Annotated in this window: 59 protein-coding genes (1 of these 59 cut by a window edge); 25 read left to right on the top strand and 34 right to left on the bottom strand. The window is 69.3% G+C overall.

The window, feature by feature from the left end:
• Positions 1–94: 94 nt before the first annotated feature.
• The 4 genes from meaB (at position 95) to ABZ345_RS21685 (ending at position 4,136) form a co-directional block, all read left to right on the top strand.
• Complete coding sequence (meaB, locus tag ABZ345_RS21700; RefSeq protein WP_359851398.1) at positions 95–1,135, top strand: methylmalonyl Co-A mutase-associated GTPase MeaB; 1,041 nt, start codon at positions 95–97, stop codon at positions 1,133–1,135.
• Between the two features lie 56 nt (positions 1,136–1,191).
• A complete protein-coding gene (locus ABZ345_RS21695; protein WP_359851395.1) occupies positions 1,192–1,485 on the top strand; it encodes a hypothetical protein in 294 nt (97 codons plus the stop codon).
• Positions 1,486–1,689: 204 nt separating this feature from the next.
• A complete protein-coding gene (locus ABZ345_RS21690) occupies positions 1,690–2,862 on the top strand; it encodes a M20 family metallopeptidase (protein WP_359851392.1) in 1,173 nt (390 codons plus the stop codon).
• Positions 2,859–4,136 carry a M20 family metallopeptidase gene (locus ABZ345_RS21685; RefSeq protein WP_359851389.1) on the top strand — a complete coding sequence of 426 codons (1,278 nt, stop codon included), beginning with the start codon at positions 2,859–2,861 and terminating at the stop codon, positions 4,134–4,136. Before ABZ345_RS21690 ends, ABZ345_RS21685 begins: the two co-directional genes overlap by 4 nt.
• Positions 4,137–4,198: 62 nt before the next feature.
• On the opposite strand, the gene ABZ345_RS21680 is transcribed toward ABZ345_RS21685, so the two are convergent.
• The 3 genes from ABZ345_RS21680 to ABZ345_RS21670 all read right to left on the bottom strand — a co-directional run bounded on the left by ABZ345_RS21680 (position 4,199) and on the right by ABZ345_RS21670 (position 8,251).
• On the bottom strand, positions 4,199–5,131 hold the full coding sequence (locus ABZ345_RS21680) for a hypothetical protein (RefSeq protein ID WP_359851386.1): 933 nt from the start codon (positions 5,129–5,131) through the stop codon (positions 4,199–4,201).
• Positions 5,080–6,477, bottom strand: coding sequence for an alkaline phosphatase D family protein (locus ABZ345_RS21675; RefSeq protein WP_359851383.1), 1,398 nt, complete (start codon positions 6,475–6,477; stop codon positions 5,080–5,082). The genes ABZ345_RS21680 and ABZ345_RS21675 overlap by 52 nt, the downstream gene beginning before the upstream one ends.
• A 64-nt stretch (positions 6,478–6,541) precedes the next feature.
• The gene (locus tag ABZ345_RS21670; protein WP_359851425.1) at positions 6,542–8,251 is read right to left on the bottom strand and encodes a glycerol-3-phosphate dehydrogenase/oxidase; all 1,710 of its coding nucleotides are present in this window, start codon (positions 8,249–8,251) and stop codon (positions 6,542–6,544) included.
• Between the two features lie 286 nt (positions 8,252–8,537).
• On the opposite strand from ABZ345_RS21670, the gene ABZ345_RS21665 reads away from it, so the two are divergent.
• Positions 8,538–9,281: an MIP/aquaporin family protein gene (locus ABZ345_RS21665; protein WP_359851380.1), complete on the top strand. Its 744-nt coding sequence runs from the start codon at positions 8,538–8,540 to the stop codon at positions 9,279–9,281.
• 13 nt (positions 9,282–9,294) lie between these two features.
• A complete protein-coding gene (gene glpK / locus ABZ345_RS21660; RefSeq protein ID WP_359851377.1) occupies positions 9,295–10,803 on the top strand; it encodes a glycerol kinase GlpK in 1,509 nt (502 codons plus the stop codon).
• A gap of 18 nt (positions 10,804–10,821) precedes the next feature.
• Here glpK and ABZ345_RS21655 read toward each other — a convergent pair whose 3' ends face one another.
• The 10 genes from ABZ345_RS21655 to ABZ345_RS21610 form a co-directional block, all read right to left on the bottom strand.
• The gene (locus tag ABZ345_RS21655; protein WP_359851376.1) at positions 10,822–11,361 is read right to left on the bottom strand and encodes a sortase; all 540 of its coding nucleotides are present in this window, start codon (positions 11,359–11,361) and stop codon (positions 10,822–10,824) included.
• A 70-nt stretch (positions 11,362–11,431) separates the two neighbouring features.
• Positions 11,432–12,130, bottom strand: a complete 699-nt coding sequence (locus tag ABZ345_RS21650; protein ID WP_359851373.1) for a hypothetical protein — start codon at positions 12,128–12,130, stop codon at positions 11,432–11,434.
• A gap of 14 nt (positions 12,131–12,144) precedes the next feature.
• On the bottom strand, positions 12,145–12,834 hold the full coding sequence (locus ABZ345_RS21645) for a hypothetical protein (RefSeq protein WP_359851370.1): 690 nt from the start codon (positions 12,832–12,834) through the stop codon (positions 12,145–12,147).
• 21 nt (positions 12,835–12,855) lie between these two features.
• Positions 12,856–13,545 carry a hypothetical protein gene (locus ABZ345_RS21640; protein WP_359851367.1) on the bottom strand — a complete coding sequence of 230 codons (690 nt, stop codon included), beginning with the start codon at positions 13,543–13,545 and terminating at the stop codon, positions 12,856–12,858.
• A 23-nt stretch (positions 13,546–13,568) separates the two neighbouring features.
• Positions 13,569–14,060, bottom strand: coding sequence for a hypothetical protein (locus ABZ345_RS21635; RefSeq protein ID WP_359851364.1), 492 nt, complete (start codon positions 14,058–14,060; stop codon positions 13,569–13,571).
• 11 nt (positions 14,061–14,071) lie between these two features.
• Complete coding sequence (locus tag ABZ345_RS21630; protein ID WP_359851361.1) at positions 14,072–14,665, bottom strand: class F sortase; 594 nt, start codon at positions 14,663–14,665, stop codon at positions 14,072–14,074.
• 48 nt (positions 14,666–14,713) lie between these two features.
• A complete protein-coding gene (locus ABZ345_RS21625) occupies positions 14,714–15,265 on the bottom strand; it encodes a hypothetical protein (protein ID WP_359851359.1) in 552 nt (183 codons plus the stop codon).
• 20 nt (positions 15,266–15,285) lie between these two features.
• Positions 15,286–15,867, bottom strand: coding sequence for a class F sortase (locus ABZ345_RS21620; RefSeq protein ID WP_359851356.1), 582 nt, complete (start codon positions 15,865–15,867; stop codon positions 15,286–15,288).
• The gene (locus ABZ345_RS21615; RefSeq protein ID WP_359851354.1) at positions 15,864–16,523 is read right to left on the bottom strand and encodes a hypothetical protein; all 660 of its coding nucleotides are present in this window, start codon (positions 16,521–16,523) and stop codon (positions 15,864–15,866) included. The genes ABZ345_RS21620 and ABZ345_RS21615 overlap by 4 nt, the downstream gene beginning before the upstream one ends.
• 80 nt (positions 16,524–16,603) lie before the next feature.
• A complete protein-coding gene (locus ABZ345_RS21610) occupies positions 16,604–18,007 on the bottom strand; it encodes an NAD(P)H-quinone dehydrogenase (RefSeq protein WP_359851351.1) in 1,404 nt (467 codons plus the stop codon).
• A 109-nt stretch (positions 18,008–18,116) separates the two neighbouring features.
• On the opposite strand from ABZ345_RS21610, the gene ABZ345_RS21605 reads away from it, so the two are divergent.
• Positions 18,117–18,566, top strand: a complete 450-nt coding sequence (locus ABZ345_RS21605) for a gamma-glutamylcyclotransferase family protein (RefSeq protein ID WP_045317832.1) — start codon at positions 18,117–18,119, stop codon at positions 18,564–18,566.
• A gap of 18 nt (positions 18,567–18,584) precedes the next feature.
• Here ABZ345_RS21605 and ABZ345_RS21600 read toward each other — a convergent pair whose 3' ends face one another.
• The 8 genes from ABZ345_RS21600 to ABZ345_RS21565 form a co-directional block, all read right to left on the bottom strand.
• Entirely contained in the window at positions 18,585–19,391 is an 807-nt protein-coding gene (locus ABZ345_RS21600) for an ESX secretion-associated protein EspG (protein WP_359851347.1), read from the bottom strand.
• A complete protein-coding gene (locus tag ABZ345_RS21595) occupies positions 19,391–20,587 on the bottom strand; it encodes a PPE domain-containing protein (protein ID WP_359851345.1) in 1,197 nt (398 codons plus the stop codon). The genes ABZ345_RS21600 and ABZ345_RS21595 overlap by 1 nt, the downstream gene beginning before the upstream one ends.
• 1 nt (position 20,588) lies before the next feature.
• Positions 20,589–20,954: a transcriptional regulator gene (locus tag ABZ345_RS21590; protein ID WP_359851343.1), complete on the bottom strand. Its 366-nt coding sequence runs from the start codon at positions 20,952–20,954 to the stop codon at positions 20,589–20,591.
• Between the two features lie 97 nt (positions 20,955–21,051).
• Complete coding sequence (locus ABZ345_RS21585; RefSeq protein WP_359851340.1) at positions 21,052–21,633, bottom strand: DUF3558 domain-containing protein; 582 nt, start codon at positions 21,631–21,633, stop codon at positions 21,052–21,054.
• A 6-nt stretch (positions 21,634–21,639) separates the two neighbouring features.
• Complete coding sequence (locus ABZ345_RS21580; protein WP_359851337.1) at positions 21,640–22,206, bottom strand: GNAT family protein; 567 nt, start codon at positions 22,204–22,206, stop codon at positions 21,640–21,642.
• A gap of 11 nt (positions 22,207–22,217) precedes the next feature.
• A complete protein-coding gene (locus tag ABZ345_RS21575) occupies positions 22,218–22,994 on the bottom strand; it encodes an HAD-IA family hydrolase (protein ID WP_359851334.1) in 777 nt (258 codons plus the stop codon).
• Positions 22,973–23,359 (bottom strand): DUF1707 domain-containing protein, encoded by a 387-nt coding sequence (locus ABZ345_RS21570; protein WP_359851331.1) that lies wholly within the window; start codon positions 23,357–23,359, stop codon positions 22,973–22,975. Before ABZ345_RS21570 ends, ABZ345_RS21575 begins: the two co-directional genes overlap by 22 nt.
• Before the next feature lie 446 nt (positions 23,360–23,805).
• Positions 23,806–25,572 carry an acetyl/propionyl/methylcrotonyl-CoA carboxylase subunit alpha gene (locus tag ABZ345_RS21565; RefSeq protein WP_359851329.1) on the bottom strand — a complete coding sequence of 589 codons (1,767 nt, stop codon included), beginning with the start codon at positions 25,570–25,572 and terminating at the stop codon, positions 23,806–23,808.
• 151 nt (positions 25,573–25,723) lie between these two features.
• On the opposite strand from ABZ345_RS21565, the gene ABZ345_RS21560 reads away from it, so the two are divergent.
• Positions 25,724–26,362 (top strand): hypothetical protein, encoded by a 639-nt coding sequence (locus tag ABZ345_RS21560; RefSeq protein ID WP_359851327.1) that lies wholly within the window; start codon positions 25,724–25,726, stop codon positions 26,360–26,362.
• On the opposite strand, the gene ABZ345_RS21555 is transcribed toward ABZ345_RS21560, so the two are convergent.
• The 3 genes from ABZ345_RS21555 to ABZ345_RS21545 all read right to left on the bottom strand — a co-directional run bounded on the left by ABZ345_RS21555 (position 26,359) and on the right by ABZ345_RS21545 (position 29,777).
• Positions 26,359–27,639, bottom strand: coding sequence for a dicarboxylate/amino acid:cation symporter (locus tag ABZ345_RS21555; RefSeq protein WP_359851326.1), 1,281 nt, complete (start codon positions 27,637–27,639; stop codon positions 26,359–26,361). The two genes, ABZ345_RS21560 and ABZ345_RS21555, sit on opposite strands and share 4 nt — an antisense overlap.
• A 178-nt stretch (positions 27,640–27,817) precedes the next feature.
• Complete coding sequence (locus ABZ345_RS21550) at positions 27,818–28,417, bottom strand: nucleoside triphosphate pyrophosphatase (protein ID WP_359851323.1); 600 nt, start codon at positions 28,415–28,417, stop codon at positions 27,818–27,820.
• On the bottom strand, positions 28,377–29,777 hold the full coding sequence (locus ABZ345_RS21545) for a DHA2 family efflux MFS transporter permease subunit (RefSeq protein ID WP_359851422.1): 1,401 nt from the start codon (positions 29,775–29,777) through the stop codon (positions 28,377–28,379). The genes ABZ345_RS21550 and ABZ345_RS21545 overlap by 41 nt, the downstream gene beginning before the upstream one ends.
• A 68-nt stretch (positions 29,778–29,845) precedes the next feature.
• Here ABZ345_RS21545 and ABZ345_RS21540 point away from each other — a divergent pair, with 68 nt between their 5' ends.
• Positions 29,846–30,235 carry a hypothetical protein gene (locus ABZ345_RS21540; RefSeq protein ID WP_359851320.1) on the top strand — a complete coding sequence of 130 codons (390 nt, stop codon included), beginning with the start codon at positions 29,846–29,848 and terminating at the stop codon, positions 30,233–30,235.
• A 918-nt stretch (positions 30,236–31,153) separates the two neighbouring features.
• Here the strand turns inward: ABZ345_RS21540 and ABZ345_RS21535 are convergent.
• Both ABZ345_RS21535 and ABZ345_RS21530 read right to left on the bottom strand, forming a co-directional pair.
• Positions 31,154–31,369 carry an acyl-CoA carboxylase subunit epsilon gene (locus tag ABZ345_RS21535; RefSeq protein WP_359851318.1) on the bottom strand — a complete coding sequence of 72 codons (216 nt, stop codon included), beginning with the start codon at positions 31,367–31,369 and terminating at the stop codon, positions 31,154–31,156.
• Positions 31,366–33,003, bottom strand: coding sequence for an acyl-CoA carboxylase subunit beta (locus ABZ345_RS21530; protein WP_359851315.1), 1,638 nt, complete (start codon positions 33,001–33,003; stop codon positions 31,366–31,368). Before ABZ345_RS21530 ends, ABZ345_RS21535 begins: the two co-directional genes overlap by 4 nt.
• A 117-nt stretch (positions 33,004–33,120) precedes the next feature.
• Here ABZ345_RS21530 and ABZ345_RS21525 point away from each other — a divergent pair, with 117 nt between their 5' ends.
• The 4 genes from ABZ345_RS21525 to ABZ345_RS21510 all read left to right on the top strand — a co-directional run bounded on the left by ABZ345_RS21525 (position 33,121) and on the right by ABZ345_RS21510 (position 35,813).
• On the top strand, positions 33,121–33,939 hold the full coding sequence (locus ABZ345_RS21525; protein ID WP_359851312.1) for a biotin--[acetyl-CoA-carboxylase] ligase: 819 nt from the start codon (positions 33,121–33,123) through the stop codon (positions 33,937–33,939).
• Between the two features lie 13 nt (positions 33,940–33,952).
• The gene (locus tag ABZ345_RS21520) at positions 33,953–34,477 is read left to right on the top strand and encodes a PH domain-containing protein (protein ID WP_359851309.1); all 525 of its coding nucleotides are present in this window, start codon (positions 33,953–33,955) and stop codon (positions 34,475–34,477) included.
• A complete protein-coding gene (locus ABZ345_RS21515; RefSeq protein ID WP_359851306.1) occupies positions 34,464–35,393 on the top strand; it encodes a hydroxymethylglutaryl-CoA lyase in 930 nt (309 codons plus the stop codon). The genes ABZ345_RS21520 and ABZ345_RS21515 overlap by 14 nt, the downstream gene beginning before the upstream one ends.
• 294 nt (positions 35,394–35,687) lie before the next feature.
• Positions 35,688–35,813: a hypothetical protein gene (locus ABZ345_RS21510; RefSeq protein ID WP_359851303.1), complete on the top strand. Its 126-nt coding sequence runs from the start codon at positions 35,688–35,690 to the stop codon at positions 35,811–35,813.
• Here ABZ345_RS21510 and ABZ345_RS21505 read toward each other — a convergent pair.
• A complete protein-coding gene (locus tag ABZ345_RS21505; protein ID WP_359851300.1) occupies positions 35,797–36,234 on the bottom strand; it encodes a MaoC family dehydratase in 438 nt (145 codons plus the stop codon). The genes ABZ345_RS21510 and ABZ345_RS21505 overlap by 17 nt on opposite strands.
• A 97-nt stretch (positions 36,235–36,331) precedes the next feature.
• Here ABZ345_RS21505 and ABZ345_RS21500 point away from each other — a divergent pair, with 97 nt between their 5' ends.
• Genes ABZ345_RS21500 through ABZ345_RS21485 form a run of 4 tightly spaced genes read left to right on the top strand, consistent with a single transcriptional unit; the run spans position 36,332 to position 39,948 of the window.
• Positions 36,332–36,817, top strand: a complete 486-nt coding sequence (locus tag ABZ345_RS21500; RefSeq protein ID WP_359851297.1) for a YbaB/EbfC family nucleoid-associated protein — start codon at positions 36,332–36,334, stop codon at positions 36,815–36,817.
• Complete coding sequence (locus tag ABZ345_RS21495; RefSeq protein ID WP_359851294.1) at positions 36,814–37,128, top strand: type VII secretion target; 315 nt, start codon at positions 36,814–36,816, stop codon at positions 37,126–37,128. The genes ABZ345_RS21500 and ABZ345_RS21495 overlap by 4 nt, the downstream gene beginning before the upstream one ends.
• Position 37,129: 1 nt before the next feature.
• The gene (locus ABZ345_RS21490) at positions 37,130–39,676 is read left to right on the top strand and encodes a glycohydrolase toxin TNT-related protein (protein WP_359851291.1); all 2,547 of its coding nucleotides are present in this window, start codon (positions 37,130–37,132) and stop codon (positions 39,674–39,676) included.
• Positions 39,673–39,948, top strand: coding sequence for a hypothetical protein (locus ABZ345_RS21485; protein WP_359851288.1), 276 nt, complete (start codon positions 39,673–39,675; stop codon positions 39,946–39,948). The genes ABZ345_RS21490 and ABZ345_RS21485 overlap by 4 nt, the downstream gene beginning before the upstream one ends.
• On the opposite strand, the gene hisN is transcribed toward ABZ345_RS21485, so the two are convergent.
• Positions 39,929–40,708: a histidinol-phosphatase gene (hisN, locus tag ABZ345_RS21480; RefSeq protein ID WP_359851285.1), complete on the bottom strand. Its 780-nt coding sequence runs from the start codon at positions 40,706–40,708 to the stop codon at positions 39,929–39,931. The two genes, ABZ345_RS21485 and hisN, sit on opposite strands and share 20 nt — an antisense overlap.
• A 31-nt stretch (positions 40,709–40,739) precedes the next feature.
• On the opposite strand from hisN, the gene ABZ345_RS21475 reads away from it, so the two are divergent.
• A complete protein-coding gene (locus ABZ345_RS21475) occupies positions 40,740–41,414 on the top strand; it encodes a response regulator transcription factor (RefSeq protein ID WP_359851282.1) in 675 nt (224 codons plus the stop codon).
• Entirely contained in the window at positions 41,414–42,688 is a 1,275-nt protein-coding gene (locus ABZ345_RS21470) for an ATP-binding protein (RefSeq protein ID WP_359851279.1), read from the top strand. The genes ABZ345_RS21475 and ABZ345_RS21470 overlap by 1 nt, the downstream gene beginning before the upstream one ends.
• 93 nt (positions 42,689–42,781) lie before the next feature.
• Here the strand turns inward: ABZ345_RS21470 and ABZ345_RS21465 are convergent, their stop codons facing one another.
• The 5 genes from ABZ345_RS21465 to tnpB form a co-directional block, all read right to left on the bottom strand.
• Positions 42,782–42,940: a hypothetical protein gene (locus ABZ345_RS21465; protein ID WP_359851276.1), complete on the bottom strand. Its 159-nt coding sequence runs from the start codon at positions 42,938–42,940 to the stop codon at positions 42,782–42,784.
• Positions 42,941–43,018: 78 nt separating this feature from the next.
• Complete coding sequence (locus ABZ345_RS21460; protein WP_359851273.1) at positions 43,019–43,549, bottom strand: GtrA family protein; 531 nt, start codon at positions 43,547–43,549, stop codon at positions 43,019–43,021.
• The gene (locus ABZ345_RS21455; RefSeq protein ID WP_359851419.1) at positions 43,479–44,057 is read right to left on the bottom strand and encodes a GtrA family protein; all 579 of its coding nucleotides are present in this window, start codon (positions 44,055–44,057) and stop codon (positions 43,479–43,481) included. The genes ABZ345_RS21460 and ABZ345_RS21455 overlap by 71 nt, the downstream gene beginning before the upstream one ends.
• 133 nt (positions 44,058–44,190) lie before the next feature.
• A complete protein-coding gene (locus tag ABZ345_RS21450) occupies positions 44,191–46,395 on the bottom strand; it encodes a sigma-70 family RNA polymerase sigma factor (RefSeq protein ID WP_359851270.1) in 2,205 nt (734 codons plus the stop codon).
• 100 nt (positions 46,396–46,495) lie between these two features.
• On the bottom strand, positions 46,496–47,932 hold the full coding sequence (tnpB, locus tag ABZ345_RS21445) for an IS607 family element RNA-guided endonuclease TnpB (RefSeq protein ID WP_359851267.1): 1,437 nt from the start codon (positions 47,930–47,932) through the stop codon (positions 46,496–46,498).
• 112 nt (positions 47,933–48,044) lie between these two features.
• Between tnpB and ABZ345_RS21440 the strand changes: the two genes are divergently transcribed.
• From ABZ345_RS21440 to ABZ345_RS21425, 4 genes are all read left to right on the top strand, one after another.
• A complete protein-coding gene (locus ABZ345_RS21440) occupies positions 48,045–48,812 on the top strand; it encodes a GGDEF domain-containing protein (RefSeq protein WP_359851264.1) in 768 nt (255 codons plus the stop codon).
• 121 nt (positions 48,813–48,933) lie between these two features.
• Positions 48,934–49,314 carry a GntR family transcriptional regulator gene (locus tag ABZ345_RS21435; RefSeq protein ID WP_359851261.1) on the top strand — a complete coding sequence of 127 codons (381 nt, stop codon included), beginning with the start codon at positions 48,934–48,936 and terminating at the stop codon, positions 49,312–49,314.
• A complete protein-coding gene (locus tag ABZ345_RS21430) occupies positions 49,311–50,105 on the top strand; it encodes an ABC transporter ATP-binding protein (RefSeq protein WP_359851259.1) in 795 nt (264 codons plus the stop codon). Before ABZ345_RS21435 ends, ABZ345_RS21430 begins: the two co-directional genes overlap by 4 nt.
• Positions 50,102–51,040, top strand: coding sequence for a hypothetical protein (locus ABZ345_RS21425; RefSeq protein ID WP_359851256.1), 939 nt, complete (start codon positions 50,102–50,104; stop codon positions 51,038–51,040). The genes ABZ345_RS21430 and ABZ345_RS21425 overlap by 4 nt, the downstream gene beginning before the upstream one ends.
• Here ABZ345_RS21425 and ABZ345_RS21420 read toward each other — a convergent pair.
• On the bottom strand, positions 50,998–51,756 hold the full coding sequence (locus ABZ345_RS21420; RefSeq protein WP_359851254.1) for an NAD(P)-dependent oxidoreductase: 759 nt from the start codon (positions 51,754–51,756) through the stop codon (positions 50,998–51,000). The two genes, ABZ345_RS21425 and ABZ345_RS21420, sit on opposite strands and share 43 nt — an antisense overlap.
• A gap of 67 nt (positions 51,757–51,823) precedes the next feature.
• On the opposite strand from ABZ345_RS21420, the gene ABZ345_RS21415 reads away from it, so the two are divergent.
• Together ABZ345_RS21415 and ABZ345_RS21410 are read left to right on the top strand one after the other, a co-directional pair.
• On the top strand, positions 51,824–52,651 hold the full coding sequence (locus tag ABZ345_RS21415; protein ID WP_359851251.1) for a helix-turn-helix transcriptional regulator: 828 nt from the start codon (positions 51,824–51,826) through the stop codon (positions 52,649–52,651).
• Positions 52,615–53,656: the 5' portion of a 5-(carboxyamino)imidazole ribonucleotide synthase gene (locus ABZ345_RS21410; protein WP_359851248.1), read on the top strand. It continues 146 nt past the right edge of the window; 1,042 of the gene's 1,188 nt are visible here — the first part of the coding sequence; it begins with the start codon at positions 52,615–52,617; its stop codon lies beyond the right edge, outside the window. Before ABZ345_RS21415 ends, ABZ345_RS21410 begins: the two co-directional genes overlap by 37 nt.

The following is a 53,656-nucleotide window of genomic DNA, read 5'->3' as shown; positions in this document are numbered from 1 at the left end:
GCCACCGTTTTCTACGCCCCCCCCCCTGGCACCCCCGCGGTCCCCCCCCCCCCCCCACAACCGCCCGATATGAGGGCGCGGGGGAGGCACCGCGATGAACCCGTCTGAACGGCAAAACAACGCGCCGAAGGCCAGTGGTCACCGCACTAGGGTGATCGACGTCGCGGAGCTCACCCAGGGCGTTCTGCAGGGCAAGCGCGGTGTGCTCGCAAGGGCAATCACGCTCGTCGAGTCCAAACGGGCGGACCACCGAGCGAAGGCGCAGGAGCTGCTGATCGAGCTGTTGCCCAAGTCGGGCAACGCGATCAGGGTCGGCATCACCGGTGTTCCGGGCGTGGGCAAGTCGACGTTCATCGACGCGCTGGGCACCACGCTCACCGAGAAGGGCCACCGGGTCGCGGTGCTCGCCGTCGACCCGTCGTCCACTCGCACCGGCGGCAGCATTCTGGGCGACAAGACGCGGATGGCGCGGCTGTCGGTCAACGAGAAGGCGTTCATCAGGCCCTCGCCGACGTCCGGCACGCTCGGCGGCGTCGCGCAGGCCACCCGCGAGACGATCGTGCTGGTCGAGGCCGCGGGCTTCGACGTCGTGCTGGTCGAGACGGTCGGCGTCGGGCAGTCGGAGGTGGCCGTCGCGAACATGACGGACTGCTCGCTGTTCCTGACGCTCGCGCGCACCGGCGACCAGCTGCAGGGCATCAAGAAGGGCATTCTGGAGCTCGCCGACGTCATCGCGGTCAACAAGGCCGACGGCGAGCACGAGCTGGACGCCCGCAAGGCCGCGCGGGAGCTGGCCGGAGCCATCAAACTTCTGCGTCCTGCCGATGCGTTGTGGCACCCGCCGGTGCTGACGTGCTCGGGCCTGACCGGCGTCGGGCTCGAAGAGCTGTGGTCCCGCGTGCTGGAACACCAGTCCACCTTGAGGGACGCTGGTGAGCTGGACGAGCGGCGTCGACGTCAGCAGGTCGAATGGACTTGGATGATGGTCCATGACGAACTGTGGCGGCAGGTGCGAGAGAGCGCCGCCGTGCGCGCGTTGGCACCCTCTCTGGAAGAGAAGGTCAGGTCGGGAGAGCTGACCGCGACGCTTGCCGCTGAGCAGATTTTGAAGGCGTTCCAATCGGACTCACGGTAGGCGCTTAACTAGTTTGGGTGACCTTCGATCGTGGTATTCGAGGTAGGCTTCAGGCCATGTCGAGGTTCCTGCTGGCCTGCGTGTTCGCGCTGATGAGCGTCGTCGGGATCGCCGGGGTGGCGTCCGCGCAAGAGGCGCCGAACGCGCCCGTGGCGGCTGCGCAGCAGACGACGGTGAATCCGGGTCCGGCCGTGAACGCACCGCAGGAACCGGCGCCTGAAGTACGCCAGGAGACCAAGCGCAAACTGTGGATCGGCGCCATCGCGCTGGGCCTGTTCGCGCTCGTCTACTGGCGCAACAAGCGCCGATGGGCGGCGTGGCGCAAGGCGCGGGCAGCCAAGAAGGGCTGACCGCCGGTCGTTCGGGCTGAGACTGCTCGTCCCAGATGATGGGACGTGATAGTCAAAATTAAGCGTGCTTCTCGACCATTTGCGTCATCGTTGATCGGTCAGACCGAAACTCGCTCGCCGCTTGGCGCAGCGCTGCGACCGGCCAGCCGGTTGATCATCATCAGCGCACCGCGTCTTTCAGGCGGTGATGCAGGATGGTGGCAAATGGGTACCGACTTGAAGATCAGCACACGCTCGACCGTCGAGCGGTACTCGGACGCGCTGCTGGACCTGTCGCACTCGATCCACGCCGAGCCTGAGCTGGCCTTCGAGGAGCACCGCAGCGCAGAGAAGATCACTTCACTGCTGGCCCGCGAGGGCTTCAAGATCGACCGCGGGGTGGCCGACCTCGATACCGCGTTCGTCGCGACCTACGGCGACGGCGAGCTGGTGCTGGGACTTTGTGCCGAGTACGACGCGCTGCCCGAGGTCGGGCACGCGTGCGGGCACAACGTCATCGCCGCCGCTTCGGTGGGCTCGGCGCTCGCTCTGCGTGATGTCGCTGACCAGTTGGGTATCACCGTCAAGGTGATCGGAACTCCGGCGGAAGAGGTCGGCGGCGGCAAGGTGCTCATGCTCGAGCGGGGCGTGTTCGACGACGTCTCGTTCTCGATGATGGTGCACCCCGCGCCGTACGAGTCGTGCGCGGCGAAGTCGCTGGCCATCACGGACCTCGAGGTGCACTACAAGGGCAAGCCGTCACACGCGGCCGCAGCCCCTCACCTGGGCATCAACGCCGCGGACGCGGTGACGGTCGCGCAGATCTCGATCAGCCTGCTGCGTCAGCACCTCGAGCCCGGCCAGATGGTGACCGGCATCGTCACCAACGGCGGTACCGTGCCGAACGTAATACCCGCCCGCGCATCGGCGATGTTCGATGTGAGGGCGGAGAACTTGGAATCGTTGCAGCGCCTGGAGAACCGGATCCGGGACTGCTTTCAGGCCGGCGCGCTCGCGACCGGCTGCACCCATGAGGTCGAGCAGGTCTCACCGATCTACGCCGAGCTGACTCCCGACTCGTGGCTCGCGGACGCCTACCGGCGCGCGGCCACTGACCTGGGACGACGACCGCTCTCGCCCGAGCAGGAACAGCGAGAGAAGATCGGGAGCACCGACATGGGCAACGTCACCAGAGTGTTGCCCGCCATCCACCCGACCATTGCCATCGACTGCGGAGACGCGGTGAACCACCAACAAGAGTTCGCGACCGCCTGTGCCTCGGCGTCGGCGGACCGTGCATTGCTCGATGGAGCACTTGCCATGGCCTGGACGACGATCGCGACAGCCACCGATTCCCAGCAGCGCGCACGGCTGCTGGCCCGCGGAGGAGCGGCATGACGGTCCTGGACTCCCGCCCTTCGGGCTCCTCAACTGTGAAGACGTCCACCGAGATGCTCGTGGACCCCACCGGGGTGAGCATGTCTCCTGTGGATGATCTCGGAGAGGGCCGCGGCCCCGCGTGGCTGGACGACTGGCTGAAGGCGCACTCCGCCGACGTCATCGCCTGGCGCCGCCACATCCACTCCAACCCCGAGCTGTCCCGCCGCGAGTACAACACCACCGAACTGGTGGCGAAGCTGCTCCGCGAGGTCGGTCTCAAGCCGCGCATCCTTCCCGGCGGCACTGGCCTGATCTGCGACATCGGCAACGGCCCCCGCTGCGTGGCTCTCCGCGCGGACATGGACGCGTTGCCGCTGCACGAGAACACGGGCCTCCCGTTCGAGTCCACTGTGGACGGTGTGTCGCACGCGTGCGGTCACGACGCCCACACGACGGTCCTGATCGGCACGGCCCTCGCGCTCGCGTCGGCCACCGAACTGCCCGGCCGCGTCCGTCTGGTGTTCCAGCCGGCCGAGGAAGTCATGCCGGGCGGCGCGCTGGACGTGCTGGCCGCGGGCGGACTCGACGGCGTGGAGCGGATCTTCGGCCTGCACTGCGACCCGCGTCTGCAGGTCGGCCGGATCGGCACGCGCATCGGCGCCATCACGTCGGCCTCCGACCTGCTGGAGCTGCGGCTGAACTCGCCGGGCGGCCACACCTCGCGCCCGCACCTCACCGCGGACCTGGTGCACGCGCTCGGCACGGTCATCACCGGCCTGCCGACGATGCTGTCCCGCCGCGTCGACCCGCGTTCCGGCACCGTCCTGGTGTGGGGCGCCGTCCACGCGGGTGAGGCGCCCAACGCCGTCCCGCAGGACGGTCTGCTGCGCGGCACGCTGCGCACCGGCGACCGCGACATCTGGGCCGAGCTCGAGCCGCTGGTCAAGGACCTGGTCACCGGGCTTCTTGCGCCCACGGGCGTCGGCTTCGACCTGCACCACCGCCGCGGCGTGCCCCCGGTGGTGAACGAGCGCGAGTCCACCCAGATCCTGCGCGCCGGCATCGAGGCCGCCCTGGGTGACGACGCCCTGGCCGGCACCGAGCAGTCGTCCGGCGGCGAGGACTTCGGCTGGTACCTGGAGCACGTGCCCGGCTCGTTCGCGCGCCTCGGCGTGTGGAACGGCCAGGAGAAGCAGCGCGACCTGCACCAGCCGACGTTCGACCTGGACGAGCGCGCGCTCCTCGTGGGCGTCCGCGTCATGGTCCACACGGCCCTGGCCGCCCTGGCCTAGCTCTTCGTCGTCTGCAAGTACTACCAACCCCCCGGTCGGTAGTACTTGCAGACGACGGCGGCTCAGCTCTTCACGTACAGCATCTTCGGGTTGCCGAAGCTCCGGAACAGGCTGAACGCGTCCTTGATGTCGTTCGGCCGCAATTTGACGCAGCCGTTGGACTTGAAATCGGTGTCGCCGTTCCAGCACGTCGACTCCGGGGTGCAGTCCTGTCCGCCGTTTTTGGTCATCTCGCTGTGAATGAAGAGTTCCGTGCGCAGCGTTCCGCGGCCGCCTGACTTGCAATGCTTGTCTTCAACCCAGATGGCGTTGCCCTTGATCTTGCCGTCGTAGTGTTTGAAGGTGCCCTTGACCCGGTAGTCACCGTTGGGGAGCCATCCCACGTTCGTCTTGCAGGCGTCCCTCTTTACGCCGGAGCCCGAGGCATAGCTCCGCATGAGCACGGTGTTCGGACGATCCGGGAAGTTCCTGAACAGGTACAACCGGAGCACTCCCCGGTACCCCGAGCCCTTGTCGTAGACGAAGTACAGGTAGCTCCCGCGAGGCAGTGCCGCGAGGGTCGCTTCCGCTTCCTCGTCGGTGGCCGCCGCGTGCTTGTCCACGATCGAGCTGAGCGTCACGGTCGGTTCGCCGACCGGGAGGTGGACCTCTTCCGGTTCTTCCTCCACGGGTTCGGACGGGTCGGCACCGCCCGGTGGGTCGTCCGCGACTGCCCCCGAAACGACGCTGTTGTCCGGTGCCGCGAATACCGGCGAACTGACCGCGAATGAACTCGTGACCGCCGCCGCCAACAACAGCAGCGCGGCTTTCCTGCGCAAACCCCTCATCTGAAATCCCCCTCCTCGGAATGGGACGAACAGCAGCGAGCGTATGAGCGCTGCGCGGCTGCGGTCGTCCCACGCCGAGTTGAGAATCAGGTGCGACTTTCGCGGTACAGCGGGGTTTACTGCGGCGGTACCGGCTCGACGGTCGCCGTGTCGTGCAGGGTGCGCCACGAGTGCGCGAGGCTCACCGCCGTGTTCGGGTCACGCTTGTCCGCGACGTAGTACCAGTCCATGCGCACTTCTTCTGACGTCACGGTCATCACCTGCGCGCCGTGCGAGTCGAGCTCGACGAACTTCACGTGCGGGTTCAACGCGCGGAACTGCGCCTCGATCTGCAACGAGATGGTGCGCGGCGGCGCCCCGGCGCGTTCGTCGAAGTTGTCCGACGTGACCGAGGTCGAGACGAACTCGGTGGCCACGGACTTGTCGCCGAGCGGCACGTTGATCGCCCACGACGAGTGGATGTCGCCGGTCAGGAACACAGCGTTCTTCATCCCGGCCCGGTCCAGCGCCTTCAGCACGTACTCCCGGTCAGCGGGAAACCCGTCCCACTGGTCGGTGTTCGTCGGCGGCGTCCCCGGCAGCGGCGGGATCTTCAACGGCGCGATCATCACCGAGTTGCCGACGAGCTTCCACCGCGCCGACCCGTCGGTCAGCGCCGAAGCCAGCCAGGTGCGCTGCTCGGCGCCGAGGATCGTGGTGTCCGTGCGGTAGCTGCGCAGGTCGAGCATGGTCAGGTCGGCCAGCTGTCCGAACCTCAGCCGCCGGGTCAGCTTGCCCTCCCTGACCGGCATCCACTCGAAGTAGGCCTGCGTGGCCGCGGCCAGCCGGGCGCCCCACGGGCCCTCGGTCGCCGGGTCGTGCACGGGCGAGCCGATGGAGGAGGAGTTCTCGGCCGACTCGTGATCGTCCCAGGTCACGACGAACGGGTGCTTCGCGTGCAGGGCCTGCAGGTGTGGGTCGGTCTTGTACTGCGCGTGCCGGATCCGGTAGTCGGCGAGCGTCTCGCACTCGTGCTGCGGCTCGGTGACGCGCACGCCCGGATCGGTGTACTCGTAGATGTAGTCCCCGAGGTGGATCACGGCGTCCAGGTCGTCCTGCGCGGCCAGGTGCCCGTAGGCGCCGAAGTAGCCGGCGATCCAGTTCGAGCAGGACACCACGCCGAACTTCAGCGAACCGCAGTGGTCCGACACCCGCGGCGCGGTCTTCGTGCGGCCGACCGGCGAGACGACGTCACCGGTGCGGAATCGGTAGTAGTAGTGGGAAGAGGGACGAAGGCCGGAGACCTCGACCTTCACGGTGTGGTCGCAGTGGGCACCGGTGCGGGTGCGGCCGCGAGCGACCACGTGCTCGAACGCCGCGTCCCGCGCGACCTCCCAGCGCACGGGCTCATCGGTGACCACGCGGGTCCACAGCAGGACGCCGTCGGGCAACGGGTCGCCGGACGCGACACCGTGCGTGAAAGAAGGCGCCTCGGCAGCGTGGCCGGTACCGGCGGAAGCCGCGGTACCGGCCACAACTGCACTGACAGCAAGAAAAGTTCGACGATCAACCCCAGACATGCCTCAAGCATGCCCGAGATCAGCTCACCGGTTCGATCAGTTGGGCACGTGCCTCCGGGGCAGCGGCACGAACCGCGTCCGCCGCCTGGTCGTCCGGCTTGGTCTGGGAATCGCGCTCGGCCTCGACGCGCGCGTTGTAGACCTCGATCTCGCGCTTGATCGCGTCCTCGTCCCAGCCGAGGATCGGCGCGATCAGCCGTGCCACCGCCTCCGCCGAGTCGACACCGCGGTGCGCGTACTCGATGGAGATGCGCAGGCGCCGCGTCAACACGTCCTCGAGGTGCATCGCGCCCTCGTGCGATGCCGCGTACACCGCCTCGACCTGGAGGTAGTCGGGGGAGGCGGGGATCGGCTTGAGCAGCTCGGGGTTGTCCGCTGCCAGCGACAACACCTCGTGCACCAGCGATCCGTAGCGGTCCAGCAGGTGCCGCACCCGGTACGGATGCAGCCCGTGCTTGGCCGCCAGCTGGTCGGCCTGGTTGACCAGCGCGTGGTAGCCGTCGGCACCGACCAGCGGCACCTTGTCCGTGATGGACGGCTGGATCCGGCCGGGCAGGTCCACGTGCGCCGCGTCGACGGCGTCCGCGCCCATCACCCGGTACGTCGTGTACTTGCCGCCCGCGATCGCGACCAGCCCGGGAGCGACCCTGGCCACCGCGTGCTCGCGCGAAAGCTTCGACGTCGAATCGGACTCGCCCGCCAGCAACGGCCTCAAGCCCGCGTAAACACCCTCGATGTCGTCGTGCGTCAACGGGGTCGCGAGCACCGAGTTGACGTGCTCGAGGATGTAGTCGATGTCGTGCTTGGTCGCCGCCGGGTGCGCCAGGTCGAGGTTCCAGTCGGTGTCCGTGGTGCCGACGATCCAGTGGTTGCGCCACGGGATCACGAACAGCACGGACTTCTCGGTGCGCAGGATCATCCCGGCCTCGGCCACGATCCGGTCGCGCGGCACCACGATGTGGACGCCCTTGGAGGCCCGCACCCGGAACCGGCCGCGCGAGCCCGAAAGCCGCTGCAGCTCGTCCGTCCACACGCCCGTCGCGTTGATCACCGCGTGCGCCCGGACGTCGACCTCGCGACCGTCCTCGACGTCACGCACGCGCACCCCGGACACGCGATCGGCCTCGCGCAGGAACCCGACCACCTGGGTCGAGGTGCGCACGACGGCGCCGTAGTGCGCGGCGGTGCGGCCGACCATCATCGTGTGCCGTGCGTCATCGGCCTGTGCGTCGTAGTAGCGGATGCCGCCGATCAACGCGTCGCGCCTCAGAGCGGGAACCAGTCGGAGGGCACCCGCTCGGGTGAGGTGTTTCTGCCCCGGCACGGACCGGGCGCCGCCCATCGTGTCGTAGAGGAACAGGCCGGCCGCCGTGTACGGGCGCTCCCAGACCCTGTTCGAGAGCGGGTAGAGGAACGCGACCGGCTTGACCAGGTGCGGTGCGATCCGCGTCAGCATCAGCTCGCGCTCGCGCAGTGCCTCGCGGACCAGACCGAACTCGAGCTGCTCCAGGTACCGCAGGCCGCCGTGGAAGAGCTTGGAGGACCGGCTGGACGTGCCCGACGCCAGGTCACGGGCCTCGACGAGCGCCACCCGCAGGCCTCGGGTGGCCGCGTCCAGCGCCGCACCGACACCGACCACACCACCACCGATCACCACGAGGTCGAAGGTCTCCGCTCCCAGCCGCTGCCAGCTCTCCTCACGTTCGGCTGGCCCGAGCCTGCCGGTGATCGGAGGGGCGTGGTGGGTTTGCGGTGCTGCAGCTGCGTTCTTGCGCGTTGCCACGACAGACGCCTCCCTGTGACGACTCGCGGATCACGTTACCTGCAGCAACGCCCGTTCGCCCACGGGCGCGAAGACCAGAATCCAACGGCCTGAAAATGGCCCCACCGCACGTACTTGGCGTAGACAACTGATCAGCACGGTAATAGCGTCCGAGCACGTTGTAGGCGGGCGGCGCGGCCCTGACCTCGGGTTTGCGCGTCCTCCTCAGGCCGCAAAGCACGGGAGGTCGGCAATGAGTGCAGGCTCGATCTTCGTTTGGGAGATGCTGGGGACCGCGGTCCTCATCCTCCTGGGCACCGGTGTCGTCGCGAACCAGGTGCTCAAGAACACGCTCGGCAACAGCACCGGGTTCCTGTTCGTCAACGTCGGCTGGGCCTTCGCCGTCTTCACCGGCGCCAGCATCGCCAACCCGAGCAAAGCGCACCTGAACCCGGCGGTGACGCTGGGGCTGGCGATCGCGGACAAGACGCCTTGGGGCGACGTTCCGTTCTACATCCTCGGGCAGATGGTCGGCGCGATCATCGGTGCCATGCTCTGCTGGGCGACGTACAAGATGCAGTTCGACACGCACGACGAGCCGCAGAACACCCTCGGCATCTTCTCCACGGGACCGACCGTGCCGAACACGGTGTGGAACCTCGTGTCCGAGATCATCGGCACGTTCGTGCTCGTCGCGTGGATCCTGCTGTCGCCGGGTGCGAAGGTGGCGACCGACGGGACCCCGCAGTTCGGCAACTCGGCGCTCGGCTACGCGGGTGTCGCGTTCGTCGTCCTGGTGATCGGTACGTCGCTCGGTGGCCCGACGGGCTACGCCATCAACCCGGCGCGCGACCTCGGTCCGCGCATCGCCTACGCGTTCCTCATGCCGATTCGCAACAAGGGCAACGCCAACTGGGGCTACTCGTGGATCCCGGTCGTCGGCCCGCTCGTGGGTGGCGCGCTCGCCGCGCTGCTCTACCTGGTTCTCCCGGTCTGAAAGGACTACTCGCATGACCCAGTACGTGGCCGCGATCGACCAGGGCACCACGTCGACCCGTTGCATGATCTTCGACCACTCGGGTCGAGTGGTGTCGGTCGACCAGAAGGAGCACGAGCAGATCTTCCCGAAGGCGGGCTGGGTCGAGCACGACCCGAAGGAGGTCTGGCAGAACACCCGCCAGGTCGCCGCGGGCGCGCTCGCCAAGGCCGATCTGACCACTTCGGACATCGCCGCCGTCGGCATCACCAACCAGCGCGAAACCGCGGTGGTGTGGGACAAGAACACCGGCGAACCCGTCTACAACGCCATCGTCTGGCAGGACACGCGCACCGACAAGATCGTGCAGGAGCTCGGTGCGCTGGGCGGCGGGCAGGAGCGGTACCGCGCCAAGGTCGGCCTGCCGCTGGCGACCTACTTCTCCGGCCCCAAGGTCCGGTGGATCCTCGACAACGTCTCCGGTGCCCGTGAGCGTGCCGAAGCCGGCGACCTGCTGTTCGGCAACATGGACACGTGGGTGCTGTGGAACATGACGGGCGGGGTCGACGGCGGCGTGCACGTCACCGACCCGACGAACGCGTCGCGCACCATGCTGATGGACCTCGACACGCTGCAGTGGGACTCGTCGATCGCCTCCGACATGGGCATTCCGATGTCGATGCTGCCGGAGATCCGGTCGTCGTCGGAGGTCTACGGCCAGGTGCGCGAACGCGGTGCGCTGGCCGGTGTGCCGATCGCCGGCATCCTCGGCGACCAGCAGGCGGCGACGTTCGGCCAGGCCTGTCTCTCGCCCGGTGAAGCCAAGAACACCTACGGCACCGGCAACTTCATGCTGCTCAACACCGGCACCGAGAAGGTGATGAGCGAGAACGGTTTGCTCACCACCGTCTGCTACAAGATCGGCGACGCGGCAGCCGTGTACGCGCTGGAAGGCTCGATCGCGGTCACCGGCTCGCTGGTGCAGTGGCTGCGCGACAACCTCGGCATGATCGGCACCGCGGCCGAGATCGAGGAGCACGCGCGGTCGGTCGAGGACAACGGCGGCGCGTACTTCGTGCCCGCGTTCTCGGGCCTGTTCGCACCGTACTGGCGTTCCGACGCCCGCGGCGCGATCGTCGGCCTGACCCGGTACGTCAACAAGGGCCACCTCGCGCGTGCCGTGCTGGAGGCGACCGCCTTCCAGACGCGGGAGGTGCTCGACGCGATGAACGCCGACTCCGGCGTGGACCTGACGGCGTTGAAGGTCGACGGCGGCATGGTCGTGAACGAGCTGCTGATGCAGTTCCAGGCGGACATCCTCGGCGTGCCGGTGATCCGGCCGGTGGTCGCCGAGACGACCGCGCTGGGCGCTGCTTACGCGGCGGGTCTCGCGGTCGGGTTCTGGAAGACCGAGGACGACATCCGCGAGAACTGGGCTCAGGACAAGAAGTGGGAACCGGCGATGGACGACGCCCGCCGCACGTCCGAGTACGCGAACTGGAAGAAGGCCGTCACGAAGACCTTCGACTGGGTCGAAGACTGAGTTGATCGCCGCTCGCGGTTACTGAGCGGGGGTTGCATGCACGATCACGTTGTCGCGGGTGCCGCACGTGATCAGCCGCAGCCCCTGCTCGTCCGCGTCCCTCGCGACGGCCTCGGCGAAGAAGTCGTCACGGATGATCCTCTCCGTGCGCTCGACCGTGAACCGGGCTACCGAACCGTCCTTCTTGGACACTTCGACGATGTCGCCCTGCGACAGGTCGTTCAGCCGGTAGTAGACACCTCTGGCCTTGTTGCTCTCGATCCGCCCGACGATGATCCACTGCTGCGGGTGCGTCTGCCGCCACCCGGCCTGCATGCCCTCGTTGACCGGCGGCATCTGCACGACGCCCTGCGGGTCGAGGCCGAGCTGGACCAACGACGACCGCACACCGATCCGCTCGATCCGCAGTTCCATCGGATCGGAGCTGCCGAGCGGCGAGACCACCGGCGGCGGCGCGCTGTCACTGGTCGCCGCCGACGGCTTCGGTGCCGGCCCCTGCGAGCAGGCGGCGGTGGCCAGCGCCACGCTCAGCACCGCGATCAAGACACGAGTCCCCACGAACCCATTGACGCACATCCGGTGGGTTAGTTGCTCCTCCAATCAAGACGGAGCCGAACCGTGACCAGACTCATGCCGTGCCGCCGCCACCGGTGTCGGGTGCGCCCTTGGGCTTGACGATCGGGGGCTTGGGCTTTCCGGACGCGGGTGGCGTGGTCGTCGGTGGCGTGCCGAGAACACGGAACGTCCTCACGCTGCCTTCCGGACGGTTCGAGCACCGCCAGATCGCCTCGTACGTGCCAGGCGTCGTGACTACCGTGGTGTAACCACTGACGTGCCCCATGTTGCCGCCCTGAAGCGTCGGCGGTACCGCGAACCCGGGAGACGTCAGCTGCGACGTTCCATAACAGCCACCGCCGCTGTAGATGCTGCCGAAAATGCTGATCGTGCCGCCGGGCTCGACCTCTGCCGGGTCCAGGCCCCAGTTGAAATCGAGCGCATCGACGGTGAACTGAGCGGTCAGCGTCTTGGAGTCGCACTGCACGGTCGCGGTGTAAGTGCCCGCCTTGGTCGTGGCTGATCCGAAGCCCTCCAGGCGGTTCGAGCCGTCGCCGAGCGGGGAGAGCATGATCGGTTCCCTGAAACCCGGCGACGTGACCGCGGAGAACGTCTCGCACGGACCGGTCGTCGCTCTGATGCTCTCTCCGCTGATCACGGTTGCGGGCATCTCGAGCTTCGGTTGCTGCTGTTGTGCCGTCGCGAGCGGCGAGAACGTCACGGCGACTGACAGTGCTAGTGCGGTCGTTGCCAGAACTCTCCTGTTGTCCATTTTGGTCGGCCTCCTCAGGCGGTGCCGCCGCCACCGGTGTCAGGTGCGCCCTTGGGCTTGACGATCGGCGGCTTGGGCTTGCCGGGCGGGGGTGGAGTGGTCGACGTCGGCGGGTCGCCGAGGATGCGGAACGTCTTCACGTCGCTTTCCGGGCGGTCCGAGCACTGCAGGACCACCTCGTACGTGCCGGGTGTGGTGATCACCGTGGTGTCACCGGTGATGCGGCCCATGTTGCCGCCGACGACCTTCATGGGCGCCGCGAAGCCGGGAGACGTGAGCGGTGACTTCGGGAAACAGCCGCCGTTGTAGATGTTGGTCTGCAGGTAGATCGTGCCGCCCGGCTCGATCTCCGCCGGGCCGAGGCTCCAGGCGATCGGCAGCGCGCCGACGTCGAAGGTCGTTGTGAGCGTCTTGCTGTCGCACTGGAGGGACGCGGTGTAGGTGCCCGACTCGGCTACGGCCGGGCCGGAGCCGTGCAGCCGGTCCGGGTCGCCGGGCATCGGTTCGAGCGTGATCGGCCCCTTGAGTCCCGGCGAGGTGACCGTGGAGAACGTCTTGCACGGGCCGGTCATCACGGTGACCACGCCGCCGTTCGACACCTTCGCGGGCAGCTTGAGCGTCGGTTCCTGTTGTGCGGCGGCTAGTGGTGTGAACACCGCGGCGGCCGTCAGTGCGACCGCCGCGGTCGCCAATGTCCTTCTCATCGTGGTGTTCCTCCCCCTGCTTCAGGCGGTTCCGCCGCCACCGGTCTGTGGTGCGCCCTTCGGCTTGACGATCGGTGGCTTCGGCTTGGGCGCAGGGGTTCCCTGCGGTGGTGGAGCGGCCGGCGCGGCCTTGATCGTGAACTGGTTGACCACCGAGTTGTTGGCACAGAAGATGGCGGCCTCGTAGGTGCCTGGAGTGGCGATGGCGGTGGTCTCGCTGATCACACGACCGTTGCCGGCATTCGCGAGCTTGGCCGGGGCGGTGAACCCCGCCGAGGTGGCCTCGCCGAGGCATTTGAAGCCGAACTCCAGGTTGATCCTGATCGTCTCGCCAGGGGCGTACTCGGCCTTGTCGAGGAACGGGTCGTTGCGCGGAGGCTTCAGCCACTCGACTGTGAAGCCCAGCGTGCCGGTTTCGGTGGTGTCCTTGCACTTCAATGTCGCCGTGTACTGGCCGGTGGTGGTGACGACCGTGCCGGACAGGCGGGCGAGGTCGACAGACGCGAAGCCGGGCGAGGTGAGCGACACGGGTCCGCCGGGACAGGTGCCTTCCTCGATCTTGGCCGTGAACCCGTTGCCGGGTCCGAAGACAGTGGCCCCTCCGAACGAGAACTCCGGCTTGACGGGCTCCTGCGCGCTGGCCATCGGTGTGAGTGCGAACGCGCTGCTGAACGCCAGCAGCGCGGCCGCGGATTTCCTGGTCCCCCTCATGGTTCTCCCCCTTGTGGTGTGATTCAGGCGGTTCCGCCGCCACCGGTGTCAGGTGACCCCGCGGGCTTGACGATCGGCGGCTTCGGCTTCGGGGCTCTCACCGGTGGCGCGACCTTGACCGTGAACTGGGTGACGATCAGAGCCCAGGTGCAGCGGATCTCGGCGAAATACCTGCCGGGAGTGGCGGCGGCACGGGTCACACCGGTCAACTGGTAGCCGCCGGTGCCCTGCTTCTGGGTGAGCTTGGCCGGGGCCGTGAACCCTGCCGAGGTTGCCTCGAGTACGCCGCATTCGTTCATGACTGTCAGGTTGATCCTGATCGTTCCGCCTGCCGGGTACTCCGCGCTGTCGAGGAACTGCCTCTCCGACGTGGGAGGGCCGCCGCCGGGACAGAAGCCCATGCAGGCCAACGAGAACTTTGGTGTTAGGGCCTCCTGTGCACTGGCCGTCGGCGTGAGCGCGAACGCCGTGCCGATCGCCAGCAGGACGGCCAGGGGTCTCCGGGGCCTCCTCATGATGTGCCTCCTCAGATCAGTGACGCGTAGACGATGATGTTGTCCTTGTAACTGCGGGCGGACTGGTCGAAGCTGCCCCCGCAGGTGATCAGCCGCAGTTCGGGTTCATCGGTCTCGCCGTAGACGGCCTCGGTGGGGAAGCTGTTCTTGGCGATCTGCTCGGTTCTGCGCACGCGGAACCTGGCCGTGGTGCCGTCCTTTCTGGACACCTCGACCTCGTCGCCCTCGCTGAGTTCCTTGAGCCGGAAGAAGATTCCCGGCTGCTTGTTGCCGTCGACGTGGCCCAGCAGCACGGCCGGACCCAGCTCGCCCGGCGTGCGCGCGAGCTTGTACCAACCGGCCTGCATCGGCTGTTCGACTGGCGGCACCTGGACCGTCTCGTCCGGGTTCAGCCCGAGCGGGACGAGTGAGGACTTCGCGCCGATCTTCGGGATGCGCAGCTCGGTCGGTTCGGACGGCGGCATGCCCTTGTCCACCGGTGCCGGCGGTGTCGACGCCGACGTGGAGGTCGGCGGTGCCGGGGCGGTGGGCAGCGTGACCTCAGGCTGCGGGGCGCAGCCGGTCAGCAGCACCAGTGCGACGAAGAGCCCCAGGAACGACCGCATGCCCCGAACACGCAGGTGTCCGGGGCGCGGTTGCCTTGTCGTGGTGCGTTATCGGATCGAGATGGTCGTGCCGCCGCCACCGGTGTCGGGTGCGCCCTTGGGCTTGGTGATCGGCGGCTTGGGCTTGCCGGGCGCCGGCGATGTGGTCGTCGGAGGCGTGGTCGTCGTCGGCGGCGCGTCGGGAATCTTGATCGCGAACGGGCTGACGCGCGAAACCTTGTCGCACTTGATCGTGGCGGTGTAGTCGCCGGGAACGGTGCCGGCTTTGGCCTCACCGGTCAGCTGGTAGGCGCCGGCGTCGACCGGTGTCTGCTTGAGTGCGACCGGGGCGGCGAACCCGGTGGAGGTCGCCTCGTGAGAGACGCATTCGGTGCCGAACGTCAGCTTGATCTTGATCGTCTCGCCGGGCGCGTACTCGAACTTGTCGAGGAACGGCCCCGGACAGGCGCCCGCCTTCAGCATGACCACGCCCTCGGTACCGGGTGAGCAGGCCGCGCTCAGCGACTGGAACTTCGGCGTGGCGGCTTCCTGCGCGCCGGCTGTCGGCGCGAGTGTCAGGGCGGCGGCTGCCAGCCCGACAACCGCAATGGTTGCTTTCATTTCTTTCTCCCCCAACGGTTTCAGATGAGCCTTGCGTAGACGATGACGTTGTCCCGGTAGCTGTGCGCGGCCTGGTCGAAGCTGCCCCCGCAGGTGATCAGCCGCAGCTCGGGTACGTCGGTCTCGCCGTAGACGGCCTCCGTGGGGAAGCTGTCCTTGGCGATCTGTTCCTTCCTCTGCACGCGGAACTTCGCCGTGGTGCCGTCCTTTCTGGACACCTCGATCTCGTCACCGGTGATGAGTTCCTTGAGCCGGAAGAAGATTCCTGGCTGCTTGTTGCCGTCGACGTGGCCGAGGACCACGGCCGGTCCCGCCTCGCCCGGCGTCCGGGCGTGCCGGTACCAGCCCGCCTGCATCGGTTGTTCGACCGGCGGAACCTCGACCGTGTTGTCCGGGTTGAGTCCCAGCGGCACCAGCGAGGAGACCGCGCCGATCTTCGAGATGCGGATCTCGGTCGGTTCTGACGGCGGCATGCCTGCGGTGGCAGGCGATTGCGTTGTGGCGGAGGCAGTTGGTGGCGCGGCCTGTGGTTCGGCCGCCGGAGGGGTGGCGCAGGCGCCTAGAAGTGCCAATGCCACCACCGCGATGGCGAGGCGCTTCATCGCGCCGTGCCTCCGCCGCCCGTCTGCGGTGCGCCCTTCGGCTTGACGATCGGAGCTTTCGGCTTGGGCTTCTCCGCGACCGGAGCCTTCGCCTTCACCACGAACTGCTTGAACTCCAGCGTGTCGCCGCAGAACATGCTCGCCTGGTACGTCCCCGGCGTGTCGACGACCTTGCCGCGGCCGATCCGCTGGGTCCCCTGCAGGGTGATGTCCGTGGTGAAGCCGACCGAGGACGCGACGTCGCCGCACTTCGAGGTCTCGGACTTGGTCACGACGATCTCGCCGCCTGCCTCGACCTCGGTCTTGTCGAGCGAGAAGGTGTCAGGTGTCTCCTGGACCACGAACGCCCTGCTGACCTTCTTGCCGTCGCACACCATCTCCGCGGTGTAGGAGCCGGGGATGAAACTTGCGGTGGCACGGGCGCGCATGGTGTTCGGCGGGTCGAGCTGATACTCGTCCGAGACTCCGTAGAGGAAGCCGTTCGAGGTCGCCTTGCCCTCGCACTTGTCGGCCGAGTCGTAGGACAGGGCGATCGGCCTGCCCATCAGATACACGGTCTTGTCGAGCTCGAAGCCCTTGTGCTCCTGCGCGCTCGCCGCATGTGCGAATGCGAACGCGGCCCCCACTGCGACGACGGTCGCCAGAATGCGTTTCATTTTCTTCTCCCCCGAGATGAAATCTGTACACCGAGGACGCCCCGCAGGACGCCTCGGTTGCCGGGGAGGTTCTGAGTTACCTAGTCGAGATCGTCGTGCCGCATGAGCTGGCGACCGGACTCGGTGATCGAGCCGGACAGCGACGGGTACACCGAGAACGTCGTCGCGAGGTGCTCGACGGTCAGCTGGTTCTGCACGGCCAGCGCGATCGGGAGGATCAGCTCGCTCGCGTTCGGCGCGACGACCACACCGCCGATGACGACGCCGGTCGCCGGGCGGCAGAACAGCTTCACGAAGCCCCGGCGCAGGCCTTCCATCTTGGCCCGCGGGTTCGTGGCCAGCGGCAGCATGATCGTGCGCGCGGGCACCTCGCCCGAGTCGATCGCCTGCTGGCTGATGCCGACGCTCGCGATCTCGGGGTTGGTGAAGACGTTGGCGGCGACGGTCTTGAGCTTGATCGGGCTGACGCCCTCGCCCAGCGCGTGCCACATCGCGATGCGGCCCTGCATGGCGGCCACGGACGCGAGCAGCAGGATGCCGGTGCAGTCGCCGGCCGCGTAGACGCCGCTGACGTTGGTCCGGCTGACCCGGTCGACGGGGATGTACCCGCCGCGGCCGAGTTCGATGCCGATCTTGTCGAGGCCGATGTCGGTGGTGTTCGGCACCGAGCCGACGGTCATCAGGGCGTGCGACGCCTCGATCGTGCGACCGTCTTCCAGGTGGATCAGCACACCGTCGCCGGTGTTCTCGACCTTGTCCGCGCGGGCGTGCTTGACGACGGCCGTGCCGCGCTCGGCGAACACGTCCTCGAGCACCGCGGCCGCGTCGGCGTCCTCGTGGGGGAGCACCCGGTCCCGGCTTGAGACCATCGTCACCTTCACGCCCATCTCGGTGTAGGCGGAGGCGAACTCGACACCCGTCACACCGGAGCCGATGACGGCGAGGTGCTCGGGCAGTTCGGGCAGGTCGTAGATCTGACGCCAGTTCAGGACCCGCTTGCCGTCCGGCTCCGCGCCTTCGAGCACGCGTGGCGTGGCGCCCGTTGCGATGAGCACCACATCGGCGTTGAGGATCTCTTCCTTGCCGTCCGCGCTGATGGCGACGACCTGGTGCTGGGCGAGCCCGCGCGAGTCGTCCGCGAACTTCGCGCGCCCGTTGATCAGCCGCACGCCTTCGCGCTGCAGCCGCGCCCGGACGTCCGCGGACTGCGCGAGCGCAAGGCCCTTCACCCGTCCGTGAACCACCGGCAGGTCGACCGCGGCGGCGTCGTTGTTGGTCTGAATGCCCAGCTCACCGGCGTTGCGGAAGGCGCTGCGAGCGCCGGCCGACGCGATGAAGGTCTTGGACGGCACGCAGTCGTAAAGAACACACGCGCCACCGGCCCCGTCGTTCTCGACCACGGTCACGTCGGCACCGTGCTGCGCCGCGACCAGGGCTGCCTCGTAACCTGCGGGTCCGCCGCCCATGATGACGATGCGGGTCACGATCAGTTCCCTTCTGCGCGCTTGCTGGCCGGCACAACCGTACGCGTTGGCCGAATCGCCCGTGTCGTCAGTACCGAAAGCTGATCGTTGGGTCGCTACGCTGTCGGACGTGCCGCTCTATGCCGCGTACGGGTCGAACATGGATCCGAACCAGATGATGGAGCGAGCCCCGTACTCCCCGCTCGCGGGGACCGGCTGGCTCGTCGGTTGGCGTCTGACGTTCGGTGGAGAGGACCTCGGCTGGGAAGGCGCTCTCGCGACCATCGTCGAAGAGCCTGACCAGCAGACGTTCTGCGTGCTCTACGACGTCTCGCCTCGCGACGAGTCGCGCCTGGACCGGTGGGAGGGCGCGCTCGGCCTCTACAAGAAGATCCGGTTGAGGGTGCAGACGCTCGAGGGGTCCGTGGTGGCGTGGCTGTACGTGCTGGACGCGTACGAGGGCGGTCTGCCGTCCGCCCGCTACATCGGGGTGGTGGCGGACGCGGCCGAGGCCGCCGGGGCGCCCGACGACTACGTGAACGACCTGCGGACGCGGCCCTGCCAGGGGATCGGGCCCTGACGAACCAGCCCTGACGGACTAGGCGCCGGTCGCCTCCGCCAGCAGTTCCACCAGGTGGTGGTGCAGGCGGCGGTAGTCGACCGGTGCGATCGTCGACCACGGCGGCTGCCCCTCCGAAGCACGCCGCATCTGCAGGTAGCGGCCCTTCGGCGTGTCGTAGAACGCCACGACCCGGTCCGGCCGCACCCGCTTGCCCCACTTGTCGCGTGCCGCGGCACCGAACTGGCCGCGGTTGGACACGTCGCGCACCATCTCGGCCAGCGTGCGGGCGTCGTCACCCCGCAGGTGACCTTGCAGCGAGGCCTCCAGGTCTTCCGGCGTCATCGCTGAGGCGGCCGCTGCGTCCAGGTCGGCGGAGGGCAGGGTGATCGAGTGGCCCTCACCTGCCGGTGCCGTAGGAAGAGCGGTCAGAGCCTCGCGCGGCAGCCCGTCGGCCTCGGCGGGGCGCAGGACCAGTTGGCCGCTGTCCAGCACGGCCAGGACGCCTGCCTGGCCCTTGCCCGCGGCGAGCAGGCGGACGCTGCGGTCGGCCAGCCACATGCGGGCGTCGATCTCCTGCTGTGGTCGGTTCAGGACGTGCAGCAGGTCTTCCAGGGTCGGGTCCAGGGAGCGCGGGCCGCCCAGGCCGCGGGCTCCCAGCTGGCGCCAGACGCGGTCCTCGACCTCCCGGCGCTCCTCGCGGGTCTTGCCCGGTGAGGGGACCTTCAGGACGAGGGGCATCGTCTCCAGGCCCAGGTGGTCCCAGAGGACGTCGAACTCCAGCGTGGAGATGACCACCGGGTCGCGCGTGTCGCTCATCCCGAGATCCAAGCCGAACAGAGTCATCAGTCGGTCGTGCTCTCCCCGATGACGGGCAGCGTGTAGCTGCCGACGCCGTAGATGTCGTCGCGTTCGCGGAGGTAGTCGGCGGCCTTGTGCTCCAGGTCCTCCTCGTCCTCGCCCTTGCGCGGGCCGCCCATGCCGCCGAAGGGGTCGAACGACTGCGGCATCGGCACGGCCCGGCGGTGGACCTGGTCGTTGCTCGACGACGCGCCGACCGTGCCCATCGAGCCCATGGCGGAACCGGACGCACCGGACGCACCGGCGGAGCCGCCGTGACCCATCATCTGGCCCACCGCGGCCGACGACGCGGCGGTCGCGCCCTCCTCCATCTGCTTGGACTCGGAACCGGAGCGCGGACGACCTCCGCGCTGGCCCGGCACGGCGACACCCGCGGTGCCCGTGGTGGAGGGACCGGACGTGCCGGCCGACGACAGCGAGGTCGTCGAGCCCTTCGAAGTCGACGAACCGACCCCCGTCGACACGCCGGAGGTGCGCGTCGTGGAGCCGGGAGGAGGCGTGCCACCACGCGGCGGAGGAGCGGAAGAAGTGCGCGGGCCGGTGCCGGTGCGACCGCGTGTGACACCACCCGTGGTGCCGTGCGGGCCGACGACCCAGGCTCCTGCCGTGCCCACCTGGGCACCGCCGCCCTGCGTCAGGCCGGTGCCGCTGATCTGCAGCTGCGGCGGCTGGCTGAACTGGCCCAGCGTCGAGGTGTTCGCCGTCGTGGACGACGCGTAGGTGGACATGACCTCACGGGCGCGGCGCTCGGCGGCGTCCTGGGCCGCCTCCTGCTTCTCGTGGTCGGTCTGGCCGCCGAAGAGATGCGTGAGGCCGGTGACCAGCGCTCCCGGCTGTTCGGAGCTCACATTGACCGGGGCCGGCATGTCCGCGCGGGCCTTCGAGATGTGGCCTGCCTGCAGTTCCGCCGAGTAGCGCATCACGTCGGCGCCGGTGCGGGCGCCGTCCGCCCACGCCGCGATCGGGTTCAGGCCCGCCTGCGCGATCTCCGAGGCCTTGCCCGACCACTTCGCGCCGGACAGCGTGATGCCCTTGTGCAGGTCGTCGTTGATCTCGGTCAGCGCGGCCGACACGCCCTGCCAGCGCTCCATCGACGCGAACGACGCGGAGGGGCCGGGACCTGCGTGGATGCGGTCGTACAGCTCCTTGTGGCTGTAGCCCTGCCAGCGATGATCGGCCATCTCAGCACCCGCTCTTGTTCATCATGCCGGTGTTGCCGCTCTCGACCACCTCGTACTGGCGCTCGATCTGGTTCAGGTTGTCCATCGCCGTCTTGAGCTGCCGCTGGTAGTTGAGCAGCGCCTGCAGCGCCGAGTCGCCGTCGGAGATCGACCTGTCGTTGAACTTCTCGGCGGCTTCCGCGCTGACCGGGTCACCCGCCCACGGCTTGACGCGGAACTCGGTGATCGCCATCTCGATCTGCTTGTCGAGCTTGGTCAGCGCGGCGGAGAACGTGTTGCGCAACGCCGGGATCGCCTCTGGTGCCACGTTCAGCTCGTGGCTGACGGGCGGCGAGGAGTCAGCCCCGCTACGTCCCCCTGGCGGCATGGTGCGACCTCCGGCGGTTGTGCGTACAAGCGCATCGACACTCTAACCACTGAAGGTAACGCTGAGGAGTGCGATCAGTGACATCCGCCCGTGTGGGTCAGCGCTTCTGGAGCAAACTGGCCATCGCCGCCTCGGCCACCCGATGTGCTCCCAGGCAAAGATGATCTTGTTGTGCCGCAGTGGAATTCCCGCCGTCGCGGAACATGACGTCGAGGAACTGACCCTCCGCCACGTCGATCTCCACGTTGCAGACGTCGTCGATGTCGGGTGTGCGGACGGTAATCGCCGCGAACCCCTCGATCGAGCTCACCGCGTACTCCACCTGGGCGTTCTCGGAGAGCCACACGTCGGCGCCGGAAGCCAGCACGAGGGCGAGCCGGGCCACGTTGCCGCTCGTCGTGCTGCGGATCGTGCACGCCTTCGCGTCGCCGAAGCTCTTCTCCACGTACGCGCTGGGCGGGTTGTCGAGGCTCAGCGAGGTGCGCTGCTCGGGGGTGAGCACCGCGCACGGGTCCAGGCCGTCGAGCGGAAGGGCGCGCGGACGCTGGGGGAAGTCCATCAGCGCGGAGGACGTCGTCGCAGGAGAGGACGGAGGCGCGCTGTCCAGAGCGCTAGGGGCAGGTCCGGCCGTGCACCCGGCCAGCGCCACCGCGACGAGGAGGAGCGCCGTGATCCGCATGGCCGGTCACCGTAGCTGCTCTGGGGCGGGGTCTGTCGCCAGTCGTGACCACATCAGCTCGTCCACGCGCTGGTCATCAATGATCAGCGCCTCGCGAAGTCGACCCTCCGGGGTGAACCCGCACTTCTCCGGGATGCGCTGCGAGGCCGGGTTGAACACCGAGTGCTTGTAGATGACCCGGTGCATGCCCATCGCGCCGAACGCCCAGCCGACCACCGCGTTGAGCGCCGTCGGCAGCACTCCCTTGCCGCGGTGCGCCGGGTGGGTCCAACACGTCACCTCGGCCGACTTCAGGTAGTGGTCGACGTTGTGGAGGATGATCCCGGCGACCACGTCCGCCGTGACGGCGTCGCACACGGCCCACGACCAGCGGTAGTTCTTCGCCCAGCCGTTGGTCATCAGCATGATGAACGTCTCGGCGGACGGACGGCCGTCGATGGTCAGGCGGTTCATGTACCGCCTGGTCTCCGGGTCCGCGTAGATCTCGACGAGCGCCGGCACGTCGTCGACGCGGTCGTCGTGGCGAAAGGCGCGCAGGTAGTACTCACCCGCGTTGATCTCAACTGGCTCCACGAGATCAGAGGCTAATGGTCGCCGGTGAACCCGTCGTGACCTTCCGCCAGATCGTCGAGCTCGGCCCGGTGCGCGGAGGCAGGGGTGCCGTCCGGTGCCGTGGTGAGCTCGATCACCCAGTCCACGTCCTCGGCGTCGTCCTCGCCCGCCAGCATGTCCCGGTGCACGTGGCACGGGCCCCAGCCGGCTTCCAGCAGTTCCGCGGCCAGCTCCTCGGCCTCGTCGCGGTCGGGGAGGATCAGCAGCACGGTCGGCGGGATCAGCCCGCGCACCGCCAGCGCGGTCCGCAACGCGTTCGTGTCCGGCACGTGCACGCCGTCCAGCCCCGCCTCGCACGCGGCCCGGGCGTTCTCCGCCGTGTCGTCGCAGAACACCGCAGTCGGGTACCCGAGCTCGTCCAGCACCCGCCGGAAGATCGCGGGATCCGGCTTCGCGACACCGAGCCGCGCAGAGTTGAAGATCGCGTCGAACTCCGCGTCCAGCCCGAGCCGGGCCAGATCCGCCTCCAGCCGCGTGGTCGCGTTGGACAACAACGCCACAAAACACTGCTTGCGCGCGGCCCGCACCAACGCCAGCGCCTCGCCGATCACCTCGCCGGGCGACGCGACCCAGTCCAGCCCGACCTCGTGCCGCCACTGCTCGTCGGTGATCTCACCGGTGACGGCCCGGCGCAGCAGCGACTGTTCGAAAGCGACCTCGGCGATCTCCGGCGCCAGGGGCGGGAACTTGCGCACCACGCCGTCGAGATCGAGCAGCAGCAACGGTTTCAGCGCCGGCGTCCGTTCCACTGGCCCCACAGGACCGCGACCGCGGGGATGAGCAGGAAGATCAACGGGTTCTTCACCAGGAAGAAGAAGGCCAGCACCACGGCGATGCCCACCACGGGCACGACCGAGCCCTCCCACCGGCGCGCGGGAGCCCGCGAGGGTTCGGGGAACATCGCCATCGGCGTGGCGAACGTGGGCCGCGGGTCAGGCAGGTCGTAGAACAACGCCATCAGCTCGCCGCGGGTCTTCGCGGTGGTGATCTTCGCGGACCGCTCGCCGTACTCGTCGATGTCGATGCGGCCCGCGCTCATGTGCTCGCCGAGCACCTGCAACGCCTGCTGACGCTCGGTGTCACCGATGCGGATGTCCCTGGACGGGTCGCTCACCCTTCAATCGTAGGTGAGCGACCAGCCCGAACCGCCTCGGCGCCCGCAGATCACGGATCGACCGTGAGTGTCAGACCCGTGGGTGACGGATCCGCGGTGAGTGCCGGCCCGTGGATGCGACGGATCCGCGGTGAGTGCAGGACCCGTGAGTACGACGGATCGGCCGTGAGTGCCGACCTGTGGGTGCGACGGATCCGCCGTGAGTGTCAGACCCCGTGGGTACGTTGGGACGCGGGGGAGCCACCGCCGAGGGGGACCCTTGCGCGAGCCTGCGGTCAGTCCTTCAGCCCGCGCGGGTGACCCGTGCGGGCTGGCCTGCGGTCAGTGCTTGAGCCCGCGCGAGGAAACCCCTGCGCGGGCCTGCGGTCCACCCGCTAGTAGACCCCTGAGCGGGCCTGCGGTCTGTCCTTGAGCACCCGCGACGAGACCCTTGCGCGGGCCTGCCGTCAGTCCTTGAGCTCGCAGATCACGGTGCCCTGCGTGATCGGGTCACCGGGAGCCGCCGCGAGACCCGTCACGGTGCCCGCCTTGTGCGCCGTCACCGGGTTCTCCATCTTCATGGCCTCGAGCACCACGATCAGGTCGCCGGCCTCGACGATCTGCCCGTCCTCGACGGCCACCTTCACGATCGTGCCCTGCATCGGCGCGGCCACCGCGTCACCGGACACCGCGGCAGACGACCCGCCCGCCCGCTTCGCCTTCGGCTTCTTGGCAGCGGCAGCAGGCCGCCCCGAACCGACCGCGAGATCACCCGGCAGCGACACCTCCAGCCGACGCCCGCCGACCTCGACCACCACGGTCTGCCGCGGCGAATCCTCATCGGAAGCGTCCGCGCTACCGGAGAACGGCGCGATCTGGTTGTCGAACTCGGTCTCGATCCACCGCGTGTGCACGGTGAAGCCCTCGGGCTTCTCGGCCGTGAACGCCGCGTCCCGCACGATCACGCGGTGGAACGGCAGCACGGTCGCCATGCCGTCCACGACCATCTCGTCCAGCGCCCGCCGAGCCCGGGCCAGGGCCTCGTCGCGGTTCTCGCCAGTGACGATCAGCTTGGCCAGCAACGAGTCGAACTGCCCGCCGATCACCGAGCCGCTCTCGACACCGGCGTCCACGCGGACACCCGGACCCGAGGGCGCCACAAACGAGGTCACCGTGCCCGGCGCGGGCAGGAAGCCACGTCCGGCGTCCTCGCCGTTGATCCGGAACTCGATGGAGTGCGCCCGAGGCGTCGGGTCCTCAAGATGACGAAGCTTCTCGCCCGCGGCGATCCGGAACTGCTCGCGCACCAGGTCGATGCCCGTGGTCTCCTCCGACACCGGGTGTTCGACCTGCAGGCGCGTGTTGACCTCCAGGAACGAGATCGACCCGTCGAGGCCGACGAGGTACTCGACCGTGCCGGCGCCGTGGTACCCGGCCTCCAGGCAGATCGCCTTGGCGGAGCTGTGGATCGTGGCGCGCTGCTCGTCGGTCAGGAACGGCGCGGGCGCCTCCTCGACCAGCTTCTGGTGGCGGCGCTGCAAGGAGCAGTCGCGCGTGCCGACCACGATCACGTTGCCGTGGGTGTCGGCGAGGACCTGAGCCTCGACGTGACGCGGCTTGTCCAGGTACCGCTCGACGAAGCACTCGCCGCGCCCGAACGCCGTGACGGCCTCGCGCACCGCGGAGTCGAACAGCTCCGGGATCTCCTCGATGGTCCGCGCGACCTTGAGCCCGCGGCCACCGCCACCGAACGCGGCCTTGATCGCGACCGGCAGCCCGTGCTCCTGAGCGAACGCGATGATCTCGTCCGGACCGTTGACCGGGTCCTTGGTGCCGGGCACGAGAGGCGCACCCGCGCGCATCGCGATGTGCCGCGCGGTCACCTTGTCACCGAGGTCGCGGATGGCCTGCGGGGTCGGGCCGATCCAGACCAGGCCCGCGTCGATCACGGCCTGCGCGAACTCGGCGTTCTCGGACAGGAAGCCGTAGCCGGGGTGCACCGAGTCGGCACCGGACTGCGCGGCGGCGGCCAGCACCTTCTCGACCGACAGGTAGCTCTCGCCGGGCGTGTTGCCGCCCAGGGCGAACGCCTCGTCCGCGAGCCGGACGAACGGCGCGTCGCGGTCGGGGTCGGCGTAGATCGCGACACTGGCCAGGCCGGCGTCACGGCAGGCGCGGATGACCCGGACGGCGATCTCACCGCGGTTGGCGATGAGGACCTTGCGCAGCGACACGGCGTCGTACCTCCTGCTGGACCGGCAATTACGGCTCTGGCTGGTGCCGCAGTCTACGGAAATCAGTGAACTCCGAGAGGGAGAGACGGCTCACTTCACATCCATCGTCAGCCCATCGGCCACAATCTGCGATGTGGGTGCATCCAGGTCCGTGCAGGTTACTGCCGTCGCCGCTGCCGTGGTCGTCGTCGCCGGGCTGGTTTACGCCTATTTCCAGCGGCCGCACCACACCGATTCAGGTCAATCCGGTACCGACACCGGAATGCGCTGCGGTACCACCGTCTGCCAGGTCATCATCGGCAAATCGGTCGGCAAGGACCTCGTCGAGCTGCTCGGCGGCACCGGTGGCGGGCGGATCAGGGTGACCGGCGAGTCCGGCCCGTTCATCTTCGAGATGACCATCGCCGAGTCCGGCGCGACCGTGAACGACAAGTCGTTGCTGTGCGCGGAGGCGCCCGTCAGCGTGTGCCTGGTTCGCGGCGCGCACAACGGCAAGGTGTTCGGCGAGGTGCTGGTCCGCAAGGACGGCACGTGGTCGCGCGTGCAAGCCGCCTATCAGGCCAGCGCCGGGTACATCGGGCTGCACGACGTCAACGAGGACGGCACCGCGGACATCGTCGCGGCCCAGCTCGGCTGCGACGGCCAGTGCAACAACGCTTTCGTGCAGGTGTTCTCGGCGATCGGGCCGGTCATCGGCTGCACGAGTCCGGCGCCGGCGCGGGAGCAGCTCAGTGGCTGGCCCGCGCCGGCGCCGAAGATGTCGCAGATCCGTCCCTGCGCCGACTCCTAGGCGTTGGCTAGCTCCCGCTCCTCGGCGGGCTCCTCGATCAGACCTTCGCTGCGCGCCACCAGCACCGGCACGGTGATCTGGCCGGCCACGTTGGTCGCGGTGCGCATCATGTCGAGGATCGGGTCGATCGCGTAGACCACGGCCACACCGGTCGCGATCACCTGCGTCGGCAGGCCGACGACGCTCAACGTCAGCGTGAGCATCGTGTACCAGCCGGTCGTGCCGGCGGTCGCCAGCGCGCCGAACACCGCGACGAGCACGATGCCGACGTACTGCCACACCGAGAGCTGGATGCCGAACAGGTTCGCGATGAAGATCGTCGCGACGGCCGGGTAGACCGCGGCGCATCCGTCCATCTTGGTCGTCGTGCCCAGCGGCACGGCGAAGTTCGCGTACTCCTGCGAGACGCCGAGGTCAGTGGCGGCCTTGCGGGACAACGGAAGCGTGGCACCCGACGAGCGCGAGACGAACGCGAACTGGATGGCCGTGCCGGCCTTGCGGAAGAACTCCACCGGCGAGGTCTTGCCGACGAACTTCAGCAGGATCGGGTAGACCACGAACAGCACGATCGCGGTGCCGATGTAGACCGCGAGGATCAGCGAGAACAGCGGCCGCACGAACGAGTTGCCGTACGACGCGACGGCGTTGCCGATGAGACCGAAGATGCCGATCGGTGCCAGCAGGATGATCCAGCCGACGACCTTCTGCACGATGTCGAAGAACGAGCGGACCAGGTTCGTGAACGGCGCGGCCTTCTCGCCGAGCGCGTAGGCGGCGAACCCGACCAGCACCGCGATGAACACGACCTGCAGCACTTCACCCTCGGTGAAGGCGCTGAAGATGTTGCTGGGAATCAGGTTGTCGAGCAGCGCGCTCCACGAGCCGGACGCGCGCTTGGCCAGCTTGTCCTCCGCGCCGGCGGCGGGCGAGATGTGCACGCCCTCGCCGGGCCTGATGATCGCGCCGACCGCGAGGCCGATCAGCACGGCGATGAACGACGTGATGGCGAACCACAGGAACGTCTTGCCGCCGAGCCTCGCCGCGGTGCGGCCGCCGCCGAGGTTCCGCAGCGACGCGATGCCGACGACGATCGCGGTGAACACCAGCGGGATCACGGTCAGCTGCAGCAGTGCCGTGAAGGTGGAGCCGATCTTGGCGAGCACGGGCGCGAGCCACGTGCCCTTGCCGAGCCAGCCGGCGAGTGCGCCGAGAACGAGCGCGCCGAGCACGGTCAGGCCGAAAACCTTGGGCTTGCGGTAGGTCTGGACGAACGACACTGGAACATCTCCTGTGCAGGGATGAGCGAATAGGGCCGGGAGCGTCAGCTCCGACAGCCCGTGCTCGTCCTGCGTGCCAGGTCTATGTGCCTGCGACGCGTCAAGTACTCGTTCACCGCTAGCCCCCAACGCCGGCGTTGGGGACAGTCTTCCCTGATCAGGCCAAGTGTGACCAGGACTACCAGAGTGTGGACACGGAAACACCCACCTGGCCGAGCAGCCTGCGGGTGATGGGCAGGCTGATGCCGATCACGGACGAGTGGTCGCCCTCGATGCCGTCGATGAACCAGCCGCCGAGGCCGTCGATCGTGAAGCCGCCCGCGACGTGAAGTGGCTCACCCGTCGCGATGTAGGCCTCCAGCTCCTCGTCCGTCGGCGTGCCGAACCGCACGGTCGTCGACTCTGCGGCCGAGGCGCGGTCGACGACTTCGCCCGCAACGACTTTGAGCACGGTGTGGCCGGTGATCAGCACGCCGCTCTTGCCCGCGACCCGCCGCCACCGCTCCCGTGCGGCCTCAGGCGTGCCGGGCTTGCCCACCAGTTCACCCTCGAACAGCAGCATCGAGTCGCAGCCGACGACGACGCACTCGACGTCGTGCTCGATCGCCTCCGCCTTCGCCGCGGACAGCGCGACGACGGTCTCCTCGGGCGTGGGGTCGACGAGCGACGCGACCAGCGCGTCCTCGTCGACACCGGACACGCGGACGACGGGCTCGACGCCCGCGGACCGCAGGACGCTAAGACGGGCGGGTGACTGGGAGGCCAGGATCAGACGCACCAGCGGAGTCTCGCACGCCCGTTTCGCGCCTCATCAGCACCGCCGCGGTCACCCCGACGACCGTGGACGCCACCAGCATGAGCAACGCGGCGCGCGTGGCGGTGGTGAAGTCGCCGGTAGCCGCCAGCACGACCTGCAGGATCGCACCGGTGCCCGCGCTGCCGAGCACGCCGCCGAACTGCCGCGAGGTGTTGTAGATCCCCGCGCCCGCGCCCATCAGCCGCGGATCGAGGGTCTTCGTGGCGATGTTGGTGAGCGGCGAGTAGACCATCCCCATCCCGCCGCCGACCACGACGAGCGCGGGCAGCAGCACCCACGGCGACCCGCCGAGCTGCAGCGTCATCACGGCGATGCCGAGCCCGAGCAGGACGAACCCGGTGATCGGCAGGTACTTCGCGCCCGGCCCGTTCGACAGCCGTCCCGCGAAGAACGCCACGACCCCGGACGCGAGCGACGTCGGCGCCGTGAGCATGCCCGCCTCGAACGCCGACAGCTTCGGCACGGTCTGCACGAACAGCACCAGCGGCACGAACAGCCCGGTGACGGAGAAGCCGATGATCACGTTGGCGACGTTGCCGAGCGAGAAGTTCCGGTTGCCGAAGATGCGCAACGGCAGCAGCGGCTCGGGGTTGCGCCCGGCCGCCTGCCAGAACACGAACCCGGCCAGCAGCACCACCCCAGCGATGATGATCACGGGGATCGTGACCGGACCGGCCACCCGCCCCCAGCCGTAGTGCTCGCCGTTCTGCACGCCGAACACCACCAGCCCGAGCCCGAGGCAGCACAGCACCACCCCGAGCACGTCGAACCGGTGCGACCGGCCGGGCTGCCAGTCCGGCACCCAGCGCAGCACCAGCGTGAGCGCCACGACGCCGATCGGGATGTTGACGAAGAAGATCCACTCCCAGCCGAGCTGCGTGACCAGGACCCCGCCGAGCAGCGGCCCCGACACCGTCGCGAACCCGGCGACCGACCCCCACACGCCCAGCGCGGCCCCACGCCGGTCCGGCGGGAACAGGTGGGTGATGAACGCCATCGTCTGCGGCGTCATGGCCGCCGCACCCAGCCCCTGAACGGCCCGCGCGGCGATGAGGATCTCAGCGCTCCCGGCCAGCCCGCACGTCAGCGAGGCCAGCATGAAGATCGCAAGCCCGGTGAGGTAGACGCGCTTGGGCCCGAACCGGTCGCCCAGCCGCCCGGTCAGCAGCAACGGCACCGCGAACGCCAGCAGATACGCGCTGTTGACCCAGATGATGTCGTTCAGCGTCGCGTGCAGACCCTCGATCATCGCGGGCATCGCGACGTTCACGATGGTCGTGTCCAGCAGGATCATGAAGAACCCGACGCAGAGCGCCGAGATGGCCCGCCAGGCGGTTCGAGTAGTACTACTGATGCGCCCTCACCCCGTTCGTCGGCACCCTCGACAGAGTGAAGCGCTGGGTGCTTGTCCTCACCGAACGCGGTTCCGATCGCGAAGGCAAGCGCAGACGGATCGCGGCACTGCTCGTGGGCCTCTGCGGCCTCGTCGGATCGTGGCTCGTCGGAACCGTGCTCGCGAGCGACCCCATCGGCTACGGCGTGCCGATCTGGCCGTTCGCCGACCGCCTCGACCGCGCGGAGAACGCACTGCTCACGCAGGTCGTCTCGTCCGTGCGCGACAACCTGCCGTTGCCTCACGACGACGTGCGGGTGCTGCGCAGGACTGATGCGTATGGCAGCGAGTTCTGGACGTTGCAGCTCAAGGTCGACGGCGAGACCCGCTGCCGGGAGGTCGCCGTCGGCTTGAACGTCACGAGCCGGCGGGTCAGTTGCTCGTAACGTCTCGGACGGCGTTCGACGCGGTGGTGAAACGAGAGCAGGGCGTCGCGACCCGGTGCGACCTACGTCCACCTCGGCCGCGTGTTCGGCAGCCGGGCCGTCGAGGCAGATTCGAGGCCGACGGCGAGGCCCGCTGCCGGGGGGTGGCCGTCGACCTGAATGTCACCAGCCGCCGGGTGTCCTGCTGGCCGATCTTGTCGGACCCCGTGAGTACGTTGAGATGTAGGGGGTTCCCGAGTCGGGAGACGCCTGCAGCAGCGTGGAGTGCCGGCATCGGCCAGGCGTGAGCAGGCAGGTACGTCCACCGTGTGGTCGTTGTGGCGTCACGGACGTGGTCAGTGACCGACTGACGCGCTCACCGTCGCTGCCAAGGAATCAGGGAGCTTTCTCGATGGCCTTCCTCCGGCCGGTTCCCGCCGCGGACCAGCAGGAAAGCAGCCCGAGAGGCTCGTCCACGGTGGACGCATCGTCAGCGAGACCGCCTGGCTAGGCCCCTCGGCGACCGCGACGCAGGCTCCCTCCCCGGCGCTGTCGAGGGTGGTCGGCGTGACAGCTCGTGGTCCGCAGCAGGTCACCAGGACGGTAGAACCGTTGAGAAGCAGGGGTTCCCGGCTCGGGGGTACGCCTGCGTGAGCCTGCTCGGCCCGAGAAGCCGGATGCCCTCCAGCACCTGGTCCGCGCTGCAAACGGCCACCGAACCCGGCGTGTGTCCTGCTGGCGATCTTGTCGGACCCCGTGAGTACGTTGAGATGCAGGGGTTCCCAGCTCAGGGGTACCCCTGCGTGAGCCTGCCAGCCCAGAAGCCGGATGCCCTCCAGGCACCTGGTCCGTGCTGGAGGAGCCGCCGGACTCGGCGGGCCGGGTCGGCCCGCTCCGAGCGCGCGACGGCCCGTCCTCACCCCGGACCGTCCAGTACCGCTAGCCGGGAAAACCAGACGCCCGCCAGGCCCCCGGTCCGTGCTGCAACGGCCGCCGAACCCGACGAGCCGGGTTAGCCCACTCGGACCGTCGCACCGGCTTGTCCTCAGCGGGCGCGGCCGAAGCCAGCCCGGCGACGACAGCGGTCAAAGCCGCCAGTTCGTAGTCATCGGGCGCGCCCTTGACGACGCGCAGCAGAGGCTGGTCCGCGCTCACAGCGGGATGTTCCCGTGCTTCTTGGGCGGCAACGTCTCCCGCTTGTCCCGCAGCATCGACAACGCCCGCGCGACGTATCCGCGCGTGTACGACGGCGGGATCACCGAGTCGACGTACCCGCGCTCAGCCGCCACGTACGGGTTGCACAGCGTGTCCTCGTACTCCTGCTGCAGCTGCGCGCGCAACGCGTCGACGTCCTCACCGGCAGCAGCAGCACTAGCGAGAGTCTTGCGGTGCACGATGTTCGCCGCACCCGAGGCGCCCATGACGGCGATCTGCGCGGTCGGCCACGCCAGGTTGATGTCGGCGCCGAGGTGCTTGGAGCCCATGACGTCGTACGCGCCGCCGTACGCCTTGCGCGTGATGACGGTGACCAGAGGGACGGTGGCCTCGGCGTAGGCGTAGATCAGCTTGGCGCCGCGGCGGATGATGCCGTTCCACTCCTGGTCGGTGCCGGGCAGGAAGCCGGGCACGTCCACGAACGTCAGCACCGGGATGTTGAACGCGTCGCAGGTGCGCACGAACCGCGCGGCCTTCTCGGAGGCGTCGATGTCGAGGCAGCCGGCGAACTGCGTGGGCTGGTTCGCGACGACACCGACGGAGTGGCCGTCCACGCGGCCGAAGCCGACCAGGATGTTCGGCGCGAACAGCGGCTGCACTTCCAGGAAGTCGCCGTCGTCCAGAACTCGGTTGATGACCTCGTGCATGTCGTACGGCTGGTTCGCGGAGTCCGGGATGAGCGTGTCCAACGAGCGGTCCTCGTCGGTGATCGAGTCGGAGATCGATCCGGCAGCCAGCGTGCCCTCGAACGTCGGCGCGTCCGAGAGGTTGTTCGACGGCAGGTACGACAGCAGTTCCTTGACGTACGCGATCGCGTCTTCCTCGTCGTTGCCGAGGTAGTGCGCGTTGCCGGACTTGGTGTTGTGCGTGCGACCGCCGCCGAGCTCCTCCATCGTCACGTCCTCGCCGGTGACCGTCTTGATGACGTCGGGGCCGGTGATGAACATGTGCGAGGTCTGGTCGACCATCACCACGAAGTCGGTCAGCGCGGGGGAGTAGACGTGGCCGCCTGCGTTGGAGCCCATGATCAGGGAGATCTGCGGGATGACGCCGGACGCGCGGACGTTGCGGGTGAAGATCTCGCCGTAGAGGCCGAGCGAGACGACACCCTCCTGGATGCGCGCGCCGCCGCCCTCGTTGATGCCGACGATCGGGCGGCCGGTCTTGATCGCCAGGTCCATGATCTTGACGATCTTCTCGCCGTAGACCTCGCCGAGCGATCCGCCGAAGACGGTGACGTCCTGGGAGAACACGCACACCGGACGGCCGTCGACGGTGCCGTAGCCCGTCACCACGCCGTCGCCGTAAGGGCGGTTCTTCTCCTGGCCGAAGTTGGTGGACCGGTGCCGCGCCAGCTCGTCCAGCTCGACGAACGAGCCGGGGTCGAGCAGGAGGTCGATGCGCTCGCGGGCTGTCTTCTTGCCCTTCGCGTGCTGCTTTTCGACCGCGCGTGCCGAGCCGGCGTGAACCGCCTCGTCGTTGCGCCGGTAGAGGTCAACGAGCTTGCCCGCGGTGGTGTGGACGTCCGGGGCGTCCGCGGGGACGTTCCCGATCGGCTCGGTCGCACTGCTCATGGGCTCGCAGCCTAACGAGAGCGTTGCTGAACTGCCCCGTGCAGTTGTCCAGGTCACGGCAATCTGTTGGTCATCTCAAGTCGCACGTACCCTCTTCTGTTCCAATAGCCTGTCGCGATGGACACCGCACTCGACGCCGAGGCGCTGCGCGCACGGCTGGTCGCACCCAACGGTCCGTACGCCGCGCTCGATGTCGTGGAGACGACACAATCCACGAACGCGGACCTGGCCAAGGCCGCTGCTGAGGGCGCGAAGGACCGCACTGTCCTCATCGCGCTGGAGCAGACCGCGGGCCAGGGCCGTCGTGGCCGCACGTGGTCGTCGCCGAAGGGCGGGCTCTACGTCAGCGTGCTGTTCCGGCCGAGCGAAGTGCCGCCGCGCCAGCTGCCGTGGCTCAACCTGATCGCCGGTCTGGCGCTGGTCCGCGTCGCCCAATCGGTTGGTGTCGAGGCCTCCCTGAAGTGGCCCAACGACCTGCTGCTCGGCCCGAAGGCGGAGAAGGGCGCCGGGATCCTGTCCGAGATCACCGCCGGCGTCTCGCAGGCCGTCGTCGTGGGCATCGGCCTGAACGTGGCGAAGCTGCCGGACGACGTGCAGCCCGCGCCGGGTGGGCTCGCACCGACGTCGCTCGAGGACACGGGCGCCTCCGAGCTGGACCGCGGCGAGCTGGCGTTCCGGCTGCTGGTCGAGCTGGCCCAGCTGGAGGGCGTGTGGCGCAAGAACGGCGGCGACGCGTTCGAGTCCGGCGTGCTGGAGGAGTACCAGGAGCACTCGGCGACCGTCGGTCAGCGCGTGCGGGTGGAACTTTCAGGTGGTGTTCAGCTTCTCGGGGTGGCGCAGCGCATCGAGGCGGACGGCACGCTGGTCGTTCGCGGTACTGATGGCGTGGATCACGGCGTGTCCGCTGGTGACGTGGTGCATTTGCGCCCCGCGTGATTAGGGTTGGCCCATGGCCTATCCCGACGACCTGCTGAGCCCGAGCGAGCACGTCGTGATCCACCGGCATCCCCACTGGAAGATGCTGCTCTTCCCGGTGTTCTGGCTGTTGGTCGTGGTCGCGCTCGGCACCTACCTGGCCGGACTCGTCGTCGACCAGTCGTGGGCCACCGTCGCGTGGGTCGCGCTCGCCGTGGTCGGCGTCGTGCTGATCATGTGGCTGACGCTCGCGCCGCTGGTGCGCTGGCGGACCACCCACTTCATCGTCACGTCGGACCGGGTGATGGCGCGCGAGGGCGTGTTCAAGCGCACCGGCCTGGACATCCCGTTGTCGCGCATCAACAGCGTCCGGTTCGAGCACAGCCTGCTCGACCGGGTGCTGGGCTGCGGCACGCTGATCATCGAGTCGGCGTCGGACGAGCCGCTCGAGTTCGACGACATCCCGTCCGTGGAGAAGGTGCACTCGTTGCTGTACCGCGAGGTCAACGACAACCCCGACGACGACTACCACCCGAGGACGCTCGATGGGCGCGCGTGAGGCCGGTCTGCCCGACGTGGTTCCTTCCGGGTCGCTGCCCTCGCGGGTGACGATCTGGGAGGTCGGTGCCCGGGACGGCCTGCAGAACGAGTCCGTCGTCGTGCCGGTGGCGGTGAAGCTGGAGTTCCTCTCCCGGCTCGCCGACGCGGGTCTGTCCGTTTTGGAGGCAACGTCCTTCGTGCACCCCAAGTGGGTGCCGCAGCTGGCCGACGCCTCCGAGCTCCTGTCCGGTTTGGACGCCAGGCCCGGGGTCGTCTATCCCGTCCTCGTGCCGAACGAGCGCGGGCTCGACCGGGCGCTGGAGGCCGGGGTCAAGCACATCGCGATCTTCGCTTCCGCCACCGAGACGTTCGCCTCCAAGAACCTCAACCGGACGCTGGACTCGCAGTTCGAGATGTTCGAGCCGACCGTGAAGCGAGCGCTGTCCGCCGGCATGGACGTGCGCGGGTACGTGTCGATGTGCTTCGGCGACCCGTGGGAGGGCGCGGTTCCGCGCGCCCAGGTCGTCGCGGTGGGCGAGCGGTTGCTGGAGATGGGCTGTTCGCAGCTGTCGCTGGGCGACACCATCGGCGTGGCGACGCCCGGCCAGGTCGAGTCGCTGCTCGAGGGCTTCCGGGACGTGACCCGGCTGGCCGTGCACTTCCACGACACCTACGGGCAGGCGCTGTCGAACACGCTGGCCGCTTTGCGTTGCGGCGTCACGACTGTGGACTCCTCGGCCGGTGGTCTCGGCGGGTGCCCGTACGCGGAGTCGGCGACCGGCAACCTCGCCACCGAGGACCTGGTGTGGATGCTCAACGGTCTGGGCATCGAGACAGGGGTCGACCTCGACAAGCTGGTCGAGACCTCGGTGTGGATGGCCGAGCAACTCGGCCGCCCGAGCCCGTCGCGGGTCGTGAGGGCACTCGCGAAGTAGTCGCCGGGCTGACCTGGCCGTGATCGCGGCCGCCCAAAATTGTCAGACCTGCCTGCCATGATTTGGAGTGGGGCTTCTCGCGCCCCCCAAGGGGACCTCCGCGATTTTGTCGGTGAGGCGCCCGGCTTCGGCGTGCGCGGCGGCGCCCGATCGGGTTGCTCGCCGTCTCCGACTCGGGTTGCTCGCCGTCTCCGGCTCGGGTGAAACCGTCGGCCGGGTGGCTGCGGCGCCCAGAGCCTCGGTCTCGCGGCTGGGCCGCTCGAAGATCACCGCCCATGGTTCCGGTACTGCTCGGTGACGTACTTCCACGTCCGGCGGGACGCACGTCGTCGGGGAGTGCCGTCGTTGCTGCCCGACGCGGGCTTCGAACTGGTCGAGCGCAGGGGAACGCGGCAGGCGCTCGTCAGCCGCGCGCTGTGAACATCCCCGTGGCGACGAACTTGAAGACCAGCTCGTCCCCGCGATGGGCCGTGCCCGCGAACTCCACGAGACCCAGCGTCGGCCTGCTCTTGGACAGCCGTGCGCTCAGCACCTCGGCGGCGAACGTCAGCGTGTCGCCCGCGTACACCGGCGCGAGCCAGGACAGCTCGCGCCCACCCGGCGAGCCCTGCGAGGTGGAGTCGGACAGGACCACGTCGACCCAGCTGCGCATCCACAGCGACGCCGTGTACCAGCCGGATGCGGACAAACCACCGAAAATCGAGTTCCGCCCCGCTTCCTCGTCCAGGTGGAACGGCTGCGGGTCGAACTTCCTGGCGAACTCCACCATGTCGTCCCGGTCGACGATTACCTCGCCGAGCGGGATGATTCGGCCTGCGGGCAGATCCTCGAACGCGATCACGTCGTTGATCGTACGTAACTGAATCTGCTGGGAACCGATCTAAGGGCGACGGCGTCCAAGAGCCCGAGCCCAGGGCTATGCGTGTGAGGGGGACTCGGTGGACGACCACCGTGCGCAGGTCGAGGAGCTGCTCGCCGACTACCGGCGCAGCCGTGAGCAGCTGGCGTCGGTCCAGCGCGAGCTAGCTGCCGTCTCCGGCCAGGCGTCCAGTCCTGATGGGACGGTCACCGCGGTCGTGGGATCCGGGGGCCGGCTCGCCGCGCTGGAGCTGTCCGAACTGGCGTATCGACGGCATCGGCCCGAACAGCTGGCCGAGCTGATCGTGCGGACGGTCGCCGCGGCTGCCGCGAGCGCTGCCGAGGACACCTATCAGACGTTGAGCGCGGTGCTGCCCGCCTCGACCGATCCCGCCGCGCTCGTCGCCGGTACCGCGGACCTGAAGCCCGCCGAGTACGAACCGGACGACACCGAGACCGTCGATCTGGGCCGGCAGCCCGTCCGCCGTCGCATGGACGACGACGAGGACAACGAGCAACGGGAGAGCTGGCTCGACTCCGAGCTCATCAACAGGAGGGTTCGATGACCGGGTACGAGGCCGACCTCGATCGGCTGGACGCCGGGGCGCGGGAGCTGCGCGGGTTCGCAGGCCAGGCCAAGGAGATCGCGGGCACGCTCGACAAGGCGCTGGCCGCGTTCGGCGCCTGCTGGGGTGACGACGCGGTGGGCCAGAGCTTCGCCGCCTCGCACCAGAAGCCTTCCGGTGACACGGCAGGGGCGTTGTCGGGACTCTCGACGACGCTGGGGGACGTGGGCGACAAGCTCGCCGCGACGGCCGAGACGTACCGGCACGTCGAGCAGAGCAACGCCTCCGCGATGAGAAGGCTGGACGGCTGACATGGGCATCGAGCTACCCGCCGAACTCACCGAGGTCGCCGCCAAGGCAGGCGTCTCGTGGCCCAAGGCGGACGAGGAAGCCATGCGCTCCAGCGCCACGGCGTGGCGCGACGCGGGCAACAAGATCAAGACCCTGGGCACCTCCTCCGACGGCGCCGCCACGCGTGCGCTGGAAGGCGTCACGGGCGCGACCGGCGACGCCGCTCGGGGCAACTGGGCCAAGGTCGTGGCCCCGGACGGCGACCTGCAGCGCGCCGCCCGCGGTTGCCACGCCGCCGCCGACCGCCTCGACCACGCCGCCCAGCAGGTGGGTGCCGCGAAGGTCGAGATCGTCCGCGAGCTGGTGACGCTGGCCAAGAACAACGACGCGGCGACCGCGTCGGCCAACGCCGGCAACCCCAACGCTCTGCTCGGGCTCGACACGCTGACTCGAGGCACCGCGGCCAACGTCGCGAACCTCCACCACACCTTGTCCTCCGCCATCAACCTGGGCAGCGGCGTGGACATGAGCCAGGCCTCGCCGCCCGTGAACACCGCACCGGGCGCCCACGGCCCCGGCGGTGGTGGCGGTGGTGGCTTGCTCGCTCCGGTCACGAACGTGGTCGGCGGCGTGGTGGCTCCCGTTGCTCAGGCCGTCGAGCCCGTTGCTCAGGTGGTCGCTCCGGTCACCGATGCGGTCGCTCCCGTCGTGCACGACGCGACGGCGCCCGTGGCTCCGGTCGTGCACGCCGCGACCGGGCCTGTCGCGCCCGTGGTCGGTGCTGTGACGGACGCTGCCGCTCCTCTGGTGGACGCGGTGCCCGGTGGCCGTGAGGCGACCGGTCCGGTGTTCGACGCCGTCGACGGTCACGGCAAGGGCGATGGCCCCGGCGATGGTCGCGGTGACGGCCCCGGTCACGGTGATGGTCCCGGCCGCGGTGACGGTCCTGGCCGTGGCGACGGTCCCGGCCGAGGCGGTCCTCAGGTGCTGCCAGGTCTCGTGGCCGAGGTGACCCAGACCGTCCAGCCCGCGGTCGCACCGGTCGTGGAAGCGATCCCGAGCGTCCAGGGCAACCTCGGCCCTGTCGCCGAAGGCACCACCCAGGCCTCCGCCGCCGTGCTGGACCCGACGCTGGTCCGCGGCGGCGAGATGCACGGCCAGCCAGCCGCACCTGCCGCCGCACCCGCCGCTCCGGCTGCTCCCGCGGGCCCGGCCCTCGGCAGCCCGCTGGGCGGCGGCGCCCCGATGGGTGGCCCGGTCGGCGGCCCAGTGGGCGGTGCCGTGGGCAGCGCTCTTGGCGGTGTCCCGTCGGCGGCTCCGGCCGCGAGTGCCCAGGTCGGCGCGGTCGTCGGCCAGCAGGGCGGCACCCAGGCGCCCGGCCAGCAGGCGGCCCAGCAGGGTCAGCAGGCGGCCAAGGCCACCGACGCGAAGGCCGCGGCCGAAGCCAAGGCAGGTCCGCAGGCCGGACCGGCGGGCAAGACCGGTGCGCCGGGGTCGGCAGGTCAGGCGGTGAGCGGCCAGTTCGGCCAGGGCACGGCAGGCGGACAGGCTTCGGTCGTCGGCCAGCAGGGCCAGCCCGGCAGCCAGGCCCCCGGTCAGCCCGGACAGAGCGGCAACCAGGCTCCTGGCCAGGGCCAGCCCGGTAGCAAGGACGCACTCGCCAAGGACCCGTCGAAGGACCCCCTCAAGGACCCGCTGCACAAGGACGGCGCGTTCGGCGAACCCGGCAGCGATGCGGCGATCCCCGGTCAGAAGGTGGGCGACACCGTCGTGGCGCCTGCCGCACCAGGGGCGGGCATCGACTTCGGCACCGCCCCGCTGGCGGGCGTCGACCTCAACGGACACCAGAGCGGCTCCCTCACGGACCGCCTCGAGCGCAACGAGGCCCTGTCCGGCGTCCCCGGCGTCGCTTACGACGTCGCCCGCCACACCTACACCGCGGCCGCCGCGGGCAGCTGGTTCATGGCGATCTTCCTGTCCGCGGGCCGAGCCCCGCGGCTCGCCCCGAAGCCCGCCAGGCAGCTCCCGCCGCCTCCGCAACCGGACGAGCAGGTCATCCCCAGGTTCGCCCCGCAGGACCACCCGCAGGCCGACCTGGTCGACACGTCCTCCGCCCGGCCCGCGGACCACTCCGACGGCCTCGGCAAGGACCACTCGGTCGTGCAGGCCTTGCTGACCGGCTACGACCCGTTGGCCGGCATGCACGAGCGCGACTGGTCGGCCCTCTTCGAGAACGAGGACGGCACCCCGCGCTGGCCGGTCGAACGCGAGGGCGGCTACGAGGACAGCCGGCCGGAGGTGCTCAAGGCAGGCGCCGAGCTCGACCGGTTCGGCACCGCGGAAGGCCGCGTCCTGTCCACCGCGGGCACCCCCTTCGCGCAACGCTCGTTGCCGCCGCAGGCCGCGGACGAGGGCTACCGCAGGTACCGGGTCGAACAGGACCTGCCCGTCCACCGCACCATCAGCGCACCCTGGTTCGGCCAGCCCGGCGGCGCGACCAGGTACCGCACCACCTACCCCGTCGCTGACCTCGTCGCGCTCGGCTACCTCACGGAGATCACCGCATGAACGTCGAGACGCTGCCCGAGTGGCTGACGAAGATCGGCGTGCCCGACGACGTCGTCAGCATCGGCGAGGAGACGGACCAGCGCTGGTGCCTGCTCGCCGACGTCGACGCCGAGACCGACGTGGTCAGGGGCTACGAGGTGTTCTGGCAGGAGCAGGGCAACCGCTACGACTGGGCCCGGTTCGACGACGAGAGCGTGGCGTGCCACTACCTCTTCGGACGGCTGGCCTGGGCCCAGGTCGCGCGCGGAAGTCTTACCGTCCAACCAGCTTGAGCGCGGAGTCGTGCAGGTGGCCGTTCGACGTCAGCACGTCGCCGCCGTCGTAACGCTCCTCACCCGACAGTGAGGTGAAACGGCCGCCTGCCTCCGTCACCAGGACCTGGAACGGGGCGATGTCCCACGGGTTCGCCACGCACTCCGCGGCGAGGTCGAGGGCACCCTCGGCGACCAGGCAGTGCTGGTAGAAGTCGCCGAATGCGCGGCTCTCCCACGTGGCGTCCACGAGACGCAGGAACGCCTCGCGCGTGTGGTGCTCGACCCACGACTTCAAGTCGGTGGTCGAGACGTACGCGTCCTCGAGAGAGCGCACCCCGGACACGGAGATCGCGCGCTCACCGGCCATGTCCGACATGAAAGCGCCACCACCGGCAGCGGCCCACCACCGGCGCCCGAGTGCGGGCGAGGACACGACGCCCACGACCGGCGTGCCGTCCTCGACCAGGGCGATCAGCGTCGCCCAGATCGGCACGCCGCGCAGGAAGTTCTTGGTGCCGTCGATCGGGTCGAGCACCCAGACGCGCGAAGCATCCAGCGTGCCACCGCGTTCCTCGCCCATCACGACGTCGGACGGGCGTTCGGCGGCGAGCACCTCGCGCACGGCGTCCTCGACCGCGACATCGGCGTCGGTGACGGGCGTGCGGTCCGGCTTGCGCTCCACGGCGAGGTCGTGAGCGCGGAATCGGGCGGAGGTGATCGCGTCGGCGGCGTCGGCGAGGCGGAGGGCGAGTTCGAGATCAGCATCGTGGCGTGACACGCGGCGATCGTTCCACGAATACGCTGGGCCCGTGAGCGTGGTGTTGCTGGCCGAGGACGACCCGGCCATCGCGGAACCGCTCTCCCGCGCGTTGACGCGGGAGGGCTATTCGGTGCAGGTCGTCGTGGACGGGCCGAGTGCCTTCGAAGCCGCCATGGTCGGGGGCATGGATCTTCTGGTCCTCGACCTCGGCCTGCCCGGCATGGACGGCTTGGAGGTGTGCCGCAGGCTCCGGCAGAACGGCAGGGGGATCCCCGTGCTGATGCTCACCGCGCGCGCCGACGAGGTCGACTTCGTGGTCGGGCTCGACGCGGGCGCGGACGACTACGTGGCGAAGCCGTTCCGGCTCGCCGAGCTGATGGCCCGCATCCGGGCCCTTCTCCGCCGCCGCGCGCCGGGCACGCTAGAGGTCAACGGCGTCCGCGTCGACCTGGCCGCCCGCCGCGTCACGGTCGACGGCGGCGAGATCCAGCTCGCGAACAAGGAGTTCGAGCTCCTCAAGGTGCTCATCCAGCGCGCGGGCCAGGTCGTGAGCCGCGACGAGATCCTGTCCGAGGTCTGGAACGACCCGGACCTCAAGGGCAGCAAGACTCTCGACATGCACATGTCGTGGCTGCGCCGAAAGCTCAGCGACGGCACCCCGAACTCGGCCGAGAAGCGCATCGCGACGGTCCGCGGCCGCGGCTTCCGCTTCAACGCCGACTGATGCGCCGCCGGATCCTGCGGGCGATCCTGCTCGCCGTCGCCGTCACGGGGATCGTCCTCGGGCTCCCGCTGGGCTACTCCGCGTTGACTCTCGTCGAGGACAACGCCCGCGGCGTGCTCACCGAACGCGCCCAGCGCATCGCGACGACCCTCGACGACCAGCTCGCCAACCGCCAGAGCCTCGACATCGAGGCCGTCCGGATCGCCATCCCGACCGACGGCCGCCTCACCGTGGTGTCCGGTGGCGCCACCAGCGTCACCGGCCCCTCGCCGGGCGACGACCCGCTGACCGCGGAACTGCCGATCGCCCAGCAGGGCACCGTCCGGCTGGAGATCCCGTCGGCCCCGATGCACACCACCCAGTTCCAGGTGGCGGGCCTGGTGCTGCTCCTGCTCGGCCTCTCCGTAGGCACCGGCACGGTCGTCGCCCTGGTGACCGCGCAAACGCTCGCGAAGCCGCTCGGCCACGTGGCTGCCCGCGCCTCGCGTCTCGGCGCCGGTGACTTCCGCGCCGACGAGCAGCGCTACAACATCTCCGAACTCGACGCGGTCTCCGAGGCCCTGGACACCTCCGCCACCGCCCTGGCCCGCCTGGTCCAACGCGAGCGCGAACTGGTCGGCGACGTCTCCCACCAGCTCCGCAGCCGCCTTACGGCCCTCCAACTGCGCCTGGAAGCCCTAGCCGAGCACCCCGAACCCGAGACTGCCCTGGAAGCCCGAGCGGCCCTCGAACAGGCCGAACGCCTGGCCGCAGTCCTGGACGAGCTCCTCGCCGCCGCGCGCGCGGCCCGAGCCGTCGGCGCCGAACCGCTGGAGCTTCGCCCGGCCCTGAACGCCATCGCCGAGGAATGGCGCGAGCAGGTGAAGAGCCACGGCCGCACCTTGCGCGTCCGCGTCCCCGACGGCCTGCTGGCCCGCGCCACCCCGGCCCGCCTCCGCGAAGCCATCGGCGTCCTCCTCGACAACGCCCTGCGTCACGGTGAGGGCGCCGTCGTCGTTGCCGCACGCAGCGAGGAGGGCACCGTCGTGGTGGAGGTCAGCGACGGCGGGTCGGGCGTGCCCGACGACCTAGCCGCGCACATCTTCGAGCGAGGCGTGTCCGGCGGTGGCTCGACGGGTGTCGGCCTGGCGCTCGCACGGGCGCTGGTCGACGCGGACGGTGGGCGGCTGGAGCTGTCCACGGCGCGGCCGGCGACGTTCGCGGTGTTCCTGCCGGTGCCCAAGGCTCAGGACGTGGTCGGCATCCCGTGGAAGGCGCCGAGCACCCCGCGCTGACGCCGCCGGCGGGGACGTCCCTACGTGACGCGCCAAGGTGACGGCTTCAAACGGCAAAGCTGGGGTTGTCAGATCCACTGTCGCGGTATTCGCCTATGCCAACGACATGGCGAACGCGTCCACCGCCTGCACGGCGTCGGTGACCTCTCTGACCATCACGTCGTGGAAGAACTCCACCTGCTCGATCCCCATGAGCAGAGGGAGGTTCTGTTTGCCGCCCCGGTGCAACAGCCGGTCACGGTCGGTTTCCACCGTTCCCCCGCGGCACGGCACAAGGAGGCCTTGCGCGTCCGTGACGCGGGACAACGCCCTGCCGGCGGTCCCGCCGCGTCACGAGTGGCCGAGCGCCTCTTCCTCGTCCAACGGCCGCCGGCGCGCGTTCTCCTCGGGGAACACCCACTTCTTGTACCCGTACCAGCGGAAAGCCATCGCGATGAGCGTGCCGATGATCTGCGCGCTCAGGAAATCCGACAGCTCCTCGGTGAACCGCGACACATGCGGCTCCTGCAGGTGGAACAGGTACCGCGCGACGTACAGCGGTGCCGAGTTCAGCACGATGCCGATGGCGTTGACCAGGAAGAACAGCGCCGCCTCGTGATGGCGTTCGCGGCCGCCGCGGGTGCGGAACGACCACTCCCGGTTGAGGACGTACGACACGATCGTGGCGACCAGGGTCGCGATGATCTTCGCCGTCACCGGGTTGTTGGGCAGGACCACGATCTTGATCCCGAAGAACAGGACCGTGTCGATCACGAAGCAGGTGCCCCCTACCAGGGCGAACTTGACCAGTTCACGATGCTTCAGCGCGATCGACCGGATCGGCTCCGGAAACCGGGACACCACTGTTTCGGCTAGGGACACGGGGAGAGTCTACGGAGATCGGGTGAACACGCCGGTCTGGACGAGCGCCGGCGTCCGGGAACACCCAGCGCCGCATCGCCCAGAACTTGAAGCCCGTGGCGAGCAGCATGCCGATGATCGAGCCCGAGACGAAGTCCGCGATCTCCTCGGTCAGCGCCGTGACGAACGGCGCCTGCAGGTCGAAAAGGTGCCGCGACAGGTACAGCGGGAGGACGTTGATGCCCACGCCGATGCCGCTGACCAGGAAGAACAGCGCTGCCTCGTGGTGGCGCTCGCGGCCGCCGCGGGTGTGGAACGACCATTCGCGCGACAGCACGTACGAGGCGATGATCGCCACCAGCACGCCGATGACCTTCGCCGTGACGACCTTGTCGGTCAGCACGGTGAGCTTCAACGCGTACCAGACGCCGTTGTCGATCAGGAATGTCGTGCCGCCGACCACTGCGAACCGGATCATCTCGCGGTGCTTGTGAAGCAGGAACTGGAGTGGTTCTGGCAGCCGGCTCATGGCGCGGCGAACGACTGGCAGCACCGCGTCAGCTTACGGATCAAGATAACGGCGCCTGCCTCCGGGTGTTACCAACGACCACTCGGAGGCACCTGACCTGCACGTTCAGTGACGACGAAAGATCAACTTTTGATCAACTTCGGGCCGGCGGGCACGGCGACCCCAGCAGGTCCGGGATCAACCACGGGAGCAGACCGGGCTTGCACGGTTCCTCCGACCTCGGCGGCGCGGTCGGTTCCGGCGACGACGGCGGCACGGACGGCGTCGGCGAACCGGTCGACGGCGGCAGCACCGGCGGAAGCTCCGGCGTCAGGGTCGGCAGCGGGAGCGGCAGCGTCGGCGTGCCCGGCTTCGTGGGCTCGACCGGCGTCGGCTTCACGGGCGGCGTGGTGGTGGTGGTCGTCGGCGGAACCGTCGTCGGCTCAGGTGAGGGCGGCGGTGGCGGCAGGTCGTCGACCGGCGGATGGCCCGGCCACCCCTTCACCGGCACGACCACGGACTTCGTCGCGTTGCCCAGCGTGGCCGTGACGGTGATGTTCCCGTCCCGGCGCCCGAACGTGAAGAAGGACATCCGGAACTGGCCGCCCTTGTCGAGGTCGGCGACGCACTGGATCGACCTCGTGCTCGTGTGCGAGCACTGGCGATACGGCGTGTAGATCACGATGTGGTCCGTCGACGTGACGTCCAGCTTCAACGTGCCCGCGCGCGGGCCCTTGTTGCGCACGTCCACGTCCGAGCGCGGGTGCCAGTACAACTGCTCCTGCCACGTCGTCACGGAGAGCTCGATGTCGTCGTTGATCGGCGGCACGTCGACCGCGATGCTGACGTTGACCGAGATCGCGGTGCCCGCGGAGATCGTGCCCGTGATCGTCCCGGTCGTGGCTTCCTGCGTCGCCTTCAGCCGGAAGAGGAACGTCGCCTGCCCTCCGGGCGCGATGCCCTGCGGCGTGACACAAGTGATCATGCCGCCGCCGGCCGGGCAGTTCACGGTCTGCTCGGTGGAGCCGTCCGTCTGCAGCAGCCGCGCCGCGAAGGACGCCGGCCCGCCGGTCGACAGCACGCCCGGAGGCAGGTTCAGCACCATGCTCGCGGGCGGCGCCGGGGTGCCGCCCGTGTTCCGGACGGTGATCGGGAAGTCCTTCGGGTCCTCGCCCGGCGTGAGCGTGAACCCGCTCGGCGTGGTCGGCGTGAGCGACGCGGGCGGCGGCGTCGGCGCCGGAGTGGGTGTCGGTGCCGGAGTCTCGGACGGCGGCGGGGCGGGCGCCGGCGACGGAGTCAGGACCGGCGGCTCCGTCGTGGGCGACGGCTGCTGCGCCGGCGGAACGACCGGCCGTGGCGGCTGGACCTGGGTCACCGCGGGCGGCGGCGGTTCCGCGGCCTGCACCTGCGGCGCCTGCTGGTCCCCGCCACCCGCGGTCAGCGCGATCACGACGGCGGCGGCCACGGCGGCGGCGGAACCACCGACAGTGATGAGCTGACGGGGGATCGAGGCACCGACCGCGCCCGCACCACCGGCGGCCGCTCCGGCACCGACTACGGCCGTGGTCGTACCGGCCGCCACCAGGTAGGTCGTGGCGCCGACACCGAGCACCAGCGGCGCGACGAAGATCCGCAGCGCGCCGTTGACGTCCGCGAGCTCGGCCGCCAGCGCCCGGCAGCGACCGCACTCGTCGAGGTGTGCCTCGACCTGAGTCGCTTCCCTTTTGGACAGCCCGGCGCGGGTCCAGGCGCCGAGCCGGTCGACGGTCGCCTTGCACCGCTCGGTGTCCGTCTCGGCCAGGTGCATCTGCAGGTACTGCTGCTTGAGGCCCTCGCGCGCGCGGTAGGCGAGCGCGGACACGCCGTTGGCCGTCAGCCCGAGCAGCGGCGCGACGTCGGCGGGCGACTGACCCTCGATCTCGGTGTGCCAGAGCACCATCTGCCAGCGTTCCGGCAGCGCGGCGAACGCGCGGGCGGCCAAGCTTCGTTCCAGCCCGGCCACCGCGGTGTCGCTGAACTGCACGGCCGGCGCGACGTCGGTCATGTCCTCGGTGAGGTCGACCTTCTTGTCGCGCCGGGTCTTGTCGTACGCGGTGTGACGCAGGGCCGTGAGCAGGTACGCGCGGAACGCCGAGTCGGGGCCGCGGCCGGCACGGAGCGTGTCCAGCACCTTCGCGAACGCCTCGGACACCAGGTCGTCGGCCTCGGCCTGCGAGCGGGCCAACTGGCGGGCGAGGTTGTAGGCCGCCGAGACGTGGCGTTCGTACAACTGGCCGTAGGCGTCGATGGTCCCTCCGCGCACGGACTCGATGAGTTCCGCGTCGCTGGGCCCCTGGACGTCTGCAGGAACGGTCGCCAAGTCTCTGTCCCCTCCTCGCGGCGCTCAGTGTGACGCACGACGTCGCGAAGAGTCATCTCAATCCGTCACCGAAAGTGTGAGTGCCTTTGAACTCACGCCTTCAGGCGGTCATCGCCTTGCGGCGGCGACGTTGGCCCGCGCCAGGTGGTGCGGGTCTTCCCGTGGCAGTACCCGCTGCCCACACGGTGTGGGTCTGACATGGGTTTCCATCGGGCGTGTTTGACGTCCCGGCGCAACTCTCCGTGGACGTGCTGCCAGCCGTCTCGCCGACGAGTGCGGCGAGGTTGCGGGCGGCGTTGAGGTCGCGATCGAGCACGAGACCGCACTCGTCGCAGTCGAACACCCGGACGCGCAGCGGCAGTTTGGCTTTCACCGCGCCGCAGTCCGAGCAGGTCTTCGAGGACGGGTACCAGCGGTCGGCGACGATGAGCCGAGTGCCGCTCCAAGCTGCCTTGTACTTGGTCTGCCGCAGCACCTCTCCCAGTCCGGCTCCGGCTATGTGGCGGGCCAGGCGTCGGTTGCGCAGCATCCCTGCCACGTTCAGGTCTTCCAGCACGACTGCGCTGAATCCGCGCAGCAGGCGAGTGGTGAGCTTGTGCAGGCCGTCGCGGCGCGCGTTCGTGACCTGCGCGTGCAGTCTGGTGATGCGGGCCCGGGTCTTGCCCCAGCGGTTCGACGGGATCTGGTTGGTGCGCCTGTCAGGACCGGTGCGGCGGGAGGCCTGGCGCTGCAGGCGGCGCAGCTTCCGTTGAACGGTTTCGAGGTGCTTCGGGTTCGGGACGACCTCGCCAGTGGAGAGCACCGCGAGCGATTTGACACCGAGATCCAGACCGACAACCGGACCACTTCGGGTGGGCGCCGGGTCGTTGCGGGCGACCTCCACTGAGAACGCGCAGAACCAGCGTCCTGAGCGGCAGGACACGGTGACGGACCGAATGCGTGCCGTACCGCGCTCCACGTGGCGGGCCAGTTTGCGAGTGGACTCACAGGTGCGCACCGTGCCGATACGGGGCAGCTTCACGTGCCGCCGATCCGACTTGACCAGGCCGAGCGCGCCGGTGGTGAACCGGCACGACACCCCGGCCCGCTTGCCCTTGAACCTCGGGAACCTGGCCCTCGGCCCACGCCGCTCGCCGGTGCTGGAGTCTTGCCAGTTCGTCAGCGCTGCGGCGAGATTGGCCAGCCCCGACGAGTACGCCTCCTTGGAGTTCTCGCCCCACCACGGCGCGACTTCCTGTTTGGCCTGGTTCCACGCCTTGCGCAGGCTGTAAGCCGACCACGGCACCGATGGAGTGAGCTGATCGCCGGAAAGGCCGTAGGTCTTCTCGGCGGCACGCTGGTCGAGGTTCGCCCTGATCCGCGCCAAGCCCCAGTTGAACGCGTACCGCTGCGCACCACAATGCGACCGCAGAGACATCTGCTGTCCCGTGGTCGGATCGAGGGCGAACCGATACGCCTGAATCACCATGACCATCTCACCGTCACGGTAGCGAGCGGCACCGACAGTCCAGGCTCGCAGCTGGAGGGACTCACCCATCTGTGTTCGAGCTCGTTTCAGACTGCGGTCTCAATCCCCCACGCGGGTTGCGTCACGATCGGGCACCGGCCGCGTCTCCCACCTGGAATCGCGAGAGCTGAAGGGAGACCGGGTGGGTGTCGCACAAGCGGAACGCCTGCTGAAGTCCAGGTGGCGGACCGCCACCATGGCCGCAGGCTGGGCGTTCCCCGCAGACTGGCCGCTCGCCGAGGTCGACGACGTGTGCGCGGCGATGCTCGAGGACGCGGACCCCGGCGACGCGCTGATCCGGCTGGGCCGGGCGCGTGCCGAGGCTGGAGCGGGCCTGAGCGAGACGCTGCTGGATTTGGCCGCGTTGCACGCCGTCCTGACGGACGCGTCGCACATCGTGTCGCCGAACGTCGACGCGCTCCCTTCACGGATGCTGCGCATGACAGCGCTGGGATGGGCGGACGTGGTGACGAAGCAGGCCGGCGACTGCGCGGCCGAAGATCCTCTGACCGGGCTGGCGACGGCCGCGTACCTGCGGACTCGTCTGGGTGAGGTGTACCGGGAGACACCGGTCGTGTCCCTCGACTACGCACTGGTGCTGCTGCGCCTCGACGTGCACCGCGCCTCGGGCTGGTCACGTGTCGTCGCGATGACCCTGGTCTCGGACGCTCTACGCACCGTGTTCGACAGTGGCGAGACGTTGGCGACCCTCGGCCCGTACGTGGCCGCGGTCCTCGTACGGCGTGACGAACTGCTCGCAAGGCGCATCTCCAACCTGCGCGTTCTGGCCGCCGACCGGCTGGCGGACGACCCCAACGTGCGGCCCGTCGGGCCCGCGAAGGTGTGGACCGAGAGGTTGCCGGACACGCACGCCGAGGCGTGCGCGCTCCTGACCTCGCTCGGGCGCTGACCTGTCCCCTGTCCCGCGCCCGAGTGCTTCCCGTCCCCACCGGGTTGCTTGAACGTTCTCTTCACAACGCCCGTAGAAGTGTTCTATTGTCTTAGTTCAGTAGAACAATCTGGGAGCGTGTGTGGTCGAGTTCCACGTCGACCGTGGCAGCGGTCTTCCCGCGTACCTGCAGCTGGGGCGGCAGGTCAGGGAGGCCATGAGGCTCGGTTGGTTGCAACCGGGCGATCGGCTGCCCACGGTCAGAGACGTCGTCGCGACCAGCGGCGTGAACGCGAACACCGTGCTCAAGGCTTATCGCGAGCTGGAGCTCGCCGGGCTCGTCGAGGCCCGTCAGGGCTCCGGCACCTTCGTCAAGTCCTCCCTGGGGTCCGCCGCCCCCGAGGACCTCGACCCGCTGCGGGGCACCCTCGCCGGCTGGGTCTCGGAGGCACGCTCCGCCGGGTTGGAGGACGAGGACATCTACGCGCTGCTGCGCGAGGTGCTGAGTGGGGGAGCGCAATGAGCGTGGTCGCGGCCGAAGTGTCGAAGTGGGCGGTCGAGGACGTCTCCTTCGAGCTGCCGCCGGGCAGCGTCACCGCACTTGTGGGGGCCAACGGCTCCGGCAAGTCGACGCTGCTGAACGTGCTGGCCGGTCATCTGCCGCCGGAGTCGGGGCACGCGTCCATCGCGGGCCGCGTGGCGTACGTGCCGCAGCACAAGCCGATGTACAGGAACTTCAAGGTGGCCGACGTCCTGCAGTTCGGCCGCCGCATGAACGACGTCTGGGACAACGACCTCGCCGACGGGTGGCTCGCCAGGTTCAAGGTGCCGCGCCGGTTGCAGGTCGGCGACCTCTCCGGAGGCCAGCGCACGCACGTGACCCTCGCGCTCGCACTCGGTTCGCGCCCGGACGTCCTGATGCTCGACGAACCACTGTCCGAACTGGACCCGTTGGCGCGCCGCAAAGTCATGCGCGAGTTGCTGACCGAGGTCAACGACAACGGCATGACGCTCATCTTCTCCACGCACGTCGTCGCGGAGATCGGTGGTGTGGCCGACCGGTTGCTGCTGCTCGCCGACGGCCGCCTGCTCGTGGACGACGACACCGACACCCTGCTGGAAGAGCACGTTCTCTACACGGGACCACGTGCCTCCGAACCGCCCGTGGAAGGACCTGTGGTGCTCGCGAAGCACAGCAAGTCGCAGTCGCAGTACCTCGTGCAGTCCGGCGGCACGCAGATCGCCGAGCCGTGGACCGCCCGGTACGTGACGCTGGAGGAGCTGGTCGTGGCCCACCTGGAGCGTGCGGCATGAGCGCGTTCGTCTGGCTGACCTGGCGTCAGCACCGGTGGACCATCGTCGGCACCGCGGTCCTCGCCCTGCTCGCCGCCTACGGCCTCTTCACCGCCGAGTCGGTGCACAGGACGCTCGACTCCATGCCCATGGCCGGCTTCTACGGGCTCATGGTGCAGCTGGTGTTCGGCGGCGTGGTCGGCATGTTCTGGGGCGCGCCGCTGATCTCCCGCGAGCTGGAGGAACGCACCTACTTCGTCGCGTGGGGCCAGGACGTCAAACCCGTGAACTGGTTGCGCGGCAAGGCGATCGTGCTCGGCGCGCTGGCCGCGGTGCTGGGGCTGCTCGTCGGGCTGGGTGACGGGCACGCCGGTTCGATGCCGGCGTGGTCGGCGTTCGAGGCGCATCCGGCCGTGCAGGCGGGCTACGCGCTCTTCGGCCTCGCGCTGGGTGTGTTCATCGGCCTGCTCACCAGGCACGTGGTGACCGCGATCGCCGCAACACTGGTCTTCTACACGTTGTCGCGCGTGCTGTTGACCGTGATCCTGCGCGACCACTACCTGCCGGCCACCCGCACGGTGGCCCGCTGGGACAGCACCGCGGTGGTCCCGTGGGGTGCGCTCGAGCTCGGCAAGGGCTTCGTCAACGGCGACCTGCGTCCGGTCAACGTGCCGGAGGTGTGCGCGCGGTTCTCGAACCCGAACAGCTGCATGCGCACGTCCGGCAGCGCTGTGGGCACGTACATCGACTACCAGCCGATCGAGCGCATGACGGCGTTCCGCTACATGGAGTTCGGTGTGTGCGTGTTGCTGGCGGCCGCGCTGTTCGCGCTGACGTTCCGGCTGCTGCGCCACGGCGGCGGGTGGAAGCCGTCGCGCTCCCACCGCCGCATCTCCGCCGAGGCGGAGCCGGTTCAGAGCACGCCGGCCGTCGCCGCGGCCCAGGCCGAGGGGTAACGCGGGCGGAAACCGAGCTCCCGTTGTGCCCGGTTCGTCGACACGATTCCGTGCCACGGGTCGAACTCCTGCTGGACGGCTTCACTGGGGGTGAGGCCGTTCAGCAGGTGCAGCTCGACCGCCGTCGTGGGGCTGTCGTCCGCCACGTTGAAGATTCCGCTCGCACCGCTGTCGAGAACCTTCGCGACCGCCTGTGCCACGTCTGCGTGATGCATCATGTGCAGCCGTTGGTGGCCAGGCCAGGTCGACGCCCAGTTCATCGCCTCCTTGAGGTGCGGGTCGCCGTCTCCGTAGACGAACGCCAGCCGGAGGATCGTGGCCTCTCTGCTCGCGAGCACGGCCTTCTCGCCGAGGGCCTTGGTGCGGGCGTAGTCGCCGAACGCGGGCGCGGGGCTCGCCGGGTCGTCCTCGGTCGCGGGCCTGCCGAGTCCGGCGGGATAGACCAGGTTCGTGCTGAAGTGCACGAACAACGGCACCTTCGCGGACGCTTCGGCGAGCCTTCGGGTGTCGTGGACGTTCACGCCCTCGTGGTCGGTGCTCGTGCGGAGCGCGGCGGCAACGTGCACCACGGCGTCTACGTCGGTCACGAACTCCTGCACAGCACCGGCGTCCGCCAGCCGGTGGGCGAACGGGCGCACGTCGTGGCCCAGCTCTCGCAGTCGGGGGAGAAGCCTGCTGCCGACCCGTCCGGTCGACCCTGTCAACGCGATCTTCATGCGTTCCAGCGTGTTCTGGCGTTGTGTGCACAGCCAGGGACGGTCGATCCCTGGCTACGGTGGAGGCATGCGTGAATTGGCGGGCTTTCTGCGCAGCCGCCGCGAGCGGATGGCGCCGATCGGTGGTGGGCGCCGCCGCACTCCGGGCCGTCGCCGGGAAGAGATCGCGGCCGCTGCGGGCGTGTCGACCGACTACTACACACGTCTCGAACAGGCCCGTGGACCGCATCCGTCCGTGTCAGTGCTGCACGGCATCGCACGCGCGTTGGAGCTCAACGCCGACGAGCGCGCGCACCTGTTCCGGCTCGCAGGCGAGGCGGTGCCGGAAGAGCCCCCGTCGCGTGAGGTCCGGCCCGGCGTCCAGCTACTGCTCGACCGCCTGCGCGACGACATCGCGTTCGTGATGACCGACCTCGGTGACGTGCTCGCCTGGACTCCCCGCGCCGCGCTCGTGCACCCAGGTCTGCGTCCGGGCCTGAACCTGCTCAGGGCGTTCTTCCTGACCGAGCCGGATCGAATTCCGGCGGAGGAGCGCGAGGACGTAGCCCGCTCGCATGTCGCTGACCTTCGCGCGACTCTGGCGCGCCGGCCGTCCGCGCAGCCGTTGGTCGACGAGTTGATGGCGAGCCCGCTGTTCGCCCGGTTGTGGTCGGAGCACGACGTGGCCGTGCGCCGGTCGGACCGCAAGCGGCTGCGGCACCCCGTCGCGGGCCTGCTGGAGTTCGACTGCGAGGTGCTCGGGGCGCCGGAGCACGACCAGCGACTGGTGATCCACACCGCACCCGCGGGCAGCGTGACCGCCCGGCGGCTGGCTCTGCTGGTGAGCGCGGAAGAAGCCGCAGGTAGGATGCCTGAACCGTGGACTCCCGTACCCGTCTCCCAGTCGTCGGCATGATCGGCGGCGGGCAGCTCGCCCGCATGACGCACCAGGCCGCGATCCCGCTCGGCCAGTCACTTCGCGTGCTCGCCGTCTCCGAGAACGACCCCGCCGCTCTGGTCGCGCGGGACGTGGTGCTCGGCACGCACACCGACCTGGACGCGTTGCGCGCGTTCGCGAAGGGCTGCGAGGTCGTCACGTTCGACCACGAGCACGTGCCTTCCGCGCACCTGCGCACGCTGGTCGCCGAGGGCGTGAAGGTGCACCCCGGTCCGGACGCGCTGCAGTACGCGCAGGACAAGCTGAAGATGCGGGTGCGGCTGGCCGAGCTGGGGCTGCCGGTGCCGCCGTTCGCCGAGGTCCACGAGGTCCGCGACGTGCTGAAGTTCGGCGCGGCGCACGGCTGGCCGTGCGTGCTGAAGGCGATCCGCGGCGGCTACGACGGCCGTGGCGTGTGGATGCTGAACCAGCCGAACAGCGCCGAGCTGGTCGTCCCCGAGCTGCTGGAGGCCGGGACGCCGTTGATGGTCGAGCAGTGCGTGCCGATGCGCCGCGAGCTGGCGGCCGTGGTCGCGCGCTCACCGTTCGGGCAGGGCGCGGCGTGGCCGGTCGTCGAGACCGTGCAGTCCGATGGCATCTGCGTCGAGGTCCTCGCGCCGGCTCCTTCCTTGGACGGTGCCGCGGCCCAGGAGCTCGCGCTGAAGGTCGCCGAAGCGCTGGGCGTGGTCGGCGTGCTGGCCGTCGAGCTGTTCGAGACGGCGGACGGCGTGGTCGTCAACGAGCTCGCGATGCGCCCGCACAACTCCGGCCACTGGTCGATCGAGGGCGCGCGCACCTCCCAGTTCGAACAGCACCTGCGCGCCGTCCTCGACTACCCGCTGGGCCGCACGGACCTGATGGCCCCCGCCGTCGTGATGGCGAACGTGCTGGGCGCGTCCGACGTTCCGGCGATGGGCCCCGACGAGCGCCTGCACCACCTGTTCGCGCGTTTCCCCGACGCGCACGTGCACCTCTACGGCAAGG

Origin of the sequence: Lentzea sp. NPDC005914 (assembly GCF_040629405.1) — a bacterium.
Lineage (GTDB): Bacteria > Actinomycetota > Actinomycetes > Mycobacteriales > Pseudonocardiaceae > Lentzea.
Note: the sequence above shows the minus strand (reverse complement) of the source record. Positions and strands in the feature narration are given on the sequence as shown.

What these genes read in the sequence shown, in the direction of transcription:
- meaB (WP_359851398.1), top strand. Translation starts at nt 95, where the DNA reads ATGAACCCGTCTGAACGGCAAAACAACGCGCCGAAGGCCAGTGGTCAC.
- ABZ345_RS21695 (WP_359851395.1), top strand. Translation starts at nt 1,192, where the DNA reads ATGTCGAGGTTCCTGCTGGCCTGCGTGTTCGCGCTGATGAGCGTCGTC.
- ABZ345_RS21690 (WP_359851392.1), top strand. Translation starts at nt 1,690, where the DNA reads ATGGGTACCGACTTGAAGATCAGCACACGCTCGACCGTCGAGCGGTAC.
- ABZ345_RS21685 (WP_359851389.1), top strand. Translation starts at nt 2,859, where the DNA reads ATGACGGTCCTGGACTCCCGCCCTTCGGGCTCCTCAACTGTGAAGACG.
- ABZ345_RS21665 (WP_359851380.1), top strand. Translation starts at nt 8,538, where the DNA reads ATGAGTGCAGGCTCGATCTTCGTTTGGGAGATGCTGGGGACCGCGGTC.
- glpK (WP_359851377.1), top strand. Translation starts at nt 9,295, where the DNA reads ATGACCCAGTACGTGGCCGCGATCGACCAGGGCACCACGTCGACCCGT.
- ABZ345_RS21650 (WP_359851373.1), bottom strand. Translation starts at nt 12,130, where the DNA reads ATGGACAACAGGAGAGTTCTGGCAACGACCGCACTAGCACTGTCAGTC.
- ABZ345_RS21645 (WP_359851370.1), bottom strand. Translation starts at nt 12,834, where the DNA reads ATGAGAAGGACATTGGCGACCGCGGCGGTCGCACTGACGGCCGCCGCG.
- ABZ345_RS21640 (WP_359851367.1), bottom strand. Translation starts at nt 13,545, where the DNA reads ATGAGGGGGACCAGGAAATCCGCGGCCGCGCTGCTGGCGTTCAGCAGC.
- ABZ345_RS21635 (WP_359851364.1), bottom strand. Translation starts at nt 14,060, where the DNA reads ATGAGGAGGCCCCGGAGACCCCTGGCCGTCCTGCTGGCGATCGGCACG.
- ABZ345_RS21630 (WP_359851361.1), bottom strand. Translation starts at nt 14,665, where the DNA reads ATGCGGTCGTTCCTGGGGCTCTTCGTCGCACTGGTGCTGCTGACCGGC.
- ABZ345_RS21625 (WP_359851359.1), bottom strand. Translation starts at nt 15,265, where the DNA reads ATGAAAGCAACCATTGCGGTTGTCGGGCTGGCAGCCGCCGCCCTGACA.
- ABZ345_RS21620 (WP_359851356.1), bottom strand. Translation starts at nt 15,867, where the DNA reads ATGAAGCGCCTCGCCATCGCGGTGGTGGCATTGGCACTTCTAGGCGCC.
- ABZ345_RS21615 (WP_359851354.1), bottom strand. Translation starts at nt 16,523, where the DNA reads ATGAAACGCATTCTGGCGACCGTCGTCGCAGTGGGGGCCGCGTTCGCA.
- ABZ345_RS21600 (WP_359851347.1), bottom strand. Translation starts at nt 19,391, where the DNA reads ATGACTCTGTTCGGCTTGGATCTCGGGATGAGCGACACGCGCGACCCG.
- ABZ345_RS21595 (WP_359851345.1), bottom strand. Translation starts at nt 20,587, where the DNA reads ATGGCCGATCATCGCTGGCAGGGCTACAGCCACAAGGAGCTGTACGAC.
- ABZ345_RS21590 (WP_359851343.1), bottom strand. Translation starts at nt 20,954, where the DNA reads ATGCCGCCAGGGGGACGTAGCGGGGCTGACTCCTCGCCGCCCGTCAGC.
- ABZ345_RS21585 (WP_359851340.1), bottom strand. Translation starts at nt 21,633, where the DNA reads ATGCGGATCACGGCGCTCCTCCTCGTCGCGGTGGCGCTGGCCGGGTGC.
- ABZ345_RS21530 (WP_359851315.1), bottom strand. Translation starts at nt 33,003, where the DNA reads ATGAGCAGTGCGACCGAGCCGATCGGGAACGTCCCCGCGGACGCCCCG.
- ABZ345_RS21525 (WP_359851312.1), top strand. Translation starts at nt 33,121, where the DNA reads ATGGACACCGCACTCGACGCCGAGGCGCTGCGCGCACGGCTGGTCGCA.
- ABZ345_RS21520 (WP_359851309.1), top strand. Translation starts at nt 33,953, where the DNA reads ATGGCCTATCCCGACGACCTGCTGAGCCCGAGCGAGCACGTCGTGATC.
- ABZ345_RS21515 (WP_359851306.1), top strand. Translation starts at nt 34,464, where the DNA reads ATGGGCGCGCGTGAGGCCGGTCTGCCCGACGTGGTTCCTTCCGGGTCG.
- ABZ345_RS21495 (WP_359851294.1), top strand. Translation starts at nt 36,814, where the DNA reads ATGACCGGGTACGAGGCCGACCTCGATCGGCTGGACGCCGGGGCGCGG.
- ABZ345_RS21490 (WP_359851291.1), top strand. Translation starts at nt 37,130, where the DNA reads ATGGGCATCGAGCTACCCGCCGAACTCACCGAGGTCGCCGCCAAGGCA.
- ABZ345_RS21485 (WP_359851288.1), top strand. Translation starts at nt 39,673, where the DNA reads ATGAACGTCGAGACGCTGCCCGAGTGGCTGACGAAGATCGGCGTGCCC.
- ABZ345_RS21470 (WP_359851279.1), top strand. Translation starts at nt 41,414, where the DNA reads ATGCGCCGCCGGATCCTGCGGGCGATCCTGCTCGCCGTCGCCGTCACG.
- ABZ345_RS21455 (WP_359851419.1), bottom strand. Translation starts at nt 44,057, where the DNA reads ATGAGCCGGCTGCCAGAACCACTCCAGTTCCTGCTTCACAAGCACCGC.
- tnpB (WP_359851267.1), bottom strand. Translation starts at nt 47,932, where the DNA reads ATGGGTGAGTCCCTCCAGCTGCGAGCCTGGACTGTCGGTGCCGCTCGC.
- ABZ345_RS21430 (WP_359851259.1), top strand. Translation starts at nt 49,311, where the DNA reads ATGAGCGTGGTCGCGGCCGAAGTGTCGAAGTGGGCGGTCGAGGACGTC.
- ABZ345_RS21425 (WP_359851256.1), top strand. Translation starts at nt 50,102, where the DNA reads ATGAGCGCGTTCGTCTGGCTGACCTGGCGTCAGCACCGGTGGACCATC.
- ABZ345_RS21420 (WP_359851254.1), bottom strand. Translation starts at nt 51,756, where the DNA reads ATGAAGATCGCGTTGACAGGGTCGACCGGACGGGTCGGCAGCAGGCTT.
- ABZ345_RS21415 (WP_359851251.1), top strand. Translation starts at nt 51,824, where the DNA reads ATGCGTGAATTGGCGGGCTTTCTGCGCAGCCGCCGCGAGCGGATGGCG.